The sequence below is a fragment of the Micromonospora sp. NPDC047644 genome, from assembly GCF_040704315.1.
GTDB lineage: Bacteria > Actinomycetota > Actinomycetes > Mycobacteriales > Micromonosporaceae > Micromonospora.
The window spans coordinates 113,673-169,439 of sequence record NZ_JBEYSY010000012.1; the positions used below are offsets into that span (position 1 = coordinate 113,673).

General features: G+C 72.2%; 57 protein-coding genes, 1 pseudogene and 1 riboswitch (2 of these 59 running past the window's edge). Of the genes and pseudogenes, 24 read left to right on the forward strand and 34 right to left on the reverse strand.

The features are described from left to right. The 6 genes and pseudogenes from AB0877_RS20840 to AB0877_RS20865 all read right to left on the reverse strand — a co-directional run. Positions 1-432, reverse strand: the 5' end (the start) of a protein-coding gene (locus tag AB0877_RS20840; protein WP_366610764.1) for an SDR family oxidoreductase. It extends 483 nt beyond the left edge of the window; 432 of the gene's 915 nt are visible here — the first part of the coding sequence; it begins with the start codon at positions 430-432; its stop codon lies beyond the left edge, outside the window. Positions 433-487: 55 nt separating this feature from the next. After that, a complete protein-coding gene (locus AB0877_RS20845) occupies positions 488-1,225 on the reverse strand; it encodes an alanyl-tRNA editing protein (RefSeq protein WP_366610765.1) in 738 nt (245 codons plus the stop codon). Between the two features lie 11 nt (positions 1,226-1,236). After that, positions 1,237-2,124, reverse strand: a complete 888-nt coding sequence (locus AB0877_RS20850; RefSeq protein WP_366610766.1) for an alpha/beta hydrolase — start codon at positions 2,122-2,124, stop codon at positions 1,237-1,239. Then, the gene (locus AB0877_RS20855; RefSeq protein WP_334507220.1) at positions 2,121-2,435 is read right to left on the reverse strand and encodes a DUF2516 family protein; all 315 of its coding nucleotides are present in this window, start codon (positions 2,433-2,435) and stop codon (positions 2,121-2,123) included. Before AB0877_RS20855 ends, AB0877_RS20850 begins: the two co-directional genes overlap by 4 nt. A gap of 71 nt (positions 2,436-2,506) precedes the next feature. Further along, the gene (locus tag AB0877_RS20860; RefSeq protein ID WP_366610767.1) at positions 2,507-3,145 is read right to left on the reverse strand and encodes a hypothetical protein; all 639 of its coding nucleotides are present in this window, start codon (positions 3,143-3,145) and stop codon (positions 2,507-2,509) included. 113 nt (positions 3,146-3,258) lie between these two features. Further along, positions 3,259-3,741: pseudogene (locus AB0877_RS20865) on the reverse strand (helix-turn-helix transcriptional regulator); the annotation flags it as partial. Positions 3,742-3,853: 112 nt separating this feature from the next. Here AB0877_RS20865 and AB0877_RS20870 point away from each other — a divergent pair. After that, positions 3,854-4,651, forward strand: coding sequence for an alpha/beta hydrolase (locus AB0877_RS20870; protein ID WP_366610768.1), 798 nt, complete (start codon positions 3,854-3,856; stop codon positions 4,649-4,651). A gap of 5 nt (positions 4,652-4,656) precedes the next feature. On the opposite strand, the gene AB0877_RS20875 is transcribed toward AB0877_RS20870, so the two are convergent. The 4 genes from AB0877_RS20875 to AB0877_RS20890 all read right to left on the reverse strand — a co-directional run bounded on the left by AB0877_RS20875 (position 4,657) and on the right by AB0877_RS20890 (position 8,099). Continuing rightward, positions 4,657-5,616 (reverse strand): asparaginase, encoded by a 960-nt coding sequence (locus AB0877_RS20875; protein WP_366610770.1) that lies wholly within the window; start codon positions 5,614-5,616, stop codon positions 4,657-4,659. 94 nt (positions 5,617-5,710) lie between these two features. Further along, positions 5,711-6,538 (reverse strand): 3-keto-5-aminohexanoate cleavage protein, encoded by an 828-nt coding sequence (locus tag AB0877_RS20880; protein ID WP_366610771.1) that lies wholly within the window; start codon positions 6,536-6,538, stop codon positions 5,711-5,713. Between the two features lie 23 nt (positions 6,539-6,561). After that, complete coding sequence (locus tag AB0877_RS20885) at positions 6,562-7,674, reverse strand: folate-binding protein (RefSeq protein ID WP_366610772.1); 1,113 nt, start codon at positions 7,672-7,674, stop codon at positions 6,562-6,564. Further along, positions 7,671-8,099: a Fur family transcriptional regulator gene (locus tag AB0877_RS20890; protein ID WP_091402843.1), complete on the reverse strand. Its 429-nt coding sequence runs from the start codon at positions 8,097-8,099 to the stop codon at positions 7,671-7,673. Before AB0877_RS20890 ends, AB0877_RS20885 begins: the two co-directional genes overlap by 4 nt. Before the next feature lie 69 nt (positions 8,100-8,168). On the opposite strand from AB0877_RS20890, the gene AB0877_RS20895 reads away from it, so the two are divergent. After that, complete coding sequence (locus AB0877_RS20895) at positions 8,169-9,050, forward strand: aminotransferase class IV (RefSeq protein WP_366610774.1); 882 nt, start codon at positions 8,169-8,171, stop codon at positions 9,048-9,050. 3 nt (positions 9,051-9,053) lie between these two features. Here the strand turns inward: AB0877_RS20895 and AB0877_RS20900 are convergent, their stop codons facing one another. Then, positions 9,054-9,644, reverse strand: coding sequence for an FABP family protein (locus AB0877_RS20900; RefSeq protein WP_366610979.1), 591 nt, complete (start codon positions 9,642-9,644; stop codon positions 9,054-9,056). Beyond that, positions 9,638-9,742 (reverse strand): small membrane protein MtfM, encoded by a 105-nt coding sequence (gene mtfM, locus AB0877_RS20905; RefSeq protein WP_282264268.1) that lies wholly within the window; start codon positions 9,740-9,742, stop codon positions 9,638-9,640. The genes AB0877_RS20900 and mtfM overlap by 7 nt, the downstream gene beginning before the upstream one ends. A 12-nt stretch (positions 9,743-9,754) precedes the next feature. Here mtfM and AB0877_RS20910 point away from each other — a divergent pair, with 12 nt between their 5' ends. From AB0877_RS20910 to AB0877_RS20920, 3 genes are all read left to right on the forward strand, one after another. Next, positions 9,755-10,129, forward strand: coding sequence for a DsrE family protein (locus AB0877_RS20910; protein WP_124820325.1), 375 nt, complete (start codon positions 9,755-9,757; stop codon positions 10,127-10,129). Between the two features lie 79 nt (positions 10,130-10,208). Beyond that, entirely contained in the window at positions 10,209-10,589 is a 381-nt protein-coding gene (locus AB0877_RS20915) for an SCP2 sterol-binding domain-containing protein (protein WP_366610775.1), read from the forward strand. Next, a complete protein-coding gene (locus tag AB0877_RS20920) occupies positions 10,586-12,640 on the forward strand; it encodes a glycogen debranching N-terminal domain-containing protein (RefSeq protein ID WP_366610776.1) in 2,055 nt (684 codons plus the stop codon). The genes AB0877_RS20915 and AB0877_RS20920 overlap by 4 nt, the downstream gene beginning before the upstream one ends. 10 nt (positions 12,641-12,650) lie before the next feature. Here AB0877_RS20920 and AB0877_RS20925 read toward each other — a convergent pair whose 3' ends face one another. From AB0877_RS20925 to AB0877_RS20955, 7 genes are all read right to left on the reverse strand, one after another. Then, the gene (locus AB0877_RS20925; protein ID WP_366610980.1) at positions 12,651-13,418 is read right to left on the reverse strand and encodes a hypothetical protein; all 768 of its coding nucleotides are present in this window, start codon (positions 13,416-13,418) and stop codon (positions 12,651-12,653) included. Positions 13,419-13,584: 166 nt separating this feature from the next. Further along, the gene (locus AB0877_RS20930) at positions 13,585-14,043 is read right to left on the reverse strand and encodes a winged helix-turn-helix domain-containing protein (protein ID WP_366610982.1); all 459 of its coding nucleotides are present in this window, start codon (positions 14,041-14,043) and stop codon (positions 13,585-13,587) included. 195 nt (positions 14,044-14,238) lie between these two features. Continuing rightward, positions 14,239-14,559 (reverse strand): DUF1416 domain-containing protein, encoded by a 321-nt coding sequence (locus AB0877_RS20935; RefSeq protein ID WP_366610777.1) that lies wholly within the window; start codon positions 14,557-14,559, stop codon positions 14,239-14,241. 2 nt (positions 14,560-14,561) lie between these two features. Further along, positions 14,562-15,410, reverse strand: a complete 849-nt coding sequence (locus AB0877_RS20940) for a sulfurtransferase (protein ID WP_366610779.1) — start codon at positions 15,408-15,410, stop codon at positions 14,562-14,564. Between the two features lie 206 nt (positions 15,411-15,616). Continuing rightward, the gene (locus AB0877_RS20945; protein WP_310503780.1) at positions 15,617-15,694 is read right to left on the reverse strand and encodes an Ms5788A family Cys-rich leader peptide; all 78 of its coding nucleotides are present in this window, start codon (positions 15,692-15,694) and stop codon (positions 15,617-15,619) included. 105 nt (positions 15,695-15,799) lie between these two features. Further along, on the reverse strand, positions 15,800-16,588 hold the full coding sequence (locus tag AB0877_RS20950; RefSeq protein ID WP_366610780.1) for a DUF2993 domain-containing protein: 789 nt from the start codon (positions 16,586-16,588) through the stop codon (positions 15,800-15,802). 104 nt (positions 16,589-16,692) lie between these two features. Continuing rightward, positions 16,693-17,751 (reverse strand): hypothetical protein, encoded by a 1,059-nt coding sequence (locus AB0877_RS20955; RefSeq protein ID WP_366610781.1) that lies wholly within the window; start codon positions 17,749-17,751, stop codon positions 16,693-16,695. Between the two features lie 242 nt (positions 17,752-17,993). Here AB0877_RS20955 and AB0877_RS20960 point away from each other — a divergent pair, with 242 nt between their 5' ends. The 7 genes from AB0877_RS20960 (at position 17,994) to pstB (ending at position 25,138) form a co-directional block, all read left to right on the forward strand. Beyond that, complete coding sequence (locus AB0877_RS20960) at positions 17,994-18,713, forward strand: response regulator transcription factor (RefSeq protein WP_181518701.1); 720 nt, start codon at positions 17,994-17,996, stop codon at positions 18,711-18,713. 232 nt (positions 18,714-18,945) lie between these two features. Next, positions 18,946-19,746 carry a polysaccharide deacetylase family protein gene (locus tag AB0877_RS20965; RefSeq protein ID WP_366610984.1) on the forward strand — a complete coding sequence of 267 codons (801 nt, stop codon included), beginning with the start codon at positions 18,946-18,948 and terminating at the stop codon, positions 19,744-19,746. A 58-nt stretch (positions 19,747-19,804) separates the two neighbouring features. Then, positions 19,805-20,731, forward strand: coding sequence for a mycothiol synthase (gene mshD, locus AB0877_RS20970; protein WP_366610782.1), 927 nt, complete (start codon positions 19,805-19,807; stop codon positions 20,729-20,731). A gap of 291 nt (positions 20,732-21,022) precedes the next feature. Beyond that, positions 21,023-22,129 (forward strand): phosphate ABC transporter substrate-binding protein PstS, encoded by a 1,107-nt coding sequence (pstS, locus tag AB0877_RS20975; RefSeq protein WP_366610783.1) that lies wholly within the window; start codon positions 21,023-21,025, stop codon positions 22,127-22,129. Positions 22,130-22,167: 38 nt separating this feature from the next. After that, positions 22,168-23,259, forward strand: a complete 1,092-nt coding sequence (gene pstC, locus AB0877_RS20980; RefSeq protein ID WP_355005819.1) for a phosphate ABC transporter permease subunit PstC — start codon at positions 22,168-22,170, stop codon at positions 23,257-23,259. Continuing rightward, the gene (pstA, locus tag AB0877_RS20985) at positions 23,256-24,344 is read left to right on the forward strand and encodes a phosphate ABC transporter permease PstA (RefSeq protein ID WP_366610784.1); all 1,089 of its coding nucleotides are present in this window, start codon (positions 23,256-23,258) and stop codon (positions 24,342-24,344) included. The genes pstC and pstA overlap by 4 nt, the downstream gene beginning before the upstream one ends. Before the next feature lie 17 nt (positions 24,345-24,361). Then, positions 24,362-25,138 (forward strand): phosphate ABC transporter ATP-binding protein PstB, encoded by a 777-nt coding sequence (pstB, locus tag AB0877_RS20990; RefSeq protein WP_112584183.1) that lies wholly within the window; start codon positions 24,362-24,364, stop codon positions 25,136-25,138. A 202-nt stretch (positions 25,139-25,340) separates the two neighbouring features. Here pstB and AB0877_RS20995 read toward each other — a convergent pair whose 3' ends face one another. Further along, complete coding sequence (locus AB0877_RS20995; RefSeq protein ID WP_366610785.1) at positions 25,341-26,174, reverse strand: NUDIX hydrolase; 834 nt, start codon at positions 26,172-26,174, stop codon at positions 25,341-25,343. A gap of 302 nt (positions 26,175-26,476) precedes the next feature. Between AB0877_RS20995 and AB0877_RS21000 the strand changes: the two genes are divergently transcribed. Continuing rightward, positions 26,477-27,445, forward strand: coding sequence for a Gfo/Idh/MocA family oxidoreductase (locus tag AB0877_RS21000; protein ID WP_366610787.1), 969 nt, complete (start codon positions 26,477-26,479; stop codon positions 27,443-27,445). Between the two features lie 63 nt (positions 27,446-27,508). On the opposite strand, the gene AB0877_RS21005 is transcribed toward AB0877_RS21000, so the two are convergent. From AB0877_RS21005 to AB0877_RS21015, 3 genes are all read right to left on the reverse strand, one after another. Beyond that, complete coding sequence (locus tag AB0877_RS21005; protein WP_366610788.1) at positions 27,509-28,516, reverse strand: inorganic phosphate transporter; 1,008 nt, start codon at positions 28,514-28,516, stop codon at positions 27,509-27,511. A 4-nt stretch (positions 28,517-28,520) separates the two neighbouring features. Beyond that, complete coding sequence (locus AB0877_RS21010; protein ID WP_053655020.1) at positions 28,521-29,147, reverse strand: DUF47 family protein; 627 nt, start codon at positions 29,145-29,147, stop codon at positions 28,521-28,523. 128 nt (positions 29,148-29,275) lie between these two features. Then, positions 29,276-30,217 carry a PPK2 family polyphosphate kinase gene (locus tag AB0877_RS21015; RefSeq protein ID WP_366610790.1) on the reverse strand — a complete coding sequence of 314 codons (942 nt, stop codon included), beginning with the start codon at positions 30,215-30,217 and terminating at the stop codon, positions 29,276-29,278. Between the two features lie 189 nt (positions 30,218-30,406). On the opposite strand from AB0877_RS21015, the gene sigJ reads away from it, so the two are divergent. Beyond that, positions 30,407-31,372, forward strand: a complete 966-nt coding sequence (gene sigJ, locus AB0877_RS21020; RefSeq protein ID WP_366610792.1) for an RNA polymerase sigma factor SigJ — start codon at positions 30,407-30,409, stop codon at positions 31,370-31,372. A 24-nt stretch (positions 31,373-31,396) separates the two neighbouring features. Here the strand turns inward: sigJ and AB0877_RS21025 are convergent, their stop codons facing one another. Beyond that, positions 31,397-31,903, reverse strand: coding sequence for a DUF402 domain-containing protein (locus AB0877_RS21025; protein WP_366610793.1), 507 nt, complete (start codon positions 31,901-31,903; stop codon positions 31,397-31,399). A 104-nt stretch (positions 31,904-32,007) separates the two neighbouring features. Between AB0877_RS21025 and AB0877_RS21030 the strand changes: the two genes are divergently transcribed. Further along, a complete protein-coding gene (locus tag AB0877_RS21030) occupies positions 32,008-34,242 on the forward strand; it encodes an ATP-dependent DNA helicase (RefSeq protein ID WP_366610794.1) in 2,235 nt (744 codons plus the stop codon). Between the two features lie 142 nt (positions 34,243-34,384). Here the strand turns inward: AB0877_RS21030 and AB0877_RS21035 are convergent, their stop codons facing one another. Then, positions 34,385-35,749: an AI-2E family transporter gene (locus AB0877_RS21035; RefSeq protein WP_366610795.1), complete on the reverse strand. Its 1,365-nt coding sequence runs from the start codon at positions 35,747-35,749 to the stop codon at positions 34,385-34,387. Positions 35,750-35,854: 105 nt separating this feature from the next. On the opposite strand from AB0877_RS21035, the gene AB0877_RS21040 reads away from it, so the two are divergent. Both AB0877_RS21040 and AB0877_RS21045 read left to right on the forward strand, forming a co-directional pair. After that, the gene (locus tag AB0877_RS21040; protein WP_366610797.1) at positions 35,855-36,193 is read left to right on the forward strand and encodes a co-chaperone GroES; all 339 of its coding nucleotides are present in this window, start codon (positions 35,855-35,857) and stop codon (positions 36,191-36,193) included. Between the two features lie 147 nt (positions 36,194-36,340). Beyond that, on the forward strand, positions 36,341-36,508 hold the full coding sequence (locus AB0877_RS21045) for a hypothetical protein (protein WP_167337262.1): 168 nt from the start codon (positions 36,341-36,343) through the stop codon (positions 36,506-36,508). Between the two features lie 273 nt (positions 36,509-36,781). On the opposite strand, the gene AB0877_RS21050 is transcribed toward AB0877_RS21045, so the two are convergent. Beyond that, positions 36,782-38,281 (reverse strand): PrsW family intramembrane metalloprotease, encoded by a 1,500-nt coding sequence (locus tag AB0877_RS21050; RefSeq protein WP_366610798.1) that lies wholly within the window; start codon positions 38,279-38,281, stop codon positions 36,782-36,784. A 23-nt stretch (positions 38,282-38,304) separates the two neighbouring features. Continuing rightward, positions 38,305-38,425: riboswitch (SAM riboswitch) on the forward strand. Positions 38,426-38,471: 46 nt separating this feature from the next. Here AB0877_RS21050 and AB0877_RS21055 point away from each other — a divergent pair. Beyond that, positions 38,472-39,731, forward strand: coding sequence for an aminotransferase class V-fold PLP-dependent enzyme (locus AB0877_RS21055; RefSeq protein ID WP_366610800.1), 1,260 nt, complete (start codon positions 38,472-38,474; stop codon positions 39,729-39,731). 25 nt (positions 39,732-39,756) lie between these two features. Here the strand turns inward: AB0877_RS21055 and AB0877_RS21060 are convergent, their stop codons facing one another. Then, positions 39,757-40,992: an FUSC family protein gene (locus tag AB0877_RS21060; RefSeq protein WP_366610801.1), complete on the reverse strand. Its 1,236-nt coding sequence runs from the start codon at positions 40,990-40,992 to the stop codon at positions 39,757-39,759. 106 nt (positions 40,993-41,098) lie between these two features. On the opposite strand from AB0877_RS21060, the gene AB0877_RS21065 reads away from it, so the two are divergent. Then, a complete protein-coding gene (locus AB0877_RS21065) occupies positions 41,099-41,755 on the forward strand; it encodes a metal-dependent phosphohydrolase (RefSeq protein WP_366610803.1) in 657 nt (218 codons plus the stop codon). Here AB0877_RS21065 and AB0877_RS21070 read toward each other — a convergent pair. Then, complete coding sequence (locus AB0877_RS21070; protein ID WP_366610805.1) at positions 41,727-42,011, reverse strand: DUF4031 domain-containing protein; 285 nt, start codon at positions 42,009-42,011, stop codon at positions 41,727-41,729. The genes AB0877_RS21065 and AB0877_RS21070 overlap by 29 nt on opposite strands. A 67-nt stretch (positions 42,012-42,078) precedes the next feature. Here AB0877_RS21070 and AB0877_RS21075 point away from each other — a divergent pair, with 67 nt between their 5' ends. Continuing rightward, positions 42,079-43,479, forward strand: coding sequence for an FAD-linked oxidase C-terminal domain-containing protein (locus tag AB0877_RS21075; protein ID WP_366610806.1), 1,401 nt, complete (start codon positions 42,079-42,081; stop codon positions 43,477-43,479). 10 nt (positions 43,480-43,489) lie between these two features. Here the strand turns inward: AB0877_RS21075 and AB0877_RS21080 are convergent, their stop codons facing one another. Beyond that, positions 43,490-44,026, reverse strand: coding sequence for a hypothetical protein (locus tag AB0877_RS21080; RefSeq protein WP_366610808.1), 537 nt, complete (start codon positions 44,024-44,026; stop codon positions 43,490-43,492). Between the two features lie 88 nt (positions 44,027-44,114). Then, positions 44,115-45,980 (reverse strand): glycerol-3-phosphate dehydrogenase/oxidase, encoded by a 1,866-nt coding sequence (locus tag AB0877_RS21085; RefSeq protein ID WP_366610809.1) that lies wholly within the window; start codon positions 45,978-45,980, stop codon positions 44,115-44,117. Between the two features lie 318 nt (positions 45,981-46,298). Between AB0877_RS21085 and AB0877_RS21090 the strand changes: the two genes are divergently transcribed. The 3 genes from AB0877_RS21090 to AB0877_RS21100 all read left to right on the forward strand — a co-directional run bounded on the left by AB0877_RS21090 (position 46,299) and on the right by AB0877_RS21100 (position 50,318). After that, positions 46,299-48,998, forward strand: coding sequence for a S8 family serine peptidase (locus AB0877_RS21090; RefSeq protein WP_366610810.1), 2,700 nt, complete (start codon positions 46,299-46,301; stop codon positions 48,996-48,998). 57 nt (positions 48,999-49,055) lie between these two features. Next, positions 49,056-49,991, forward strand: a complete 936-nt coding sequence (locus tag AB0877_RS21095) for a GNAT family N-acetyltransferase (RefSeq protein ID WP_366610811.1) — start codon at positions 49,056-49,058, stop codon at positions 49,989-49,991. 78 nt (positions 49,992-50,069) lie between these two features. After that, the gene (locus AB0877_RS21100; protein ID WP_366610812.1) at positions 50,070-50,318 is read left to right on the forward strand and encodes a hypothetical protein; all 249 of its coding nucleotides are present in this window, start codon (positions 50,070-50,072) and stop codon (positions 50,316-50,318) included. A gap of 56 nt (positions 50,319-50,374) precedes the next feature. On the opposite strand, the gene groL is transcribed toward AB0877_RS21100, so the two are convergent. The 3 genes from groL to AB0877_RS21115 form a co-directional block, all read right to left on the reverse strand. Continuing rightward, positions 50,375-51,997, reverse strand: a complete 1,623-nt coding sequence (gene groL, locus AB0877_RS21105; RefSeq protein WP_354882257.1) for a chaperonin GroEL — start codon at positions 51,995-51,997, stop codon at positions 50,375-50,377. 272 nt (positions 51,998-52,269) lie between these two features. Continuing rightward, positions 52,270-53,451, reverse strand: a complete 1,182-nt coding sequence (locus AB0877_RS21110; RefSeq protein ID WP_366610813.1) for a hypothetical protein — start codon at positions 53,449-53,451, stop codon at positions 52,270-52,272. 94 nt (positions 53,452-53,545) lie between these two features. Beyond that, positions 53,546-53,749, reverse strand: coding sequence for a cold-shock protein (locus AB0877_RS21115; RefSeq protein WP_091402914.1), 204 nt, complete (start codon positions 53,747-53,749; stop codon positions 53,546-53,548). Between the two features lie 325 nt (positions 53,750-54,074). Here AB0877_RS21115 and AB0877_RS21120 point away from each other — a divergent pair, with 325 nt between their 5' ends. Beyond that, positions 54,075-54,605 carry a GNAT family N-acetyltransferase gene (locus tag AB0877_RS21120; RefSeq protein ID WP_366610814.1) on the forward strand — a complete coding sequence of 177 codons (531 nt, stop codon included), beginning with the start codon at positions 54,075-54,077 and terminating at the stop codon, positions 54,603-54,605. 592 nt (positions 54,606-55,197) lie between these two features. Here AB0877_RS21120 and paaN read toward each other — a convergent pair. Next, positions 55,198-55,767 carry the 3' end of a phenylacetic acid degradation protein PaaN gene (paaN, locus tag AB0877_RS21125; RefSeq protein ID WP_366610816.1) on the reverse strand. 1,104 nt of this gene lie beyond the right edge of the window, so only the last 570 of its 1,674 coding nucleotides appear in the window; its start codon lies beyond the right edge, outside the window; it ends in the stop codon at positions 55,198-55,200.

The following is a 55,767-nucleotide window of genomic DNA, read 5'->3' on the forward strand; positions in this document are numbered from 1 at the left end:
CAGCGGCAGGGCGAAGTGGCTGGTGATGATGTGCGTGTCGATGGCCAGTCGCAGGGTACGGAAGCCGGCGTCGAGCGGTTGCTCCCAGACCGGCTTGTCCCAGGTGACCAGTGGGTCGCCGCCCCAGATGTCGTTCACCAGCACGTCGAGTCGGCGGTGCTCGGCGTCGATCCGGGCGATGAGGTCGCGGACCTGGTCGGGCACCAGGTGGTCGACCTGGACGGCGATGCCGGTGCCGCCGGCCGCGCTGACCAGCTCGGCGGTCTCCTCGATGGTCTCCGGTCGATCCATCTCGGAGCGGCCGGCCCGGGAGCTGCGGCCGGTGGCGTAGACGGTGGCCCCGGCAGCCCCGAGCTGCACGGCGATCTGCCGTCCGGCGCCACGGGTGGCACCGGCGACGAGCGCGATCTTTCCGGTTAGCGGTTGTGTCATGCCAGCGACGTTGTCAGGGATACCTGACAACCGACGTCCGAATTCGGTACTGGATCTAGTCGACCAGTCGGACTCGGACCCGGCGGTTGGCCCGGCCCTTGCTCTCCACCTTCACCACCTGGACCTTGCCGATCTGGGCGGTGGAGGCGACGTGGGTGCCGCCGTCGGCCTGCACGTCCAGCCCGACGATGTCGACGATCCGGACCTCCTGCTCATCCGGCGGAATGAGGTTGGACTGGGTACGGATGATGTCCGGCAGGGCCAGCGCCTCGGTGCGCGGCAGCACCCGGGTGGCGACCGAGCGGTCGGCGGCCACCTCGGCGTTGACCAGCTCCTCGATGCGACTCTTGAAGTCCGGGGGCACCTCGGGGAGGTTGAAGTCCATCCGGGCCTCGCCCGGTTCCATCGAGTTGCCGGTCACGAGCGCGCCGAAGTCGCGGAACACCACACCGCAGAGCACGTGCAGCCCCGAGTGGGTACGCATCAGCCGGGTGCGGCGCTCGTCCTCCACCGCGCCGACGACCTCGGTGCCGACCGGTGGCAGCGGGTCACCCTCGGCGGGAATGAGGTAGGGGTCGTCGCCCTTGCGGGTGCCGACGATCCGGGTCTGCACGCTTTGCCAGAGCAGCACACCGTGGTCGGGTGGTTGGCCACCGCCGCCCGGGTAGAACGCCGAACGGTCCAACACGATGCCCTGCTCGGCATCGGAGTGCAGGACCGTGCACGTCCACTCGCGCAGGGTCGGGTCGGCGAGGTCGAGCCGGTGCGTCCGGCCGTGCTGTGTGACGCCCATGACAGGGCAGGTTACTCGTTCAGGAAGCCGGAGATGCGGTCCCGCAGATCGGCGCGTTCCGACCAGAGCACGCCGGGCCGGTCGTACACGTGCAGGGTGGCCTGGGGCAGCGCCACGGCGAGCCGCTCGGCGACCTCGACCGGGTGCAGGTCGTCGCCGGCGCAACCGATCACCAGCGCGGGTGCGGTGACCGCCGTCAGGTCACCGATCTGGCGCAGCGGTGTCTGCTCGGTGAGCGTGGCCAGACCGTCGGCGAGACCGTCGCGGAGCAGTTGGTCGAGGCGTTGTCGCAGGTAGGCCCAGCCGGCCGGGGTGTTACGCACCGCCGGGGGCAACTCCAGCGTGACGATGTCGGCGACCGCCGAGGCGTCCCCGCTCTCCACCGCCTCCAGCAGGTCGGTGATGCGCTGCCAGGCGGCCGGCCCGCGTGGCTCGTCGAGAACCGCCGGCAGGAAGAAGACCAGCTTGTCGAAGCGCTCCGGACTCTCCACGAGGAGTCGGCAGAGGGCACCCGCGCCGAGACTCGCGCCGAACGCCCGGCTGGCGCCGCCGAGGTCGGCGATCGCCCGCAGATCGCGGGCCAGGTCCAGATAGTCCCAGGGCCCGTCCGGGGCTTCGGAACGGCCGTGCCCACGGAACTGGAAGAACACCTTGCGACCGTTCACCCCGCTGCCGAACGGTCGGGTGGTGGCGATGCCGTTGCCCAGCCCGTGCGCGAACACGGTGACCGGATCACCGGTGCCGGTGACCAGCCGTTCCAGCCGCACGCCGTGCGGGGTGGTGATCAGCTCGGTCTCCGGCTCCGGCAGCGCCGGTCGGCCGGTACGCGGCCCACCCGGCCCGGGACCCCAGGTGCGGGGCCCGCTGTCGGGCGGGGGCGGCCAGCGAAAACCTCTCACCAGAACCCTTTGCCGTCACCGAGTTCGCGAAGGCCGATTCGGACGTCGAGCAGGTAGATCAGACCGGCGGCGATGCCGACCAGTCCGAAGAGGCTGATCGGACCGAAGCCGAGCAGGGTGAGCACGAGGCAGACCGCCAGGATGGCGATCCAGCCACCCTTGGGCAGCGTCCCGATGGCGGGGAAGGCGTCGGAGCGCTGCGTGATCGCGTGCACCAGGGCGACGCCCTGAACGATCAGCGCGAAGACGAGGAGGATCAGCTGGATCACTTCACGGACGGCGAAGGCGAAGATCGGCGCGGCGTTGGCCATGCCGGCCAGTTTATGTCCACGACCCCGGCTACGTCCGACAAGGACGCCACCGGGGTCGCGGCCACGGTGAACTACTCGGCTGCCGGACGGGTCCGCTTGGTGGCCCGGGGAAGCTTCGCCGACGGGGTCTCGACCGGCTTGGCGGCCTTCGGCGCGCGGGCGGCCTTCTTGACGGCGGCCGGCTTGGCCTCGGCGATCTCCGCCACGTCGGCCGGGGTCGGCGCGTCGGTGGGGGTGGCGGCGGTCGGGGTGGCGGCAGCCGTGGGGGTGGCGGCCGGCGTCACGGCCTCGGTGGCCTCGATGTCGGCGTTGACCGTCTCGGCGGCCTCCAGCACGCCGGCGCCGACGACCCGCTCGCCGCGGGCGACCAGCGCGCCGTACGCCGCGAACGCGCGCTCCTGGGCGACCTGGGCGCTCGCGACCACCAGGGCGGCGTTGCGGGTCGCGGCGGCGCGCAGCTTGTCGATGTCGGCCGCCTCGCGCAACTTCGCCAGGTCGGCGGTCTCGTTGGCGGTGCGCAGCGTCTCGGTGGCCTTCTGCTTCAGCTCGAAGCCGGTCAGCACGGCCCGGCCGCCCAGGTCGGCGACGACCCGGGTGCTGAGGACGCCGACCACGGCCGGCAGCTTGCGCAACTGCTCGATGGCCAGCTCACCGGCACCGGCTGCGGCGTAGATCGGGGCGGGGATGCGGTTGGTCTTCGGCTCGCTCATGACGTCTCCTCTTCGGCCGCCTCGGCGGCCTTCTTCTTCTCGGGGATGCTGGTGCTGCCCGGGGCGGGGGCGGTGCCCGCCTCGGTGACGGCGACCGACTCGAGCACGGCCTCGCTCGGGGTGCCGCCGACGGTGGTGGGGCCGGTGGCGGCCACATTGGCCAGGTCCGCGGCCTGGCTGCCGGGCTGGTCCGCGGCCTGGCTGCCGGGCTGCGCGGCCTGCGCCGTCCCGGCTTCGGCCTGGGCCTCGGCCAGCCGGGTGTTCTCCCGGCGGAACGTCTCGTAGATCTGACTGAGCGACTGCTTCTGCGCCATCGTCAGGTCGGCGTCCACGGCGATGGCGGCGAGCACCCCGTGGCCTTCCTTGTCGTCGAGCAGGCCGGCGCGCAGGTACATCGCCGGCGTGGAGACCCGCAGCGCGCTCGCCAGTTGCTGGAGCACCTCGGCGCTGGGCTTGCGCAGGCCGCGCTCGATCTGGCTGAGGTACGGGTTGCTGACCCCCGCCTGCTCGGCGAGCTGCCGGAGCGAGATCTTGGCGTTGCGCCGCAGATCGCGGATGAACCCGCCGACGTCGGGAAGGTCCTTAGGTGTGGCCATGGCAGCGACGCTAACCGCCCTTGCTAGCTCTTGCAAGCAAAACGCTAACCATAGTTAGCAACGTCTCAGGATCCCGTTTGCGCGCCGCTCGGCCGATCCGTACGGTCCGACCGTGGACAAGATCACAGTCAATGGAGCAAGCATCGCGTACGACGAGGCCGGCACCGGTTCGCCCGTCGTCCTGCTGCACGCCGGCATCGCCGACCGGCGGATGTGGCGGGGGCAGGTGGCCGCGCTCGCCACCCGGCACCGGGTGATCGTCCCGGACCTGCGCGGCTACGGAGACAGCGAACTCCCGCCGGCCCCGTTCACGCACCACGACGACGTGGCCGGGCTGCTGGACGCGCTCGACCTGCCCCGGGCCGCCCTGGTCGGCTGCTCCTTCGGTGGGGCGGTCGCCATCGACACCGCGCTGGCCCACCCCGACCGGGTGAGCGCGCTCGCGCTGTTCGACACGGCGGTCTCCGGCAACGAGTGGTCGGACGAGGCCAACGACCTCTGGGACGACCTGGTCGGCGAGGTCGACCCGGACGACTTCGTCGCCGGCGCGGCCGGTGAGGTGCGGTTCTGGGTGGTCGGCCCGCGACGCCAGCCGGAGGACGTCGACCCGGAGCTGGTCGCGTTCGCGCAGGAGATGGACCAGCGTGCCCTCGCCGCGGAGCTGGCGCTCGGCGCGGTCGAGGTGGGAGAGCTGTCGCCACCGGCGATCGGTCGTCTCGGTGAGCTGACGATCCCCGTCCTGGTCACCGCCGGCGCCGCCGACGTGCCGGACATCAGTCGGCTCGCCGACCGGATCGCCGCCGAGGTCCCCGGCGCGCTACGACTGCCCGACGTGCCGGACGCCGCCCACCTGCTGCCGCTGGAGCGCCCGGAGCCGGTCAACGCCGCGCTGCTCGACTTCCTGAGCTAGGGCGCTCACCAGAGCGGGCGGACCGCCCCGACCGGTACCCCACCACCGAAGAGCGGCACCTCGGCGTACTCGGTCAGCACCGGAGCGTCCACGCCGAGGCGGCGCAGCGCGGAGACCAGTACCGGCATCCGCGCCCGGTCGGCGCCGTCGTCGATCTTCAACGCGACGGCGCCGACGCCCGGCAGCGCCACGGCGATCACGCCCTCGGCACCGACCTTGGCCAGCGAACCCGGGACGCCCCGCATCAGCCGGGTGTCGTCGGCCTGGGTGCCACCCACGATCTCCGGGTGCGCCCGCATCGCGTCGGCCACCGTGCGCGGCACCGAGCCGGGCTCGGCGTCGACCAACCGGAGGTACGCCCCGGCCAGACCGGTCAGCGACACCGCGAGGACCGGTGCGCCGCAACCGTCGACCCCCACCGCCGCCGCCTGCTCGCCGGTGAACTCCTCGATGGCAGCCCGCAGCCGCTGCTGAAGCGGGTGCTCCGGCCGCCAGTAGCCCTCCCGCGACCATCCGGCGGCCTCGCAGGTCAACAGCATCCCGCTGTGCTTGCCGGAGCAGTTCATCTGCACCCGGGTGGGGCCGCCACCGGCCCGGAGCACCGCCTCCCGGGCCGCGGCCCCCACCGGCAGGTCCGGCGGGCAGTGCAGCGCCGACGCGTCCAGCCCGGCGCGCTCCAGCAGCGCACCGACCCGGGCCAGGTGGAACTCCTCGCCGGCGTGGCTCGCCGAGACCAGCGCCACGTCGGCCGGGTCGGTCAGGGCCAGACCGGCCCGGAGCATCCCGATCGTCTGCATCGGCTTGCTGGCCGAGCGGGGAAAGATCGGCGAGGTCACGTCCCCGGCGGACGCCACCGCGGCACCGGCGGCGTCCAGCACCACCACCGAACCGCGGTGCGCACCCTCCACGAACCCGGACCGGACCACCTCGGCGAGCGGCGCGCCACCCTCGTACGTCTTCGTCACGCGGTGGACGGTACCGACGGTCCGGGGGTGCCCGGCGGCGGGGTGACCAGGAGGTCCACCGCCCGGGTGACAGGGGCGCGGGACAGACCTGCCCTTACAGCCCGAGCAGTTCGCGAGCCTCGGTGGTGGTCAATGGCGGGCGCTGGGCGAGCTGGGCGAAACCCACGGCGCGGGCGACCAACTGCATGTTGGACTCCACCGGGCGGCCCTTGGCGTACGTCACCGTGTCCTCCATGCCGACCCGCAGGTGACCGCCGGTCGACAGCGAGGCCAGCAGCACCGCGATGGTGCTCCGGCCGACGCCGGTGGCCGAGAAGGTGGTGCCCTCGGGCAGGTCCCGCAGCATCCGGTGGGCCGCGACAAGAGTTTCGGTGGTGCCCGGCATCCCGCCCGGCACGCCCATCACGAAGTCGACGTGCACGTGCCCGCCGGCCGGCAGCCCGTACTTGCCGAGCAACCGCTGCAACGCGGACAGGTGGCCGAGGTCGAAGATCTCGTACTCCGGCACGATCCCGCGTTCCTGCATCCGGGTGTGCAGGTCGACGATGAACTCCCAACGGTTGAGGAAGACGTCGTCGCCGAAGTTGACGGTGCCCATGGTGCAGGAGGCCATGTCCGGACCGGCGTCGAGCACGGCGAGCCGGGCGGCCTCCGGGTCGGTCACCGCGCCGCCGGAGGAGAGCTGCACGATCAGGTCGGTGCTCTCCCGCAGCGCCGCCACGGTGTCGGCCAGCCGCACCGGGTCGAGCGTCGGTCGGGCCTCGTCGTCGCGGATGTGGACGTGGATCACGGCGGCGCCGAGCGCCTCGCACTCCTTGGCGGTGAGCAGCAACTCGTCGAGGGTCACCGGCAGCGCCGGCACCTCCGCCTTGGCCGACTCAGCGCCGGTCGGGGCCACCGTGATCAACGTCCCTGTCGTCATGCCGGCGATCCTAGACGGCCCGCTCAGGAGGGGTCGATCGCCGCCGCGGTCTCGCCGATCAGCAACGCGGCGTCGTCCGGGACGTTGCGCTTCACCACCGCGAGGGCGATCTGGCCCAGCTCGTGGTGCAGCACGGCGGTGCCGACGAAGCCGACCGCCCGGCCGTCGAGCGTCACCGGCGTACCGGCCACCGGCGGCTGGTCGGTGGTCACCCCGTCCAGATGCAGCAGTACGAGGCGACGCGGCGGCCGGCCCAGGTTGTGCACCCGCGCCACCGTCTCCTGCCCCCGGTAGCAACCCTTGTCCAGGTGCACGGCCGGGGCGATCAGGTCGACCTCGGCCGGAATGGTCCGGTGATCGGTGTCCACCCCGACCCGGGGCTGCCGGGCGGCCACCCGGATCGCCTCGTACGCCCACAGCCCCGCGAGCGGCACCCCGGCCCCGCGCAACTCCGCCACCACCTGGTCCATCGCCGACCGGGGCACGAGCAGGTCCACCCCGAGCGGACCACGTCGGGCCCAGCCGCCGATCGGCAGCGGTCGTACGTCGTACCGCGCGCTCGACCGGGGTGGCACGGCACCGTGCGGGAACTTCGGACCCGGCACCGCGACCACGTCCGGTGCGGCGAGCCCGGTCACGCCGAGCGTGCCGAGCGCCTCCATGGCCGCCGGCCCGACCAGCGACAACAGCGCGCGCTCGGCCGTCGCGTCGCGTGGCTCGACCTTGCTGAAGAACCGCATCTTCTCCAGGTAGGTCAGCAGGCCCTCGGTCGCACCGGGCTCGGTGTCGAGCCAGGTGGTCTCGCCGTCCTCGGCGACCATGGCGTGCTGCTCGACGTGGCCGTGCGGGGACAGCACCAGCAACTCGGTGCCCTCGCCCGCGGAGAGCGCGGTCAGGTGCTGCGAGGTGACCGTGTGCAGCCAGCTGGCGCGCTCTTCCCCGGGCACCGCGATGACCCCCCGGTGCGACCTGTCGACCAGACCGACAGCGGTGTCGAGGGTGCGCTGCTCGCGCAGCGGGTCGCCGTAGTGCGCGGCCACCCCCCGCACACCGGCCGCGACGTGCGCCGGATCCGGCTGGTCACGGCTGGCCTCGTCGATGCTCTCGACGGCCACCGCGCCCGCGATGTCGATCATTTCTCGTCCCCGTTCTCGCAGCGTACGCAGACGCCGAAGAGTGACACGTGCCCGATGTCCACCCGGAACCCGCGCTGCGCGGCCAACTGGTCGGCGAGCGGGCGGAGCAGCTCCGGATCGATCTCGTCGATCGCGCCACACTCCCGGCAGACCAGGTGGACGTGTTGGTGCTCACCGGCGGCGTGATAGGTCGGTGAGCCGTGCGACAGGTGCGTGTGGGTGACCAGACCGAGCCGTTCCAGCAGCTCAAGCGTGCGGTAGATGGTGGTGATGTTGACGCCGGCGGCCACCTCCCGGACTGCGGTGTGCACCTGCTCCGGGGTGGCGTGGCCCAGATCGAGCACCGCCTGGAGGACGAGCTGCCGCTGGGCCGTCAGTCGCAGCCCACGGGCCCGCAGCATTTCCGCGAGGGAGGATTCGGACACGCTCCGATCATAGTTCGGCCACCAGGCTGTTCCCCGTACCGCGATCGATCACCACTACGCTCGACGGTCATGGTGATGCCGTCCGTCGGGAAGGGCGCGGCCGACCCGACCGCGCGGATCGCCGTCCTGGGGCGTGGCCCGGTGCCGCCCAGTGACCCGGTGCTCCGCGGTGACGACCTCGGGGTGCTGCACGGCGACGGCCTCTTCGAGACCATGCACCTGCGCGACGGCCAGCCGTGGCTGCGCGACGAACACCTGGCCCGCCTGGCCACGGCGGCCGCCGCCGTCGAGCTGCCCCTGCCACCCACCAGCGCGCTGATCGACCTGCTGGACCAGGTGCGGACAGGCTGGCCAGCAGCTGTGGAGGGGGCACTTCGGCTGGTCTGCACCCGGGGCCCGGAGGCCGGCGGTCCACCCACGATCTACGCGACGCTGGCCCCGGTGCCGGCGGCCTCCAGGGCCGCCCGGCGGGACGGAATCACCGTGGCCACCCTGCCGCTGGGGCTGCCCGCCGCCGCCCGCGGCGGGTTGGGCTGGCTGCCGGCCGGCATCAAATCGACGTCGTACGCGGTCAACAGCGCCGCCCGCCGCTGGGCCCGCCGGGCCGGCGTGGACGACGTGCTCTGGACCTCCTCCGACGGGTACGCCCTGGAGGGTCCGACCGCCAATGTGGTGTGGCTCACCGGCGACACACTCTGCACGGTGCCGGCCGCCAGCACCGGCATCCTCGCCGGCACCACAGCGGCCTGGCTGCTCGCCCACGCGAGCGAGCTGAGCCTGCGCGCCAGCGAACGGATGGTCACCCCCGCCGAACTGCACGCGGCGGACGGCGTCTGGTTCACCTCGTCGCTGCGCGGAGCCGCCGAGGTCCACACGCTGGACGGGGTGCGCCGGGACCGCTGCCCGCGCACCCCCGCCCTGCACTCACTGCTGGGCTTCCCCGTCGGGTAGCGGTCAGCCGCCGACCCGGACGAGTCGGGCGGACAGGTGCGGACTGAGCCCGTGCCCCATGGCGGCCATCTCCTGGGCGTAGAGCAGCGCACCCTCGACGATGCCGAAGAGCCGGTGCCCGCCGGTGACCTCCTTGGCGGTCGGAGTCCGGACCACCGCGTCGGTGGCGAATTCGATCTGCGTGCCGGTGCGCTTGCCCAGGTGCAGCTCCATCACCCCGGTCGGCGTGGTGATCAGCGCCTCCAGCTCGTCGGTCGCCCGCCCGTCCACCAGCACCGGTCGCCACCAGCCCGCCTCGCGGCCGGCCGGACGGACCGGCTTGCTCTGCTCGTCGAGGATCCACGCACGCGACTCGTAGTGCAGGAACGGTCGGCCGTCGTGGCTGATCCGGATCTCCTGCGCGTAGTCGAAGTCCTCGATGGTGGGAAAGCCACCCTTGCCCCGACCGCGCCACAGACCGATGTACGGCAGCAGGGCGTCCAGCGCGGGGTGCAGCTTCGGCCCGACCCGCAGGTCGTGACTCTCCTCGTACGGGTACTCCTCGACCGGCGGCGCGTTCAGCCACGGCGGCTGCAGCGGGTTCTCGCTCACCAGCGTCCTCTCGACATGCGTACGGCAAGGTAGACCAGGCCACCGGCGAGCCCGCCCAGGCCAGCGACCAGCAGGCTGACGAACCCGATCTCGGTAACCATCCCGGCCATCTTATGCTGGGCCACATGGCCCGCAATCTCGTCGTGAAGGCCACCGCGGGGGCGGACGCCCCGGAGCGGTGCGCGCAGGCATTCACCGTCGCCGCGACGGCGGTAGCGGCCGGGGTGGACGTCTCGCTGTGGCTGACCGGTGAGTCCACCTGGTTCGCGCTGCCCGGTCGCGCCCAGCAGTTCGACCTGCCGCACTCCGCGCCCCTGGCCGAGTTGTTGCACGTCATCCTGACCAGCGGCCGGGTGACCGCCTGCACGCAGTGCGCGGCCCGACGGGAGATCGGTCCGGACGACGTGCTCCCCGGCGTGCGGATCGCCGGTGCCGCGGTCTTCGTCGAGGAGGCGTTGGCCGAGGGCGCGCAGGCCCTCGTCTACTGACCGCACGGCGGCGGCCTGCCGATCCGAGCGGAGTGTCGATACCGACCCGACATCCCGGACAGCTGCCTACGATTCGGATGTGACCGAGGCGGCGGAGAGGTTCTTCGAGGCACTACCGTCGCGCTCGGCCGAGGTTCTGGGCGGCCTGGCCGATGGCACCCTCCAGATCGACCTCGGCGACGACCACCGCACCGAACACTGGCTGGTCCGGATGAGGCCAGGGTCGGTGCAGGTCACCCGGGGGCGGGGGCCGGCCGACGCGATCTGGTACAGCAGCGCCGCCCTCTTCGACCGGCTGATCAACGGCGAGGCCCAGGGGGTCGCGGCGGTGCTGCGCAACGAGAGCACGTTCAGCGGGAACGTGGTCCTCTTCCTCGCCTTCCGCCGGTTCTTCCCGAACCCGCCCGGCACCCGCGACCCCCGCGAAACGGCCCGCCGAGCAGCCGGGCGACTTCGGTGAAGGACCTCGTCAGCATCCTCGACGGCAACACCTTCCTGGTCAGCGACCGGCGTGGCGACATCGAACCGTCCTACGACTTCCCCACCGGGCTGTTCTCCTTCGACACCCGCTTCCTGTCCACGTGGGTGCTCACCCTGGACGGCGAACGGCTGCACGCCCTCTCCGTCGACGACGCCGAGTCGTACCGCACCCGGTTCTTCCTCGCCCCCGGCGAACCCACGCACTATCTGGACGCCAAGGCGTCGGTGATCCGCAGCCGGGCGATCGTGGGCAGCTTCGAGGAGGAGCTGACAGTGCTGAACCACCTCGGCGCGGAGGTCGAGTGCACCCTGCGGGTCGAGATCGGGGCCGATTTCGCCGACCTGTTCGAGATCAAGAACTCTCGGCAGAAACGGGGACGGACCACAGTCACTGTCGCCGAGAACGAATTGCGGCTGTCCTACCGGCGGGAGGCGTTCCACCGGGAGATGGTGGTCAGCACCACCGCGCCGGCGCAGGTCGACGACACCGGAATGACCTTCCGGATCCGGATAGCCCGCAACGACAGCTGGACCACCAAACTGCACGTGTCCAGCGTCGTCTTCGGTGCCCGGGGCGAGGACATCCGGGCCACCCTCCCGTACGGCGGCAGCCGCAGCGCGGACGCGATCCGGGCCGAACAGCAGGAGCTGATCGACCGGGCGCCGAAGCTCGGCTGCGACTGCGAGCCGCTGGCCGGGGCGTACCGGCGCAGCCTCAACGACCTGGCCGCGCTGCGCTACGAGTCGATCGCCCTGGGCGTACGGCTGATCGCCGCGGGCCTCCCCTGGTTCATGACCCTGTTCGGCCGGGACAGCATCATCACCTCGTTGCAGGTGCTGCCGTTCCTGCCGGAACTGGTCCCGCCGACCATCCTGATGCTGGCCGGACTACAGGGGCAACGGGTGGACGACTTCCGGGACGAGGAACCCGGCAAGATCCTGCACGAGCTGCGGTACGGGGAGACCGCCGGCTTCGAGGAGCAGCCACACTCGCCGTACTACGGGTCGGCCGACTCGACGCCCCTGTTCATCATCCTGGTCGACGAGTACGAGCGGTGGACCGGCGACGCGGCACTCGTCCGCAAGCTGGAACCGCAGATCCGCGCCGCGTTGCAGTGGATCGACACCTACGGTGACCTGCTCGGCACCGGTTACCTCTGGTACCAGACCCGCAACCCGGAGACCGGCCTGCAGAACCAGTGCTGGAAGGACTCCTGGGACGCCATCTCGTACGCCGACGGTCACCTGCCCGGCTTTCCCCGGGCCACCTGCGAGTTGCAGGGCTACGCCTACGACGCGAAGCTCCGGGCCGCCCGGCTGGCTCGGGAGCTCTGGAACGACCCGGAGTTCGCCGACGAGTTGGAGCGGCAGGCCGCCGACCTGAAACGGCGGTTCGACCGCGACTTCTGGATCGCCGACCGCGAGCACTACGCGCTCGCGCTGGACGCCGACGGCCGGCAGGTGGACGCGCTGACCTCGAACATCGGGCACCTGCTGTGGAGCGGCATCGTGGACGAGTCCCGCGCCGCCAAGGTGGTCGCGCACCTGCTCGGGCCCCGACTGTTCTCCGGTTGGGGGGTGCGGACGCTCGCCGCGGACGAGGGGCGGTACAACCCGATCGGCTACCACGTGGGCACCGTCTGGCCGTTCGACAACTCGATCATCGCCTGGGGGTTGTGGCGGTACGGCTTCCGGGAGGAGGCCGGGTTGCTCTGCGAGACGATGCTCGCCGCGTCCCGGTACTTCGAGGGTCGGCTGCCGGAGGCGTTCGCCGGCTACGCCCGCGACCTCACCGACTATCCGGTGGAGTACCCCACCGCGTGCAGCCCTCAGGCCTGGTCGACCGGCACCCCGCTGCTGCTGCTGCGGGTGATGCTGGGGTTGGAGCCGCAGGGCGAGCACCTGATCATCGACCCGGCCGTGCCACCGGGCATGGGTCGGGTGGAGCTGCTGGACATCCCCGGCCGGTGGGGCATGGTCGACGCGTTGGGCCGCAGCCGTGGCCCCGACGATCAGCCGGACGGCCGCTGACCCGCCCGGCTCAGCTCGGGCAGCCGACGGTGGCGGCGAGTCGGGTGGCGTCCGGGCTGATCTCGGCCAGCACCGTGACGGCACCGCTGCGGTACGCGTACACCGAGGGTTGGTCCAGCAGTGGGGCGTTGCCGGCCAGCGGGGCGAGAGCGCCGGTCGAGGCCGTCGGGCCGGGACCGTTCACGGACCAGGCGGTACGGGCGAGCCCGCCACCCGGGCAGGGCGCGGTGGCCAGCTCCGGCGCGGCGTCGCCCGGCCGGTCGAGGGCGTTCAGCGCGGCGCTCAGCGCGACGGCCTCCGGGCCGGCAGCGGTGGCCGGAGCCGACGGGTAACCGGCGCCGACCGGCCGGCAACCGGTGTCGACGACCAGTCGCACCCGGCCGTCGACGGTGGGCCGACCCTCGACGGCCACGAATTCTCCGGCGTCGGCGCGCAGCTCGGGGCCGTCCAGCCCGGGCCCGACCCCGGCCCGCCAACTCGCCGGCAGCCGCTCGGCGATGCCGGCCAGCACGGCCCGCTCGTCACCGGCGGCAGCCAGCACCCCGACCTCGCGTCGCAACCTCGCCCCGTCGGCGAACGGGGTGACCCGGCAGCCGGACGCGACCCGCGCCGGGCTCAGTTCCAGCAGCCCGGCCGCACCGGCCGCGCGAGCCAGCTCGCCGACCGCCCGGTCGACCACCGGGCCGGCCTGGTCGAGGGAACGCTGCTCGCGGACGGTCGGCGGGTCGTCGCGCACCGATATCCAGGTGAGCCCGGCCAGCAGCACCGCCCAGGCCACTGTCACGGCCAGCAGCCAACGCCGCCGCGACCCGGCCGGTGTCGGCGCGGCGGGACCGGCCGAAGAGGCCCAACCCGTCTGGACAGCACCGCTCACCCGGCCATGGTGTCACGCGCCCGCCGCCCGGCCGGCAGCGGAGGCGGTCGGCCCGACGAAGGCCGGCGGGTCAGTGGTCGTTTCGCCGGGGCGGCGGGTCGAGCCGGTAGCCGACGCCGCGCACGGTGTGCACCTGCGGGCCGCCCGGCAGGCCCCGCAGCCTGCGACGCAGCCGCCTGACGGTGGATTGCAGCGCTGCGGTGTCGGCGCCACCCAGCGCGGAGACGCAGAGCCGTTCGTAGCTCCACACCACCAGCGGTGGGCCGATGAGCAGGGTGAGCAGCTCCCGTTCGGTGGGGGTCAGCGGGAGCACCTCGCCGCGCCAGGTGACCCGATGTCCGGCCCGGTCGACGACCAGCTCGCCCCACTTCACCAGGCTCCGCGCCTCGGTGAGTGGGAGGACCGTGGGACTGACCGGGGCCGGACCCGCCGGCGACGACAGCAGCTCGCGTAGCTCGGCCAGATCGGAACAGCTGAGCACCGGGGCACGCCCGTCGAGTTGGCTCAGCACCCGCTCCCGCAGCGACACGTCGGTGCCCACGCAGAGGACGATGGGGACCGCTTCGTCGGACCCGCCGCTTTCATCCCTGAAACTCACCAGTAGATACTGACGCACGCCGATGGATTTCGGCACCCGTCCCGGCGTGCCGGCACACCGCCGACACACGACCGGGGCCGGCCACCCCCGGGAGGGTGACCGGCCCCGGTCGATCAGAGCAGTGGGTCAGGCGACGGTGACGGCAACCTCGTTGACGCCGCGGCCGGCAGTGACAGCGGTGTCGCCGTTGCCGTGCCGGGACAACGCCCGCAGCGTCCAGGAACCCGGTGCGGCGAAGAACCGGAACTGCCCGGCGGAGGAGGTGACCACCTCGGCGGTGAACTCACCGGTCGAATCGAGCAGCCGGACGTACGCGCCGGGCACCGGCTCGGCCTCGGCGGAACGGACGATGCCGGTGATCACGGTTTCCTTCTCCAGGTCCAGGCTGGCCGGCAGCGGCGCGGCCTGGTCCGGTGCGGCGCAACCCGCGGCGATGGGAAGACTCATGGTCACGCCTCCCCGGGTTCGTCGCCGAGCGCGACCGGCACACCGACCAGCGAGCCGTACTCGGTCCAGGAGCCGTCGTAGTTCTTGACGTTGCGGTGACCCAGCAGCTCCTGGAGCACGAACCAGGTGTGCGACGAGCGCTCACCGATCCGGCAGTACGCGATGGTCTCCCTGCCGTCGTCGAGCCCCGCGTCGCCGTAGATCCTGCGCAGCTCGTCGTCGGACCGGAAGGTGCCGTCCTCGTTTGCCGCCTTGGACCACGGCACGCTGATCGCGGTGGGAATGTGGCCGCCCCGCTGCGCCTGCTCCTGCGGCAGGTGGGCGGGGGCGAGCAGGCGACCGGCGAACTCGTCGGGGCTGCGCACGTCGACCAGGTTCTTGGTGCCGATCGCCGCGACGACCTCGTCGCGGAACGCCCGGATGGAGGTGTCCGGCTCCTGCGCGACGTACTGCGTCGCGGGGCGGGACACCGCGTCGGTGACGAGCGGACGGGCGTCCAGCTCCCACTTCTTGCGGCCGCCGTCGAGCAGCTTCACGTCCCGGTGGCCGTAGAGCTTGAAGTACCAGTAGGCGTACGCGGCGAACCAGTTGTTGTTGCCGCCGTACAGGACGACGACGTCGTCGTTGCTGATGCCCCGCTCGGAGAGCAGCGCCTCGAACTGCGACTTGTTGACGAAGTCCCGGCGGACCTGGTCCTGGAGGTCCGTCTTCCAGTCAATCTTGATGGCGCCGGCGATGTGGCCGGTCTCGTAGGCCGAGGTGTCCTCGTCGACCTCGACGAAGACGACGCCCGGGGCGTCGAGGTTCTTCTCGGCCCACTCGGCCGAAACGAGTGCGGTGTCGCGACTCATCGAATCACTCCCTGGTGAGGATGGATGGTGAGCCAACGCGCGGAGATCGATGGATGCAACTGTCGCACCACGCGCGGGACCCAGCGGAAGGACGGGATCACGGGTTCGTGCGACGGCGCCGCTGCCGGGCGTTCGGTGGGATGACCGGAGGGTGTGAGAACCCTGTGCCGGTGGCCGCCGTCAGGCGGCCGGAGACAGCCCCGCCGTCAGATGACGGGGCGACACAGGCAGGTGGCCACGCGGCACAGGTCGACCGCGCGCCGTTTGGTGAGGTGGGTCCCCATGGCCAGGGAGCCTACCAGCCAGTGACCGTGCTGCCACTGGGCCGACCACCATCCGGGAATCGACGGGATCGCCGGGGATTCCGGCGTCCCACCGCGCCTCCGGTGTCAGCCGGCGGAGTTGATCGGCACGTTCTTGGCGTCGGCGGTGACCGCCAGCCCTTCCGGCAGTGGACGGACCTCGCGGACCGCGAGCTGGAACGGCAACTCGGGCAGGGGCACGTCGATGGAGATGCTCTTGGCGTAGTTGCTCAGGAAGGCCCGAGCCAGCGGCAGGTTCGGCAGACCCGCGGCGTCCAGGTCGTTGAACCGCAGGGCGACAGCGCCGTTGTCGGCGACGGTGACGTCGGCAGTGCCGCTGATGGTGAGCTTCTGACCGAGGATGTCGGCCGGGGCCGTGACGGTGAGCTTGCCGTTCTGCTCGCCGAGGGTGAGACCCGGGCGCTTCAGCAGCGCGGCCAGACTCTCGTAGCTGATCGTGCCGGCACCGTTGACGGTGTCTGCCACGACGTCACCCTGGCCGGTGCGCAGGGTGTCCAGCGAGGCCCGGACGTTGCGGGCGGTCACGTCGAGCACCGGCAGCCGGACGGCGTCGCCCTCGACCGAGGCCTGCACGTCCCGCAGGTTGATGGTGATCCGCTGGTAACGGCCATCCAGCACCTGGGTGAGGAACGGAGTTCCGCCCACCTCCACCTCAGGTGCGGCGGACTGCGCGCCCTGCTTGGCGATCTCCTGGCTGACCCGGTCGCCGATCATCCGCTCGGCGACCCCGACCGCGACCCGGTCGGCGACCACCAGCAACCCCGCCAGCAGCAGGAGCAGCACGAACAGCCCGATGAGCAGCTTGCGGCCACGCCGTCGGGGTCGCGCCTGATCCACCGGATAGTCCTGCGCCACGCCGCCTCCTGTCTCCGCCCGTCGCGCCGCGACGGGTCGTCCATACCGACGCCGCAGGGCGGCGCACCCGTAGGTACCCGACCGGCCCGGCGCTCAACCGCGACTCAGAGGAAGAGCATGCACATGGCGTACGCGGCGGGCGCCGCCAGGGCGAAGCCGCCGAGCGGGCCCTGCATGTGCCGGGCCACCCACATCGTGGGCGGTTCGCCGGCCATCAACCGGCCCGCCTCCGCGTACCCCACGGCGAGGTCGGAGAGGACGGCGGTGACCGCCGCGACCAGGCCGATCACGGCGGCCCGGGTCGGCGTGAACGGAGCCACCAGGTAGCTGCCGAGGAGTGCGCTGGTCAGCGTGCCGACCATCGCGCCGGCCACCACGCCGGCGGCGCCCCGGGGCACCTGCGGGGCCAGCCGGGGCCAGGGCAGTACGGCGTCGGTGAGCCGGGCGACGGTGAGCGCGACACCGCTCGCGGTCAGGCAGACGGTGATCGCCTGGGTGCCGGCCGGGATCCGGCTGAGCACGATCAGGGTGCCGAAGGCCACCACCCCGACCACGATGAGCAGTGTGGAGCCGAGGGAGTCAGTGACCCGGACCCGGTCCACGCGACGTACCAGCTGGCCGAGCACCGCGGCGAGGAACCCGCCGGCGGCCAGGTAGCCCAGCGGCGCCAGGCCGGCGACGTCGGTCCGCACCGCCGCGATGTCGACCAACGCCGCGACGGCGGCGCTGATCCCGGCGACCACCAGCAGCGCGGGCGGACGCATCGCCATGGTCCAGGCGAGCACGAACAGCAGCTGGACGCCGAAGATGATGAAGGCAAACGGCAGCCGGTGACCGGGACCCGAGGTCTGCGCGCCGAGCACCAGGCCGACACCGAGCAGAGCGGCGAAGCCGGCGATGGTCAGCGCCAGTTGACGGTGCACCGCGACCGGGGGGATGACCTCTTCCTCCGGCTCGTCGATCTCGTCTTCGGATCGGCGGGCCGGCTCGCCGGAGCGGCGGGCACGGCGCGGCTTACCCCGTTCGCGGCGGTCGCCATCGGTGGTGGCCGGACCGGTACGCGGCGCGGGCGGTTGGCCGCGCGTCGCTGCGGCGGCCGGACCCGGTTGGGGCCCGGCGGGCCATGATTCGCGGCCGGCCTCGGGCGAGGTGGAGGGAAACACGACCCGATCGTGCCAGATCGACGGCCCGACACGGTGGTCACGGGTTTCGGCCACGTTAAAAAGCGGGCCACGATCAGGGGCAAGCTAGACAAACAGGAATCGGCCTGACGGTGCGGCCGGAGCGATCAGTTAGGCTCAACGCGTTACCCGCCCGTCAGCGACGCCGGGACCACGCAATTTCTCAGAGCACTCCCTCGCCGAGTGCGTCTGGTCGCGTGCGGCCTCGCGCCGCCGGGACGGAGGTGATCGTGGAGATCCTGTTGCTGGTGACCGCGCGCGCAGGTGAACCGTCGGCTGTGCTGCCGGCGCTCGACCTGCTGCCGCACTCGGTCCGGACCGCGCCGCGCGACGTCCGCACCCTGGTCGCAGGCCCCAGCCCGGACGCGGTGATGGTGGACGCCCGATCGGAGTTGAGCGAAGCCCGGGCGACCTGCCGGATGTTGCACGCCACCGGGCTCGGCGTGCCGCTTGTCGCGGTGGTGACCGAGGCCGGCCTGATCGCGCTCAACGCCGACTGGGGCGTCGACGACGTCATCCTCGCCTCGGCGGGCCCGGCCGAGGTCGAGGCACGGCTGCGGCTGGCGGTGGGCCGGCTCAGCAACGCGACCGCCGGCGCGGGTGGCTCGATCCGGGCCGGCGAGTTGACCATCGACCCGGACACCTACGCGGCCAAGCTCAAGGGCCGTCCGCTCGACCTCACCTACAAGGAGTTCGAGCTGCTCAAGTTCCTGGCCCAGCACCCGGGCCGGGTGTTCACCCGGGACCAGCTCCTGCGCGAGGTCTGGGGCTACGACTACTTCGGCGGCACCCGCACGGTGGACGTGCACGTCCGGCGACTGCGCGCCAAGCTCGGCTCGGAGTACGAGTCGATGATCGGCACGGTCCGCCAGGTCGGTTACAAGTTCGTCGTGCCCCCGTCGCGGTCGCTTCCCGAGGCGGAGCACGCGCCCCTGCCGGTCTGATCCGGAGCCAACTCCGGGTGATTTCCCATATGCCCTTTTTGCGCAGCTTGGCAGCTCTATTCTGACTGCCGGGTTTGTCGGAGAAAGGGGCGACGGTGCGCGCACTGAACACGGGGGCGACGGGCCGGCGTGACCGGCAGACCAGGCGGAAGTCGTGACGCGGGTCAGCGCCACCGCCCGGGCCGCGGGAATCGTGACGCTGGTGGTGGCCGGGCTGCTCGGCTCCGCGTACATGCTGGGCCGCAGCCTCGTCCCCGACCAGACGCCGCGCCAGTCCACCGGTGTCACCACGAGCGCCGACGGACCGCACTACGCCGACCAACCCAGCGTCGGCGAGCCGGGCGGAACCCCGCGCGCCAGCGCGAGCCCGGTCGAGACCGGCCCGGCCGAGACCGGCCAGGACGGGTCCGGACGGGTCGCCGGAGACGACAACCTGTTCGGCGCGCACGCCACCACCGGCACTCCGCGGCTCGCGCTGACCTTCGACGACGGGCCGGACCCGCGCTACACGCCGCAGGTCCTCGCCCTCCTGCGCGAATACGACGTGCGCGCCACGTTCTGCGTCGTCGGCGAGAACGCGCAGAACCACCCTGACCTGATCCAGTCGATCGTGGACGACGGGCACACCCTGTGCAACCACTCCTGGCACCACGACGTCGGCCTGGGCGCCCGGTCGGCCGACGCGATCCGCTCCGACCTCCTGCGCACCAACGCGGCGATCCGCGCGGCGGTGCCGGACGCGCCGATCGTCTGGTACCGCCAGCCGGGCGGAGCCTGGACGTACCCGGTGGTGTCGGTGGCGCGTCAGCTCGGCATGACCCCGCTGCACTGGTCGGTGGACCCGTCGGACTGGGAGCTGCCCGGCGCCACCAAGATCACCGCGACGGTGCTCAGCCAGGCCGCGCCGGGCTCGGTGGTGCTGCTGCACGACGCCGGTGGGGACCGGCAGGGCACGATGGAGGCGCTGCGCCGGATCCTGCCCGACCTGACCGCCCGGTTCGAGCTGGAGGCACTTCCCACCGACCCGACGTGAGCCGCAGCTTTACGGCGACGCTCCGGGCGTCACGACACGCAACGGATACGGTGGCGGAATGAGCAGCGCGGAGCCGACCAGCGACCAGGTGACCCGGAGCGACCAACTGGCGCCGGCGGAGATCGCCGACGTACTCACCCTCGCCGGCGCCGCAGGTGACACGGACGGAGCGGACCCACTCGACGAACACGTCCTGCTGCGGTTGCGCGACCCCGACGCCCCCGCCGTGCATCTGATCGCCCGCGCCGACGACGGCACCCTCACCGGGTACGCGCACCTGGACACCACCGACCCGGTCGGCGGGATCGGGGTGGAACTGGTCGTGCACCCCGCATACCGGCGGCGGGGCACCGGGCGCGCGCTCGCCCGGGGCGTACTCGCCTCGGCCACCGGGCCGCTGCGGGCGTGGGCGCACGGCGACCACCCCTCGGCCGCCGCGCTCGCCGTCGACCTCGGCTTCGCCCGCGCCCGGGTGCTCTGGCAGCTGCGCCGGCCGTTGGCGGCCCCGTTGGGTGAGCCGCGCCTGCCCGACGGGGTGGCGCTGCGCGCGTTCCGGCCCGGGGCCGACGACGCGGCCTGGTTGGCGCTCAACGCACGGGCCTTCGCCGAGCACCCCGAACAGGGCCGGTGGACGTCGGACGACCTGAGGGTCCGCCTCGCCGAGCCGTGGTTCGATCCGGCGGGCTTCCTGCTCGCCGAAGAGACCGCGACCGGCCGGCTGCTCGGTTTCCACTGGACCAAGGTGCACGAGCGGCCGGGGTCGGCCCGGATCGGCGAGGTGTACGTCCTGGGGGTGGAGCCGACCGCGCACGGTGGCGGGCTGGGCCGGGCCCTGACCACCGCCGGGTTGGCACACCTGCGGGACAAACGGGGCCTCGACCGGGTGATGCTCTTTGTGGACGACTCGAACACCGGGGCCGTCGCGCTCTACGAGCGGCTGGGCTTCGCACGCTGGTCCGCGCACATCAACTACCACCTGGGCTGACCGTCGACCGGCGCTCCGACAGCGTCACCGATGGGTAACGGGCGAGCATCGGCGGGATAACGCCGAACCGGAAATATACCCATACTTCCGACAGGTGTACCCGGGTTCACTTAACGGACAACTCACCCTCAGCAAGCGGTCACCTCGAGGGCCGTACGTGTTCACCTTGCGTTCACTTGCGACCGGCGAACCGGCTACCTGGCACTTCTAACTTTCGTGTCAGCCGGTCAGTGCCGGTCCTCGGGCCCCGGGATCGGGGCGCCAAGTCAGACGCGAAGGGAAACCCCTCAGGTGAAGCTCCAGCGGTACGGCACTATTGCCTGCCTCGCTCTTGCCGCGACGCTCGGCCTCAGTGCATGCGGCTCGGACAACAACGGGCCCGCCTCCGGCGCGAGCGCCTCGGGCTCGGCCGCCGCGGTCGACTGCGCTACCGGCACGCTGAACGCCCAGGGCTCGTCGGCGCAGAAGAACGCCATGGCCGAGTGGATCAAGGCGTACCAGCAGAAGTGCCAGGGCACCACGATCAACTACGAGGCTTCCGGCTCGGGCGCCGGCATCCAGGCGTTCATCGCCGGGACCGCCGACTTCGCCGGTTCCGACTCCGCGCTCAAGCCGGAGGAGCAGCCGCAGGCGGACGCCAAGTGCGTCGGCGGCAAGGCCATCCACCTGCCGATGGTGATCGGCCCGGTGGCCGTCGCCTACAACGTCAGCGGCGTGGACAACCTCCAGCTCAAGCCGGCCACCCTGGCGAAGATCTTCGCCGGCAAGGTCACCAAGTGGGACGACGCCACGATCAAGGCCGACAACCCGGAGGCCAAGCTCCCGGCGACCACGATCCAGACCGTCCACCGTTCGGACGAGTCGGGCACCACCGACAACTTCACCAAGTACCTCTCGAAGACCGCCGAAAGCGACTGGACCCTGGGCAACGCCAAGGCGTGGAAGGCCCCGGGCGGCACCGGCGCCAAGGGCTCGGACGGCGTGGCCAGCCGGGTCAAGGGCGCCGACGGCTCCATCGGCTACATGGAGTGGTCGTTCGCCGAGAACGCCGGTCTGAAGATGTCGAAGATCGGTAACGGCAACGGCGAGTTCGCCGCGCTGACCGCCGAGGCGGCCGGCAAGACCATCGCCGGTGCTGCCGTCGAAGGCCAGGGCGACGACCTCAAGCTGAAGATCGACTACAACACCAAGGAGGCCGGGGCGTACCCGATCGTCCTGGCCACGTACGAGATCGTCTGCAGCAAGGGCCTCGCGGCCGACAAGCTGAAGCTGGTCAAGGGCCTGCTGGGCCACGCCGCCAGCGCCGAGGGCCAGGCCTCTCTCACCGAGCTGGGCTACGCCCCGCTGCCGGAGACGGTCCGCACCAAGGTCGAGACCGCGGTCAAGAACCTCTCCTGACCCGATTCCACACCTCCGCAACCGAATCGAGCGAGCAGATGGGTGAAACCCCTCACCGCTCGGCCGACGCCGGCACCGGTGGGACGCGCGTGACCCAGAGTCACGAGTGGCCCGCCGGTGCCTCGGCGCGTGTGGCCGAGGCACCAGTCAGCACCCGTTCCCCGGGCGGCACCGGGCTGGGCGGCGGCGGCGCGCTGCCGCGCAGCCGTAAGTTCGGCGCCGAGCGGGCCTTCCGCGGCCTCACCCTGGCCGCCGGCACCGCCGTTCTGGTCATCATCGCCGCCATCGCGATCTTCCTGGTCGCCAAGGCGGTGCCGGCCCTACGCGCCAACACCGAGAACTTCTGGTCCTACGAGGGCTGGTCCCCCAACGACACCGAGCCGAAGTTCGGCATCGGTGCGCTCGCCTTCGGCACCGTGCTCAGCTCGGCGCTCGCACTGCTCATCGCGGTTCCGGTGGCGCTCGGCATCGCGCTCTACCTCTCGCACTACGCGCCACGCCGGTTGGGCACCGCGCTCGGCTTCCTGGTCGACCTGCTGGCCGCCGTACCCAGCGTGGTCTTCGGCCTCTGGGGTCGGGACGTCTTCAGCAGCCCCGTCCGGGACTTCTCGGTCTGGCTGAACCAGCACTTCGGCTGGATCCCGCTCTTCGGTGGCGACGGCCCCTTCGGAGCGTCCGTCATGCTCGGCGCCCTGGTGCTCGCGATCATGGTGCTGCCGATCATCACCTCGCTCTCCCGCGAGGTGTTCCTCCAGACGCCGACGGCGAACGAGGAGGCCGCCCTCGCCCTGGGCGCCACCCGCTGGGAGATGCTCCGCACCGCGGTGCTCCCCTACGGCCGTCCCGGCATCATCGCCGCGATGATGCTCGGCCTCGGTCGTGCGCTCGGCGAGACCATCGCCCTGGCGCTGACCCTCGGCATCACCTTCGGCATCTCGTTCAACCTGATCCAGAACGGCGGCAACACCATCGCCGCCAACATCGCCAACGCGTTCGGCGAGGCGAACGAGACCGGCCGAGGCGCGCTCATCGCCTCCGGTCTGGTGCTGTTCACCATCACGCTGATCGTCAACATCACGGCGCGGGCGATCATCTACCGCCGCCGGGAGTTCACGGAGTCGGCCGCATGACCACAACCGCCACCTCCCACCGCACCCGGCCGCCGGCCCAGCCCGACTCGCTGCGGGCAAAGCGACTGCCCTGGTACGCCGCACCGGCCATCGCCGTGGCGGCCCTGGCGCTCTCCGCCGTGGTCGTCTACGGCACCAGCATCGGCGGCCCGATCCTCGTGGTCGTCCTCGGCGCGATCCTCTACCTGGTCGGGCTCTTCGCCGCCGCCAACGCGGTCGAGGGGCGCCGATCGGCCCGCAACCGCACCTGGAGCGCGCTGATCCACTCCGCCTTCGTGCTGGCGGTGCTGCCGCTCGTGTCGGTGGTCTGGACGCTGGTCAGCAAGGGCGCCGACCGACTGGACGTCAACTTCTTCCAAACCTCGATGAACAACATCGGGGCCCGGGACGCCAACGGCGGCGCGTACCACGCCATCGTCGGCACGCTGGAGCAGGTCGGCATCGCCACCCTGATCACCGTCCCGCTCGGCGTTCTCTGCGCGATCTACATCGTCGAGTACGGGCGGGGCAAGTTCGCCTTCGCGATCCGGTTCTTCGTGGACGTGATGACCGGCATCCCGTCGATCGTCTCCGGCCTCTTCGTGCTGGCGTTCTGGGTGCTGATCGTGTCGCCGTGGTTCAACGACGGTCGGCCCAGCTTCTCCGGCTTCGCCGCCGCGCTCGCCCTGAGCGTGCTCATGCTGCCCACCATCGTCCGCTCCACCGAGGAGATGCTCCGCCTCGTACCGGCGCCACTGCGCGAGGGGGCGTACGCGCTCGGCGTACCCAAGTGGAAGACCATCCTGCGGGTGGTCCTGCCGACGGCGCTGCCCGGCATCGTCACCGGCGTCATGCTCGCCATCGCCCGCGCGGCCGGCGAGACCGCTCCGGTGCTGCTGGTCGCCGGCGGTGGCGCCGCGATCAACACCAACCCCTTCGAGAACAACCAGTCGTCGCTGTCCCTCTTCGTCTACCAGCAGGCCGGCGACGCGTCGAAGTACGCACCGGCACGGGCGTGGACCGCGGCACTCACCCTGGTCGCCCTCGTGCTCATCCTGACGATCGCGGCGAAGCTGCTGGCCCGTCGCAACAGGCTCAGCCGATGAACCCCGGAGGTACCACAATGGCCAAGCGCGTCTCCGCCTCGAACGTCACCGCGTACTACGGCGGCTTCAAGGCGATCGAGAACATCAACCTGACGGTCGAGCCGAAGACGGTCACCGCTCTCATCGGGCCGTCCGGTTGCGGCAAGTCGACGTTCCTGCGGTCGATCAACCGGATGCACGAGGTGCTGCCGGGTGCCCGGGTCGAGGGCAGCCTGACCATCGACGACCAGGACATCTACGACCGGGACGTGGACGTCACGGCGGTCCGGCGCACCATCGGCATGGTCTTCCAGCGGCCGAACCCTTTCCCCACCATGAGCATCTTCGAGAACGTGGTGGCCGGGCTGAAGCTCAACGGGGTCCGCAAGAAGTCGATCCTGGAGGACGCGGCCGAGAAGGCCCTGCGCGCCGCGAACCTGTGGGGCGAGGTCAAGGACCGGCTGGGCAAGCCCGGCGCGGGCCTCTCCGGCGGTCAGCAGCAGCGGCTCTGCATCGCCCGGACCATCGCGGTCGAGCCGCAGGTCGTCCTGATGGACGAGCCGTGCTCCGCCCTGGACCCGATCTCCACGCTGGCGATCGAGGACCTGATGTTCCAGCTCAAGGACAAGTTCACGATCATCATCGTGACGCACAACATGCAGCAGGCAGCGCGGGTCTCGGACCGGACCGCCTTCTTCTCGATCGAGAAGACCGGCGACCCGGGCCGGCTGATCGAGTACGACAACACCCAGAAGATCTTCAGCAACCCGAGCGTGAAGAAGACCGAGGACTACATCACCGGCCGCTTCGGCTGAATCGAACACGTCCGGTCACCGGCGCCCCGCCCTCCCGGCGTGGGCGCCGGTGCCATGTTCGTCCCCGGCTTCCCCTGCGGCGACCTGTCCGCCTGCCCCCACGCCAAGATCGCGCTGGAACATGGAAGTAGTGGCCTCCTCCGCGCGACCAGACCACTACTTCGAGGATCGAGCACGATCTTGGTTCGGTCGGCCTTCGGGGTCAGCCCAGGACGAAGCGCGGTTCACCGTCCGGGGGCAGGTCCAGGCGCGGGATGACCGGAGTGACGGCGTCCCGATCGGCCGCCACCCGCGCCACCCCGGCCAGGTCGCCGGCAGCCGCCACCTGGGCCAACGTGACCAGGGTCGGCGGCAGCATGGTCAGTTCGCCGGCCCGCGCGCGGGCCAGCGCGTCCGCCGGACGGATCCACAGGGTGTGGTCGGCCTCGCCGGAGACGTCGCGGGTCCGCTGGCCCGCCGGCAACAGGGCGACGAAGAAGTACGTGTCGAAGCGGCGCGGCTCGAACTCGGGAGTGATCCACCGGCTCCAGGGCAGCAGCAGGTCCGACCGAAGGGTCAGCTGACGGTCGGCGAGCAGCGCCGCGAAGCCCAGCCGGCGTCCCTCCAGATCCTGTCGGGCCGCCTCCCAGTCGTCGCCGCTGACGTCGCCCACCACGGTCTCCCGGTTCGAGCCCGCCAGCAGCACGCCGGCCTCCTCGAAGACCTCCCGTGCTGCCGCGCAGACCACCGCCTGAGCGGCCTGCGGGGCCACTCCGAGACGGTCCGCCCACTCGCCCGGCGTCGGGCCGGCCCAGTCCAGGTGCGCCTCCGAGTCGGAGCGGTCCACCCCGCCGCCGGGGAAGGCGTACATCCCGCCGAAGGTCATCGCCGCGACCCGGCGGATGACGTACACCTCGAAGTCGGCGTCGGTCGGACGCAGCAGCAACACGGTGGCCGCGACCCGTGGCGTCGCCGGGGTGCCGCCCTCGGCCTGGAACCGGCGGGCGTGCTCGACCAGGGCGGCCGGGGCGGGGAAGCCGTCACTGTCGATCGTCATGCCCGCGAGCCTAGTTCCCGCCTGCGGGAACGCCGGCCGCGCGCCGGGCCCATGAAGCGGTCGGCGCGGTCGGCGCGGTCGGCGCGGTCGGCGCGGTCGGCGCGGTCGGCGCGGTCGGCGCGGTCGGCGCGGTCGGCGCGGTCGGCGCGGTCGGCGATTCGAGCGTGATGACTCTGAGACATCAAGATGTCTCAGAGTCATCACGCTCATCAGGACATCAGGCCCGAGGCGCCGGGCCCGCGATGTGGTTGCGTCGCAGGCCGGGCAGCGGGCGGTTCACCTGGCTGGGCTAGCGTTCCGGCATGACTCGTTGGGGCATCCTGGCCACCGGCCACATCGCCAGCCGTTTCGCCGAAGACCTCCGGCTGGTGCCGGACGCCGAGTTGGTGGCGGTCGGTTCCCGTGCCGTGGAGAGCGCACAGCGCTTCGCCGACACGTACGGCGCGAAGCGCGCCCACGGCTCCTGGGTGGAGCTGGCCGCCGACCCGGAGGTGGACGCGATCTACGTGGCGACCCCGCACTCCGCGCACTACGAGGCGGCGATGACCTGCCTCACCGCCGGGCGGGCGGTGCTGTTGGAGAAGCCGTTCACCCTCGACCTGGCCACCAGCACCGAGTTGGTGCAGACCGCCCGCGCCGCCGGCGTCTTCCTGATGGAGGCCATGTGGATGCGGCTGAATCCGATGATCCTGCGGGTCGTCGAGCTGATCGCGGACGGGGCGATCGGCACGGTGACCGGCGTCCGGGCCGACTTCGGGGTGGCCGGGCCGTTCCCCCCGGAGCACCGGATGCGCAACGCGGCGCTGGGCGGCGGTGCCCTGCTCGACCTGGGGATCTACCCGATCAGCCTGGCCCACCTGCTGCTCGGGGTGCCGCAGCACATCAGGTCCTGGGCGCAGCTCGGCCCGGAGGGGACCGACGAGAACACCGGCATGCTGTTCGGCTACGACACCGGAGCCCTGGCGACACTGAGCTGCGGCATGGTCGGGTTGAGCGGACAGACCGCCTCGATCACCGGCACCACTGGGCGGATCGATCTGCCGGAGCCGTTCTTCCGGCCGGGTTCGGTGACCCTGCACCGGGCCGGCGCGGAGCCGGAGACGATCGTCGCCGACGGGGCCGGCAACGGCTACCAGTACGAGGCGATCGAGGTGCAGCGCTGCCTGGCTGCCGGCCTGACCGAGAGCCCTGCGGTGCCGCACGCCACGACCCTCGAGGTGATGACCCTGCTGGACACGGTCCGCGAGCAGATCGGCGTGCGCTACGTCTGAACAGCGGAACAACGCAAGGGCCCCGGCCACGGCTGAACCGTGACCGGGGGCCCTGTCGTCGACTCAGCCGAAGAGCGGCCGGACCAGCAGGTACGTGACGCAGGCGATCAGCGCGGCGGCCGGGAACGTGATGATCCAGGCGAGCACGATGTTGCCGGCCACGTTCCAGCGAACCGCGGAGAGTCGCTTGGTCGCGCCCACACCCATGATCGCCGAAGTGATCGTGTGGGTGGTGGAGATCGGGGCCTTCAGGACCAGGGCGTTGAAGTAGAGCACCGCGCTGGCGACGGTCTCGGCGGCGAAGCCCTCCGGCGGACCCAGGTCGATGATCTTGCGACCGAGGGTACGGATGATCCGCCAGCCGCCGGCGTAGGTGCCGAGGGCGAGCATCGTCGCCGAGGTCCAGAACACCCAGCCCGGGATGTGCGTCTTGCTCTCCTGGAAACCGCCGGTGTAGAGCGCCAGCACCACGATGCCCATGGTCTTGGCGGCGTCCTGCATGCCGTGGCCGACCGACATGGCGGCCGCCGAGGCGGTCTGCGCCCAACGGAAGCCCCGGTTGAGCTTGCCCGGTTGCCCCTTCCGGAACAGCCACAGGATGGCCAGCATCAGCAGGTAACCGAGGGTGAGGCCGACGATCGGCGACAGCACCATCGGCAGCAGCACCTTCTCGCCGATGTTGACCCACTGCACGATGCCGCCGGTGGAGAGCAGAGTGGCACCGACCAGGCCACCGAAGAGCGCGTGCGAGGACGACGAGGGCAGACCGAAGTACCAGGTGATCAGGTTCCAGGCGATCGCTCCGAGCACCCCGGCGAAGACCACGCCGAGGCTGCTCACCCCGGTGGGGAGGGTGACCAGACCGTCGCCGACGGTCTTGGCGACGCCAGCACCGAAGTGGGCGCCGATGAAGTTGCCGACCGCGGCGAGCGCCAGGGCGATCCGGGGTGTCAGCGCCCGGGTGGAGACGCTTGTGGCGATCGCGTTGGCGGCGTCGTGGAAGCCGTTGGTGTAGTCGAACGCCAGGGCCACCGCGATCACCGCCAGCACGGCGATGAGTTCAGGGGACACCGGCTCAGGACTCCTTGACGGCGATGGTCTCGACGGTGTTGGCCACGTGCTCGAAGGCGTCGCAGGCAGCCTCCAGCTCGTCGGCGACCTCCTTCATCTTCAGCACCGTCAACGCGTCGTACTCACCCGAGAAGAGGCGGACGAGCAGCTGCCGGTTGATCCGGTCGCCCTCGTTCTCCAGCCGGTTGCACTCGATCCAGTAGTCCTCGAGATCCTTCATCGACTTCAGCCGGGGCATCGCGTCGGCGGTCAGCTTGGCCTGCTGGTCGAGCACGTTGACCATCTCGTGCAGCTCGCGGGGCAGCGCCGGAAGCTCGGTCAACCCGTACAGGTAGAGCAGGTCGCCCACCGCTTCCAGGTGGTCCATCACGTCGTCCAGCAACGAGCCGAGCCGGTAGATGTCCTCCCGGTCGAACGGGGTGATGAAGGTCGAGTTGATCTTCTTGTAGAGGTCGTGGGTGATCTGGTCGCTGTCGTGCTCGACCTCGGTCAGCCGCTCACTGACGGACTGCACGTCCACGCCGGGCAGGGCCAGCTCGTTGAGCAGCGCGGTGCCCCGGACCAGGTTCTGCGCGGCCCTGGTGAAGAGCTCGTAGAAGGCGCCCTCGGTGGGGCGGAAGGAAAACTTCACAGCACAGACCTCGTCGCGTCGGTGGAAGGGTGGCGGTGCCCAACGGGTGCCCGCTCGGTGAATGCTAGGAAACGGCGGATCCGGGAATTCGCCGGCCCACCCCTGGCCAGGCGTCATTCACCGCTCGTTCACCTGCCGTTCATCTCGGCCGTCCCACCCGTACCCGCTCTCCCAGCCAGAAGCCGTTTCCGCTCCCGTGCAACGTCGAAATCGGCAGCCGGATACCCGAGGTCGAGCGTGTCGAACGTCTCACGCAGCAGGTGCGCGACCGCCCAGTCCCGGTACCACTTGCGGTCCGCCGGCACCACGAACCAGGGCGCGGCGTCCGTGGCGCACCGGCTCAGGGCCTCGGCGTACGCGGCCTGGTAGTCGTCCCAGCGCCCCCGCGAGTCGATGTCGGAGGGGTTGTACTTCCAGTGCTTACGCGGGTCGGTGAGCCGGTCCATCAGGCGCTTGCCCTGCTCGGCGTAGGAGATGTGCAGCATCACCTTGATCAGGGTGACGCCGCCCTCGGTCAGCTCCTGCTCGAACGAGTTGATCTCGTCATAGCGGGCACGCCAGGTCGTCTCCGGCACCAGCGAGCCGACCCGGGCGATCAACACGTCCTCGTAGTGCGAACGGTTGAACATCCCCACGTACCCCGGCGGTGGCAGCTCCCGACGGATCCGCCAGAGAAAGTCGTGCCGCAGCTCCTGGCGGGTCGGCGGCCCGAACGAGCGGATGTGCAGGCCCAGCGGGTTCATCGCGCCGGCCACCCGCTTGATCGTGCCGTCCTTGCCGCCGCAGTCCATGGCCTGGAGCACCAGCAGCACCCGACGCGCCGGCCGCTCCGACCCGGTCTTGGCCATGGCGAAGAGCATCTCCTGCTGTCGGCCCAGCTCCTCGCCGACCAGCTCGACCTGCTCCCGCGCCCAGGTCTTACGGTGCTCGCCGTGGCCCGCCGGCCCCGGTAGGCCGGGCATGGACCGCGGGTCGATCGCGCCGAGATCCACCGGCGCGGTGACCCGCAGCAGGTCCCGCACGGAACCGCCCTCGGGTGCCACGACCTGCCGTTGCTGGGGTGCGCTCATGCACGGATCATCGCCCACCCAGGGCCGTTCCGCCCGCCGAGGCTCACCTCCGAACCCTGGCCCGCGGATCGGCACCGACCGACCTGCGCCCACGGCCAGAGCCGGTTCGCGAGCCGTCTCGGGGCAGCCGGCGGGGCCACTCGGCGGGAGGATGTAGTCCGGGACGCCGACCGGAAGGGGTGGTGGGTCGTGCGGGAGCTGGCGACGGAGTTCGAGGCCGAGCGGGGCCGGTTGCTGGCGGTGGCCCACCGGATGCTGGGCAGCCGCAGCGAGGCGGAGGACGCCGTGCAGGAGACCTGGCTGCGCTACGCCGGGGCGCTGGCCGACCCGGCGGCCCGCGCCGAGATCCGGGACCTGTCCGCGTGGCTGACCACCACCTGCGCTCGGATCTGCCTCGACGTGCTCCGCTCGGCCCGGGTCCGCCGGGAGGCGTACCCGGGGCAGTGGCTGCCGGAGCCGGTGGTGAGCCCGTTGGGCGACCGGCCACCGGTCGACGGTTACGCGCCCGACCCGGCGGAGCGGGCGGTGCGTACCGACGAGGTCGGCACGGCGCTGCTGGTGGTGCTGGAGCGGCTCGCGCCGGAACAACGGGTGGCCCTCGTTCTGCACGACGTGTTCGCGCTGCCGTTCGCCCGGGTCGCGGGGGTGCTCGGCACCACCGAGGCGGCGGCCCGGCAGCTGGCCTCCCGGGCCCGGCGGGCGGTCACCTCTCCGGACGTACCCCGGCACACCGCCGACCCGGCCGAGCAGCGTCGGGTGCTCCAAGCGTTCGTCGCCGCCACCGAGTCCGGCGAGTTGGATCAGCTGCTTCAGGTGCTCGCGCCGGACGTGGTCTTCGTCGGCGACTCGGGTGGGCACTTCCCGGCCGCCCGCTGGCCGATCCTCGGCGCGGACCCCGTGGCCCGCCTCACGCTCGGCCTGTTCGGCCGGACCGGCCGGTACACCGACCGGGTGCTGGCGCGGCCCGTGCTCGTCGACGGCATCCTCGGCCTACAGCTGGAGACCACGCACACCGACGGGCGACCGATCCGCCTGGTCACCGCGTTCGCCGTCGACCAGGGCCGGATCACCGCCATCTACAACCAGCTCAACCCGGAGAAGCTGGCCGACCTGCCACCACTGGACGCCGACGACGCCTGGCCGCCACGCTGGTGAGCCGGCCAGACCGGCCGTGCGGCCTCAGACCACCAGGGCCAACCACTTGCGGTACGCGGTGGCGAACGGCTCGGTGCCGTCGCCGAGCGCCCTCAACAGCCGCTGCGCCGCGGCCTCCGCCTCGGCCACCACGTCGTCCGGGTAGCCGAACCGGGCCCGGTGCTCGGCGAACTCGTCCTCGTCGAGCAGCTCCACCAGGCCGGTGGCCCGACGCCGGACGACGTCCAGGTCCAGGTCGATCAGGTGGACCGTGTCGTCGGACTCCCAGCGGGCCGGGGTGGTGATGTCGCAGTAGACCTCGCTGGTGCGGGGCGGAGGGTTGAACATGGCCGTCCACCAGGCACGGTGTGGCACCAACAGCACGAAAGGGATCTTCTCCACCGAGGGCCGGCCGTGGTAGACCGACTCGGTGCCCTCGGGCACGCCGAGCCAGACGCCGAGATCGTCCTCGGTGAGCCGCCGGGCCGGGTAGTCGCGGTGGGCGCTGCCGTCGTACTTGCGGTAGATCACTCGGACCATGTCGCTCGGCATGATTCGCACCCTAACCGATACAGCCCAACGCGTCGTAGCGTGGCCGTAACCGGACGGGGTCGGCCCCGACGCCCCGCCCCGGTCGGCATCGCGCCACGCGGCGGATGGGCGCGGTCGGTGTCGGCGGCGCCGGGTACCGTCGCACGGTGACTCCGCCCCGCACCGCCACCGGTTCCGCCACCCCGTCGGCCCGTGCGAAGGGCCGGCGGCGGGGTGCCCGACCCAGTGGCACCGAGCTGCTGGCGGCGGCGGTCGGCGCGGTGCCCGGCGGCGCGGAGCGCCCCGGCCAACTGCAGATGACCACGGCGATCGAGGAGTGCGTGGCCGGCGGCGAGCATCTGCTCGTGCAGGCGGGCACCGGCACCGGCAAGTCGCTGGCGTACCTCGCGCCGGCGCTCACTGTGGACGGTCCGGTGGTGGTCTCCACGGCCACCCTGGCGTTGCAGTCCCAGCTCGTCGACCACGACCTGCCCCGGCTCGCCGACGCGGTCGAGCCGGTGCTCGGCCGTCGACCCACCTTCGCCGTGCTCAAGGGCCGCCACCACTACCTCTGCCTCGCCCGACTGGACAACTCCACCGAGGAGGAGCCGGAGGACACCCTCTTCGACGCCCCCGCGACGCGCCCCGGCGGCGGGACGCTCGGCAAGCCTGGCCCGGCCCAGCCGGTGAAGTGGCTCGGTGAGGCGGGCCGGCTGGGCAAGCAGATCGAGCGGCTGCGCGACTGGGCCGAGAAGACCGCCACCGGCGACCGGGACGAGCTGGACCCGGGCGTCGAGGACCAGGCCTGGCGGCTGGTGTCGATGCCGGCCCGCGAGTGCGTCGGCGCGGCCCGTTGCCCGTTCGGGCAGGAGTGCTTCGCCGAGGCGTCGCGGGCCCGCGCCCGGGAGGCCGACATCGTGGTGACCAACCACAGCCTGCTCGCCGTCGACATGCTCGCCGACCGGCACATCGTGCCGCCGCACAAGCTGCTCATCGTCGACGAGGCGCACGAGCTGGCCGACCGGGTCTCCTCCGCCGCCCAGGCGGAGCTGGTGCCCGAGCTGATCGACCGGACCACCCGGCGGGCCCGTACGCTGCTGCGCCCGGAGACCGCCGAGGCGCTCACCGCTGCTGGCGACGCCCTGGCGGTCGGGCTGGCCGAGGCCCCGGCCGGGCGGATCACCGCCGGGCTGCCGACGCCGCTGCGCGAGGCGTGCACGCTGCTCGACGCGGCGACCCGCTCAGCCCTGGACGCGATCGGCGACATCAAGGCCGACGACCCCGACCCGGTCCGCAAGCAGCAGGCCAAGGCCGCCCTGGACGAGCTCTCCACCACCGCCCAGCGGCTGCTGGAGGAAGGCGACCACGACGTGGCCTGGGTGGAGAAGAACGACAGCGGCAACCGCCGGGCGCTGGTGGTCGCGCCGCTGTCGGTGGCCGGCACCCTCGCCACCCACCTCTACGACGAACGCACCGTCGTGGCCACCTCGGCGACCCTGGCGCTGGGCGGCCGGTTCGACACGGTCGCCCGCGCCCTCGGGCTGGACGCGCCACCGCCCGCCCCGCCGACCCCCGCCGCGGCCGCACAGGCCGCCCGCACCGGCCCCGGCCGGCCGGCCGCCGAGGCGCCCGGCCGTCGCCTCACCGGCGACGTCACCCCGAACGCCGTCGTCCCGGCCACCGAGGGCCCCGGGTGGCGGTCACTCGACGTCGGTTCGCCGTTCGACTACGCCCGGCAGGGCATCCTGTACGTCGCCGCGCACCTCCCCCGCCCCAGCGTCTCCGGGTTGCCCGAGGCTGCCGGGGAGGAACTGCTCGGGCTGGTCGAGGCGCTCGGTGGTCGTACTCTCGGGCTTTTCTCCTCCCGGCGGGCCGCGCAGCAGGCGGCGGAGCTGTTGCGCGCGCGGACCGACCTGCCGGTGCTGCTCCAGGGTGAGGAGGCGCTGCCGCTGCTGGTGCGTCGCTTCCGCGAGGAGCGCGCCAGCTGCCTGTTCGGGGTGATGTCGCTCTGGCAGGGGGTGGACGTGCCGGGCGACGCCTGTCAGCTCGTCGTCATCGACCGGCTGCCCTTCCCCCGCCCGGACGAACCGCTGGCGGCGGCCCGCGCGGCGGCGGTGGACGCGGGCGGCGGCTCCGGCTTCGCGGCGGTCAGCGTGCCGATCGCGGCGGTGCGGCTGGCGCAGGGCGTCGGCCGGCTGATCCGGGCGACCGGCGACAAGGGCGTGGTCGCGGTGCTCGACTCCCGGCTGGAGACGGCGCGAGGCTACGGGCCGTTCCTGCGCCGCTCGCTGCCCCCGTTCTGGTACACGACCCGCCCCGAGGTGGCCCGAGGCGCCCTGGAACGCCTCGCCAAGTCCTGACGCCCACCCCCGCCGGTTCCGTCGCACCGCGCGGCAGGATCGCGCTGCAACATGGAAAGAGTGGCCTCCGCGCTGCGGGAGGCCACTCTTTCCATGTTCGTGCGTGATCAAGCGGGCCCGCGGCGAGCGCCGGCGCCCGACTTCAGGGGGCCTGGGAGGCGACGACCACGGCGTCGGGCGGGGTGTCCGGCACCCTGCGGGCGGCAAGCCGGCGGACCGCGGTGTTCAGCACCGCGATGAGCGGCACGGAGACCAGCGCGCCGGTGATGCCCGCGAGTACGACGCCGGCGGCGATACCGATGATCACCGCGAGCGGGTGCAGGGCGACCGCCCGACCCATGATCAGCGGTTGCAGGATGTGACCCTCCACCTGCTGCACGACGATCACCGCAGCGAGGATGATCAACGCGGTGACCGGGCCGCTGTCGACGAGGGCCACCAACACCGCCACGCCGCCGGAGAGCGCCGCGCCGACGATCGGGATGAACGCGCCGAGGAAGACCAGCGCGGCCAGCGGGAAGGCGAACGGGATGTCGAAGGCGACCAGGAAGATGCCGATGCCGACCGCGTCGATGAAGGCGACGAGCACCGTCGCGCGGACGTAGGCGACAAGCGTCTGCCAGGAGGCGCGACCGGCGTCGTCGACCTTCCACCGGGCGGCCACCGGCAGCAGCCGGACCAGGAAGCGCCAGATCCGGTTGCCGTCGCGCAGGAAGAAGAACGTCGCGAAGAGCACCAGCAGCGTGCCGGTCAGCACCTCGGCCAGCGTCGCGGCGGTGCTCAGCGCGCCGCTGGTGAACCTCGAGGTGTTGTTGTTGATCCAGGCCTGCGCCTCGTCGATGTACCGGTCGAGCTGGGTGTCGGAGAGATGCAGCGGGCCCGTCTTCAGCCAGTTCTGGATCTGCCGGACGCCCTCCGAGGACTTCTCGCTCAGCTCCGGTACGCCACGGATGAACTCGTTGACCACCAGCGTCAGCGTGCCGATCACCGCGGCCAGGCCGCCGACCAGCACCACCGCCGTCGCCAGCGACCGGGGGAACCGGACCCGCAGCAACCAGCCCACCGCAGGGGCGAGCAGCGCGGAGAGCAGCAGCGCGATGGCCAGCGGAATGATCACGATCTTGACCGTGCCGACGATCCGCAGCAGCGCCCAGGCCACCACGCCGATCACGATCAGTCGCCAACACCACGCGGCGGCGATCCGCAACCCGTGCGGAACGTCGGCGTCGTCCCGACTGGAGGTGGAGCTGTGCAGGTCGACCGGAGGCTCCGCGCCGTAGACGGTGGCGCTCGACGGCGCGGTCGGCCCCGGCACGGCCGGCGACGCCACCCGGGCCGCCCCCGACACGTCGTTCAACGCGTCACTCGAGGTGCCCTCGTCGGCCCGCGCCGACTCCTGTCGTGACTGGTAGGCGCGGCGAAGCCGCCCGCGTACCCGCTCGAAGCGGCTCAAGCGCACCTCCTGGCAGAGAACCCGGCCCGCCGACAGCGACAGGTCGGACAGCATACGTCCGTTCCCAGCACCGTAGGGGGGATCCGCCACACAATGCCCCGACCACCTCCGGCGTAACCACCGGTCGGCCACCGATGGCCACACGGTAGCGTCTGCGACGTGACCGCCGACAACGATCTCGACGCCGGCCTGCCGATCCGCCTGCTGCACGACCGCGTGCTGGTACGGATGGAGGGCAGCGACGGCGAACGCCGCTCCACCGCCGGCATCGTCATTCCGGCGACCGCCGCTGTCGGCAAGCGCCTCGCCTGGGCCACCGCGGTCGGGGTGGGGCCGAACGTGCGCGCCATCGTCTCCGGCGACCGGGTGCTCTTCGACCCGGACGAGCGCTCCGAGGTCGAGCTGCACGGTCGCGGTTACGTGCTGCTACGGGAGCGGGACGTGCACGCCGTGGCCGCCGAGCGGATCGAGAACGACTCGACCGGCCTCTACCTCTGACGTCCCTCGGCCGGCCTCCACCTCTGACGCACTTTCCTCGGTCTCTACCTCTGACGCCCCTTCCTCGGTCACCAGGCCCCGTCGCGCACCGTTTGCCCAGCCGCACGACGGGAAGCCATCCGGCGACCGTGGCCCTGGGGAGGGACGATGCCGGTATTCGTGAAGAAGCTCTTGACCTGGGGCAGTGTCGCGTTCCTGATCTACTTCATGGCCTTCCGGCCGGACGGTGCCGCGCAGATGTTCCGGGCGATCGGCGCCGCGCTGATCGCGATGTTCCAGGGCCTCGGTGACTTCCTCACCTCCCTGATGACCTGAACCAAAGCCAGACCACGCGCACGCGTCACGCGGGTAACGCCACGCGCCACCCGCCCGGAACCCGTCCGCCGCCCCCACGCGTCACGCCACGCGCGAGTCGCTCACACCCCACGTCCGCGATCTTGCACTTACTGTCCCGACGTATGGGGCATTCCACGCTTTTCGACAACCGAAACTGCAAGATCGACGCGGGGTGGGGTGGGGGCGCGAGGGCGGGGGCAGGCTCGCCGTGGTTCGGGGCGGGCTGGGCGTGGGTGGGCGGGCGGCGGCGGGTTAGGGGTGGGTTGGGGGCCAGGGGGAGGGTGGGCGCAGGGCGGGCCAGCCGGGCGGGGCGGGCGGGGGGTAGCCCGCCGGAGCCGGGGCGGGCGACAGCACCACCGGGATCGGTACGACCGGCTCGTCCGGCGCGTCCACCGCGCGCTCGGTGCCGTCCGGGAAGCGCAGCTGGTAGCGGGTGCCGTCCCAGACCCCCGCCGGAGCCTGCGGGTCCCGACCCACGAAGAACGACCGGTATTCGGTGATCGCGTCCAGCAGTTCCCGCTCCTCGCGGGCGGTCCGCTCCTGGTCGGCGGGTTTGCGGTCCAGGCCGCGCAGGGCCCCGTCGCGCAGCAGGGCCAGCCGGGTGGCGGCGGACTGGTAACCCCGCATCGCCCGTACCCCGGCGTCGCCGGCCACCCGTCGCGCCCAACTCCGGGCCGCGTGCCGCCGGCCGAGACTGCTCAGGGCGGCCACCTCGGGCGGGCTGAGCCAGCCGGCGCGTACGTAGTCGGGCAGGACCCGCTCGGTGAGCCGCCCCTCCCAGGCGCGCAGCCACAGCGCCAGCCCCACGGTGCCGAAGAAGACCGGCACCATGAGACCCAGGAAGCCGTACAGCATGATGATGGCCTCGCCGGTGGCCTGGGTCAGCGTGGGCAGCAGGTTCCACGTGCCGTGCAGCATCATCGCCAGCAGCAGACCGGCGATCGGCGCGAGCACCCGGATGCGCCGGTCCGCCGTCCGGGAGGCGATACCCAACCCCACACCGGTCATCGAGGTGAAGAGGGGGTGGGCGAACCCGAACAGCAGGATCCGCAGGATGAAGATCGCGATGACCTGCTGGATGCCGGTGGCCGGGCCGTACCGGTCGGCACCGGACGCATAGCCCAACCCACCCAGGTAGAGGATGTTCTCCACCATCGCGAAGCCGACCGCGGCGAGCCCGCAGTAGACCAGGCCGTCGGTGATCCCCGACCACTCGCGGCGGCGGAACACCAGCAGCAGGATCGGGCCCAACGCCTTGGTCAGCTCTTCGATGAACGGCGCCACCAGCACCCCGGTGAGCGCCGACGGCAGGCCCCAGTCGTCGAAGCGGTTGGCCGCGAAGTCGTTCACGGTGAGCGAGGCGGCGGTGGAGACGAACGCCCCCCAGGCGAAACAGAAGATCAGATACTTCAACGGCTCCGGTTCGTAGCGGTCCAGCCAGAGGAAGCACCCGACCAGCACCGGCACCGGCAGAATGGCGGCGACCACCCCGATCAGCAGGGCCTGCACACCGAGCGACTGGCCGAGCGTGAAGACCATGAAGACCGCGCACGCCGCGATCAACAGCACCACCCCGGCCAGCACCAGGAACCGCCGCCAGCCCAGTCGGCGCAGCGGCATCCGCGGCGTCTTGCCCGTGGGCGGGCCGGCGGGCGCGGGCGGTGCGGCGGGCGCAGGCGGCAGCGGTGAACCGGGCGGGGTGTCGGCCATGCGGTCAGCGTAGCCATCCACCGCCGGCTGGTTCGGCCGCATCGGTAGCCGCTATGCTGCCGGCAGGTCACGAGCGCCAGCGTCAAGCCCCGGCTTGCTGGCCGGCAACCCTCGTCGAGTTCGCGGTGGGGTGCCCCGGGTGATGACCGGGCCCAGCCCGATCGGTGTGCTGGGCAAGCGCGGACCCCGTCCCGATGTCGCACCCGGGGTCCCTGACCCCGGAGGTTCCGGCGTGTCCGTCACTCTCGTCCCCTCGCTGCCCAGCCTGCCCACCGTGCCGTCCGCGTCGCTCGACGTCCTCGGCGTGCCCGGCGAGATCAACCTGGACTACGCGGCCAGTGCGCCGTGTGCGCGGGCCGCCGCCGACGCGGTGGCCGAGCTGCTGCCCTGGTACGCCAGCGTGCATCGCGGAGCGGGAGCGTTGTCGCGGCGCTGCACCCTCGCGTACGAGCAGGCCCGGCAGACCATCGGCGACTTCTTCGGCGCTCGCGCCGACGATCATGTGATTTTCACCCGCAACACCACCGACGCGCTCAACCTGCTGGCACGGGCCGTGCCGGCCGGCACCACCGTGGTCACGTTCGCTGGCGAACACCACGCCAACCTGCTGCCCTGGCCGCGCGGGTCGGTGCGGCTGCCGGTGCCCAGCGACCCCGACGGGGCGGTTCGTGATCTCGCCGCCGCCCTCACCGAGCTGCGTCGGGGCAGCAGCCCGGCGTTGCCGGTGCTGGTCGCGGTGACCGGTGCGAGCAACGTGACGGGTGAGCGGTGGCCGGTCGCCGAGCTGGCGCGGGTGGCGCACCGGCACGGTGCTCGGATAGCGCTCGACGCCGCGCAGCTCGCCCCGCACGCCCCGGTCGATCTGCTGGCGCTGGACGTCGACTATCTGGCCGTGTCCGGCCACAAGCTGTACGCGCCGTTCGGCGCGGGCGTGCTGATCGGTCGCGCCGACTGGCTGGACGCCGCCCCGCCCTACCTGGCCGGCGGTGGCGCCACCAGCCACGTCGGGCCGGCCACCCACGACGTGACCTGGGCGACCGGCCCGGCCCGACACGAGGGCGGCACCCCGAACCTGCTCGGAGCGGTCGCGCTGGCGGCGGTGTGCAGGGCGCTCGACGAGGCGGACCGGAGCGCGCTGGCCGCCCACGAGCAGGCCCTGCTGGCCCGGCTGCGGAGCGGCCTCGCCGCCCTGCCGCACGTCGTCGAGCTGCGCACCTTCGGCCCGGACGCGCCCCGGGTCGGCATCGTCTCGTTCGTGGTCGCCGGCTGGGACTCCACCGAGGTGGCCACCCGGCTGGCCGCCGAGCACCACATCGGCGTACGGGACGGGTTGTTCTGTGCCCACCCGCTGGCCCGGCGTCTGCTCGGCGAGGCGGCGGGGCGGACCGGCCGGCGGGACCTGCCGCCCACCGCGCTACGGGCCAGCATCGGGCTGGGCAGCACGGCCGCCGAGGTGGATCGGCTGCTCGCGGCCCTGGCCGAGCTGGCCTGAGGTCCGTACGGGCGGTCGTTTCCGCTCAGCCGATCGGCGGGGCGGTGGGTGGCTTCGGCGTCTCGCCGGGCTCGGCGGGCTCACCGACCGGGCGCTCCTGCTCACCGAAGGCGGTGCGGATCCACCGGTTCGCCTCCTCCTGCTCGATGCCGGAGGCGACCAGCAGGTCGCTCGCTGTCGTCCGGATCTGGGCGATCACCACGCTGCCGGAGAACCCCACTCCGTCGCCGTACGCCCGGCCGGCCTCGCTGACCGCCCGCAGCGACCGCTCCCGCGCCTTCTCGGGCTCCTCACCGGCGGCGAACTCGTGTTTGAGCAGCCGGACCGACTCGGCGAGGTGGCCGATCGCGTCCGGCATCGGATCGGGAACCGGTTCCTCGTCCTCGACCAGCGTGACGGACCGGCGGATCAGGGTGCCGCTGTTGCGCATCGCCCGGTCGATCGGGTCGGCCGCTTCGGCGTAGTGGGTCAGTTCGTCGCGGCGGTGCCAGCGGGCCGGGGAGAGGGTGGCGGTCTCCTTCGCCCCCTCGATCGCCTCGCCCAGCGTGGCCAGCTCCTCCTTGTTGTTGCGCAGCCTCTCCAGTGCGGCCTGGACGGTGGCGCGGTCCCGGTTGCGCAGCCCGTCGGCGGTGGCGTCGAGCTGGGCGGCGAGCAGGTCCAGGGCGGGGCGGGCCGCCCGGTTGATCACCCGGAGCGGGTTCAGCGGCAGCAGCACCGCCGTGACCAGCAGCGCGATTCCGCCCCCGAGGAACGCGTCGACGAAGCGGGGGATCTCCAGGTTCTGGGTCGACGGACTCAACGTCACGATCAGCACCGCCGTGGCCGCCGCCTGGATGACGATGGCCACGCTCGCTCCGGCGAAGATGGTGAGCAGGATCGCCACGGTGACCACCAGGCCGAGCTGCCACGCCCCGGTGCCGAGCAGGTAGATCAGGAGGTCGCCGACGAACACCCCGACCCCCACCCCGACGATCAGCTCGATGGTCCGGCGGAACCGCTGACCGACCGACGCGGCCAGGGTGCCGACCGCGGAGATCGGCGCGAAGACCGGCTGCGGGTTGCCGAGCACCTTGTGCGAAATCAGGTACGCGAGCCCGGCGGCCAGCCCGGCCTGCACCGCGAGTCCGCCGGCCATCCGTACCCGGTGCAGCCGGTCGTGCAGGGTGGCCCGGCCGCGGTGGCGCAGTTGTTCGGTGGCCTCGGCGATCCGCGCGCCGTCGATGTCCACCAAACCGTCGCGCAGCGCGGTACGTCGCACCATCGGCTGTCGCTTGTCCCGGGCCACGGCCATGGGCGCGACTACCCGTGGTGGGCCCGCTGAACCCTCCCTACCCGCGCGTCACGGGTGAATGCGGCACACTCGGGCGGTGGTCGATCTGTTGGACCGGTGGCGGGCGGCGGCCCGGGGTGCCGGCGCGAGGCCCGGTCCGGACACCACCAGCGCCGGCGAGCAGTTGATCGCCCGCTGGCGGGAGCCGCACCGGCACTACCACACGGTGAGCCACCTGACGGCGGTGCTCGATGTGGTGGACCAGCACGCCGACCTGGCCGATCGGGCCGACGCGGTCCGGCTGGCGGCGTGGTTCCACGACGCGGTCTACGACCCCCGGGCCGACGGGGACACCAACGAACGGGACAGCGCCGCGCTGGCCGAGAGCGTGCTCACCGGGCTCGGGGTGCCGGGGCCCACGGTGGCCGAGGTGCGCCGGCTGGTGCTGCTCACCGCCGGGCACGCGGTGACGCCGGGCGACCGGGACGGCGTGCTGCTCTGCGACGCCGACCTGGCCGTGCTGGCCGCGCCGCCGGCCAGCTACGAGCGTTACGCGGCGGCGATCCGCCGGGAGTACGCCCACGTGCCGGAGCCTGCCTTCCGGGCTGGGCGGGCCGCCGTGCTGACCGGCCTGCTGTCGCTGCCCGCGCTGTTCCGGTCGCCACCGCTGGCGAGCCGGTGGGAGGAGCCCGCCCGCGACAATGTGCGCCGCGAGCTGGCCGCCCTCACCGGGGCACCGGAGAACGCGGCTTGACCAGGTGCTTCGGCCGACGCAGGTCGGCGGCGCGGAGCAACCGGACCAGCTCCCGGCTCGGCACCACCTCAGCACCGAGCCACACCGCCGCCGCGAACCGGTCCGCCGGGATGTCGTAGTGGTCCCGGTCGAAGCCGCGCCGGGGAGCGCCGAGCGCCTCGGCGAAGGCGTGCAGCTCGGCGTACGAGACGTCACTGATCAGGTGCGACCAGAGCCGGCCGCGCCACGGCCAGGCCGGCCGGTCCAGGTAGAGCACGGTGCCACGTTAACCCGCTCAGTCGATCATGTTGATGATCGCCCGGTACCGCCCTAACCTCGGCTGCATGGCCCCCACCGCGCTCCTCGACGACCTGCGCGCCGCGCTCGGTGACGACGCCGTGCTCACCGATCCGGACCTGCTGCGCCTGCACCAGCGGGACGAGGCCGATCTGTGTGCCGCCGGCGTCCCGCTGGTGGTGACCCGCCCGCGCGACACCGGACAGGTGGTCGCCGTGATCCAGGCGGCGGCGCGGCACGGCGTACCGGTGGTGCCGCAGGGCGCACGGACCGGGCTGGCCGGCGCGGCGAACGCGGTGGACGGCGCGGTGGTGCTCAGCACCGTCGCGATGAACGCGATCCGGGAGATCGACCCGGTGAGCCGGATCGCCGTGGTCCAACCGGGCGTGGTCAACGCGGCGCTGGCCGCGGCGGTGGCGGAACAGGGCCTCTGGTACCCGCCGGACCCCGGCTCCTGGGAGTCGTCCACGATCGGCGGCAACGTGGCCACCAACGCCGGCGGCATGTGCTGCGTGAAGTACGGAGTGACCACCGAGTACGTGCTCGGCCTGGAGGTGGTGCTCGCCTCCGGTGAGGTGCTGCGCACCGGCCGGCGTACGGCCAAGGGGGTGGCCGGATATGACCTGACCCGACTGTTCGTCGGGTCGGAGGGCACCCTTGGCGTGATCACCGAGGTGACCGTGGCGCTGCGGCCCGCCCCGGCCGACTCACTGACCCTGGTGGCGGTCTTCGGATCCACCGCCACGGCCGGCGCGGCGGTGGCCGAGATCGCGGCTCGCGGTCTCACCCCCAGCCTGCTGGAGTTGCTGGACCAGACCCACCTGCGGGCGATCGAGGCGTACCGACCGATGGGGTTGCGGACCGACGCGCAGGCCCTGTTGCTGGCCGCCGCCGACACCGGCTCCCGCGCGGCGGACGACCTGGCCGTGCTGGCGGAGGTGTGCCAGGCCGTCGGCGCCGACGAGGTCTACGCGGCCACCGACGCGGTGGAGGCGGCGGCGCTGCTCCAGGCTCGCCGGCTGGCCCACCCGGCGATGGAGAAGTTCGCGGCGGACGCCTACCCGGGCGGCAACGGCGGTCTGGTGATCGACGACGTGGCGGTGCCGCGCGGCGCGCTCGCCGCGCTCCTGGACGGGGTTGCCCGGATCGCGGCCGAGTGTGAGGTGCCGATCGGCGTGGTGGGGCACGCCGGGGACGGCAACATGCATCCGAACATCGTCGTCGACCGGGCCGACCCGGCGAGCGTGGAGCGGGGTCGGCGGGCCTTCGACGAGATCATGCGGCTCGGCCTGGGCCTGGGCGGCACGTGCACCGGTGAGCACGGGGTGGGGCTGCTCAAGCGGGACTGGCTGGCCCGGGAGATCGGGCCGGTCGGTGTCCGGGTGCACCAGGCGATCAAGTCGGCGCTCGACCCGGCCGGCCTGCTCAACCCGGGCAAGGTGCTCTGACCGGCTGCGGTCAGCCCTTGACCTCGGCCGGTGTCGCCTGGGTGAGCAGCAGCAGGATCTCCCCGGCGACCGGCGTGAGCTCCTCGCCCGGGCAGTCCTGGGAGGTGATCAGCCCGGTCGAGGTGATGAGGCTGGACGTCAGCGCGTCGATGCAGGTTGTCCGGTACCGCCGGGCCTGATCGGTCTCGTCGGCCAGCTTCGGGTTGGCCAGCAGCACCTGGAGCCGTTCGGTCAGCTCCGGCGCGAGGGTGCCCCGGGAGGTCACGCCGTCGCCGGCGCAGTCGACGCACTGCCACGCGCCGTTCCGCTCGACGCTCAGGGTGCGCATCGGCCCGTCCTCGCCGAGCCGCTGGAGCAGGCTCACCTGACCGGCGGCCACAGTGGTGGGGATCTCCGGCTGCGAGCCGCCACCTGCCGTGCCGGGGGTCGGTTGCGCCACCGGGGTGCTCGGCTTGTCTCCCTCGAACAGGGAGCACCCGGTCAGGGCGCCGACGAGCGCGACGGCGAGCAAGGGTACGAGCAGACGAGGGCGCGCGCGGGCTAGCACGCGCGGAAACCTACCCCACCGTAGGTAGCGTTCGAAACCACCATCCGGGCCGGTATCGATGGTTACCCATCGGTAACGTCGCAATTCGTCATCGAGCGGACGAGCGCAGCTCCGCCTGGTTGTCGTCACCCCGGTCAGCCGCGTAACCCCTGACGTCCGGAGCGCCGAGGCGGGCCGCGTCCGCCGCCGCGTCGTCCGGCATCAACTGGGACTGCCGCTCCGCCTCCACCCGAACCCGGTAGTGCTCGACCTCGCGCGCCCGGGTGGCCGCGTCCCAACCGAGCACCGCCCCCATCAGCTCTGCGGTGTGCTCCGCCGACTCCAGCCCCCGGTGGCTGGTCTCGAACGAGATGCGGGTCCGCCGGGTCAGCACGTCCTCCAGGTGCAGCGCGCCCTCGGCCCGCGCCGCGTAGGCGACCTCCGCCGCCAGATACTCCGGAGCACCAGCCAACGGGGACGCCAGCAGAGGATCGGCGTCGACCAGCGCCAGCAGGTCCAGGGTGAGGGTGCCGTACCGCTCCAGCAGGTGCTCCACCACGCCCACCGGCACCCCGTGCCGGCGGGCCAGGTCGGCCCGGTCGCGCCACATCGCCGGGTAACCGTCCGCGCCGAGCAGCGGCAGGTCGGCGGTACGCGACGAGCGAGCGCCACCGAGCCGGCGAACGGCCCGGTCGACCACGTCGGACGCCATCACCCGGTACGTCGTGTACTTGCCGCCGGCGACCAGCAGCAGCCCGAGCATCGGCTCGAAGACAGCGTGCTCCCGGGAGAGCTTCGAGGTCGAGTCGGCCTCGCCGGCCAGCAGTGGCCGCAGCCCGGCGTACACCCCCTCGATGTCGGCGGTGGTCAGCGGCCGTTCCAGCACCGTGTTGACCTGCTGGAGGAGGTAGTCGATGTCGCGGGCCGAGGCGGCCGGGTGGGACCGGTCCAGCCGCCAGTCGGTGTCCGTGGTGCCGATGATCCAGTGCCCGCCCCACGGGATGACGAAGAGCACCGAACTCGCCGTACGCAGGATGAGCCCCGTCTCACCGGTGATCGCCGAGCGGGGCACCACCAGGTGCACCCCCTTGGAGGCGCGCACCCGGATGCCGGGCCGCAGGCCGACGTCGTTGAGCATCCGGGACATGTCGTCGCTCCACACACCGGTGGCGGCGATGACGGTGCGGGCCTGCACCTCGAACTCCGCGTCCGGCGAGCCCGGCGGAGCCTCCAGGTCCCGGACGCGGACGCCGGTCACCTCGCGCGCCTGCCGGATCAACCCGACGGCGCGGGCACTGCTCACCACCGTGGCGCCGAGGCTGGCCGCTGTCCGGGCCAGGGTGACAACCAGCCGGGCGTCGTCGACCTGCCCGTCGTAGTAGCGGATCGCCCCGGCCAGCGCGTCGGCCCGCAGGCTCGGGAAGATCCGCCGGGCACCCTCCCGGGTCAGGTGACGGTGCAGGGGCATTCCCCGACCCCCGCCGAAGAGCCCGGCGAAGGCGTCGTACGCGGCCACCCCGGCGCCGTAGTACGAACGCCGGAAGACCCGGGCCGGCAGGTCCCGCAGGCCCCGCCCGGCCGGCAGCGGCACCATGATCGGCACCGGGCGTACCAGGTGCGGCGCGAGCCGGGTGGCCAGCAGGCCGCGCTCGGTGAGCGCCTCGTGGACCAGGTGGAACTCCAACTGCTCCAGGTACCGCAGGCCACCGTGGATGAGTTTGCTGGACCGGCTGGAAGTCCCGGCGGCGAGGTCACGCGCCTCGACCAGCGCCACCTTCAAGCCACGGGACGCGGCGTCCAGGGCGGCACCGGCTCCGGTCACCCCGCCCCCGATGACCAGCACGTCGAAGCGCTCGGCACGCAGTCGACGCAGGTCGGACGCACGGCGGACCGGTGAGAGCTGACCGGCGACGGATCGGGAGACATTCGGGTCGCGCACCTGTCCACCGTAACCGTCGAGGCGCCCTGTCGACATTCGCCGCCCGCCCCGCACCGCGCCCACCTGCTGCGGAGCCCGCACGACACGTCCCGCCACCCGACCTCGCCACCCGACCCCGCCGACCGCGCCACTCGACCCCGGCCGATCCCGGCCGACCGCGCCACCCGACCCCACCCGACCGCGCCACACGACCCCCGGCCGACCGCGCCACACGACCCCCGGCCGACCGTTCGCAGATCTTGGACAGTTTCCGTCATCGCGTGACGGAAACTGTCCAAGATCTGCACGGTTCCTCGGCGTCTCGGAACCCGACGGTCGGGTCGAATCCCTTCCTCGTAGTCGTAAGGTTCTCGGATGCAAGGTCAACCTGCGTACCAGGGCCCCAGCGACCGCAGTTCCCCGTGGCCGGTGGTCGCGGCCGTGCTCGCCGGCTGCTGGACTGTTGCGGTCACCGTGGGCACCCAGACCGGTGGCTGGCTCACCGACCAGGTGCTGCTGGGCTTCGGACGGGACCGGCTCGGCTGGCTCTGGCCGGTGCTCGGCCTGGCCACCGTCGTGCTGGCCGGCACGCCCGCCCTGCTGCTGGCCGTCCTGCCCCGATCGGGCGCGGTCCGGGCCACCGGGCGGGCCTGGTTGATCGGGGCACTCGTACTCGGTGTGCTCACCCTGCTGCGGGCAGTGCCGCCGGTGCACCATGAGGCGTACCTCGCCGCGCTGGCCGGCGCCACGTCGCTCAGCGCGCTCGCCGTGCGGTGGTCGACCCGCCGGTGGGCGTACCCCGGGCTGGTCGGCCCGGCCGGCGGCCCGGCACCCACCGGAGGCGGCGACACCACGCGGCCCGAGGCCGCCGGACGGCCCGAGACCGTCGTGGGCAGAGGCACCACCCGGCCCGAGGCCACCGGAGGCGGCGACGCCACGCCGATCGCGGCCGCCAGAGACGGCGACGCCACCCGGCCCGAGGCCAGCGGAAACGCGGAGTCGGCCGGACGGCGGGTGCGCCGTGCCGGCCCGGTGCCGCTGCTCGCGGTGGCCGCCGGGTTGGCGCTGCTGCTGCCGTGGGCCTGGCTGGGCGCGCTCGGCGGCCTTCTGGAGACCGCTCTCGCGCTGCTGGCGGCCGCCGCGCTCGGGGTGCTCGCCGCGACGCTGCTGGACGCCCCCTTCTGGGCCCGGTTCGCGGTTGGGCGACCACCCCGGCCAGCTCGGCTGGTGTTGGTCGGCGGACTGGTCGCCGGGGTGGCGCTGCTGCTGCTCGCGGCGGGGACCGGGCAGTCCGGCGCGCAGTTGCCCGCGCTGCTGACCCTGCCGCCGGTGGGTTTCGCGCTGGCCGCGCTCTGGGCCGCCACCTGGCGGCCCACCGCCGACCCGGCCCAGGCCGCACTCTGGGCCGGGCCCACCGCCGACCCGGCCGAAGCCGCACTCTGGGCCGGGCCAACCGCCGACCCGGCCCAGGCCGCGCGCGCCGGCCGAGCGGCGACCGGTTGGCTCGTGGGTCTGGCCACGCTCGGCCCGTTGGCCTTCACCGACCCGGAAGAGATCAGCCTGCTGCTGGTCGGCACCCGGGACATCCCGTTCTGGGTGGCGGTCGCCGCCGGCGTCGGGCTCGCCGTCGCGGTCCTGGTCGCCATCGGGTACGCCGTGCTGCTCGCCCGGCCGACGGCACGTACCCCGAGCAGGCGGGTCGCCGCGGTGGCGGCCGTGGTGCTGCTGGTGGCGTTCGGGGCGGTCGACCTCGGCCCCGGTCAGCCGGGCCTGTACGGCGAGCGGCTGTTCGTGGTGCTGCGTACGCAGGCCGATTTGAGCGGTCTCCCGGCCGCCGCGCCGGGCCGGGCCGGACGGGACGCCCGCGCGGCGGAGGTCTACCGGCGGCTGGTGACGACCGCCGAGCAGAGCCAGGGCGACCTGCTCCGGGGGTTGAACCGGCTGCGGCTCGACCCGGTGTCGTACTACCTGGTCAACGCGGTCGAGGTGGACGGCGGGCCGGCGGTCCGGGCGTGGCTCGCCCGTCGACCGGAGGTGGCGCGGGTGCTGGTCAGCCAGCGCCTGCGACCGTTGCCGGCCCCGGCCGGGCAGAGCCGGGGCACCCTGGCCAAGCCCGCCGGCCCGGAGTGGAACATCCGTCAGATCGGCGCCGACCGGGTGTGGTCCCAACTTCAGGTCACCGGCGCGGGCATCGTGGTCGGCAGCTCCGACTCCGGGGTGGACGGCGGCCATCCGGCGCTACGCGCCAACTTCCGTGGTGGGGACGACTCCTGGTACGACCCGTGGGACGACACTCGGAGCCCGACCGACCAGGGCGGGCACGGCACCCACACGGTGGGCAGCGCGGTCGGGCGGGACGGCATCGGGGTGGCCCCGGACGCGCAGTGGGTGGCCTGCGTCAACCTGGACCGCAACCTCGGCAGCCCCGCGCACTACCTTGACTGTCTCCAGTTCATGTTGGCGCCCTTCCCGGCCGGCGGCGACCCGTTCACCGACGGCCGTCCCGAGCGCGCCCCGCAGGTGCTGACCAACTCGTGGGGCTGCCCGCCCATCGAGGGTTGCGACCAGCGCGTGCTGCGGCCGGCCACCGCCGCCCTCGACGCCGCCGGGATCTTCGTGGTCGCCGCGGCCGGCAACACCGGCCCGTGGTGCGCCTCGATCGACGATCCGCCCGCCCCCTACCCGGACGTGCTGACCGTGGGCGCGGTGGACGCCCAGCGGCGGGTCGCCGAGTTCTCGTCGCGCGGGCCGGGGCCGGACGGCTCGGGTAAACCGGACGTGCTGGCACCGGGGGTGGGTGTGGTGTCGGCCATGCCGGGCGGCACGTACGCCGAGCTGGACGGCACGTCGATGGCGACCCCGCAGGTGGCCGGGGTGGTCGCGCTGATGTGGTCGGCGAACCCGGCGCTGGTCGGCGACGTGACACGGACCCGGCAGATCCTGCGGGACACCGCCACGGAGGTGACGCCCACCTATCGCTCCGACAGCCCCTCCGACGCCTGTGGCGCTCCGGCGAACATCACCGGCGCCGGCCAGGTCGACGCCTACGCCGCCGTTCGCGCCGCCCAGCGGTGATGGTCGCCCCACGGGCGGGGGTGCGGCTCGACATCCGGTGATCTAGGGTCGGCGACCATGGACGCCGAGATCATCGTCACCGAGCTGACCGCCGACCTGGTCACCAGCGTCGTACAGCTCTGCCAGCAGGCACTCGACCTGCCCGAGGACTCCGCCGAGGCGGCTTCCATCGTGGACGTGCTCTGGACCCGGGCCGCCGCCGACCGGCCCGTGGTCGGGCTGGGCGCGTACCGAGATGCGGACCTGGTGGGGGTGCTGATCTGTTCGGTGTCGTCGATCGAGCCGGGGATCGGGCACGTCGACCTGGTCGCGGTCCTCCCGGATCAGCGGCGTCGGGGCGTCGGCCGGGCGCTGCTGTCGCGGGCCGAGCGGGTGCTCGCCGACCGCGGCACGACCGAGGTGCTGTTGGCCGGGAACCCGCCGTACTACGCGTGGCCGGGGATCGACGTCCGCTACACGGCGGCGGTCTGCGCCGCCCTCGCGCTCGGCTACCAGCAGGACCGGACCGCCTGGAACATGACCGCGGATCTGTCGTACGACGGGTCGCCGGCACTGCGGTCCACCGAGGCGACGGAGCGGCGGCTGGCCGGCCAGGGCGTCACGGTACGCCGGGCGGAGCCTTCGGACCTTCCGGCGCTGACCGCGTTCGCGCGGTCCACCTTCGGCGGAACGTGGGACGGCGAGCTGGCTGGGTCGGTGGGACGCGCCGACGCCGGTTGCCACCTGGCGGAGCGGGACGGCGAGGTGCTCGGCTTCGCCGCGTACGGGTCGTCCCGGCCGAGTTGGTTCGGGCCGATGGGCACCGCACCGGCCGCGGAGGGGTCGGGCATCGGTGGTGTGCTGTTGCGGCGCTGCCTGCGCGACCAGCGGGCGGCGGGGCTGGACCGGGCACAGATCGGGTGGGTAGGACCGGTGCCGTTCTACTCGGGAAGCGCGGGTGCGCGGATCGAGCGGGTCTTCTTCCTGTACCGGCGAACCCTGCCCCGGGGATAACCAGGGCAAACAGGACATAGATCCATTCGCCCGCATCGGCCAACGACGCCCCCTACCGTTTCGGTAGAGGAGGCAGCCATGACCACGGATGACAACCAGACCGAGGACGGCCCGCCGATCACCTGGAAGCCGGTGGAAGAACTCCCCGGCCAACTGCCGTTCGACCGGCTCGACTACGGCGACGCCGAGCAACTGGCCGAGATGACCACCGACGGTGAGCCGTCGGTGCTCGAGGAGCCGCAGGAGATGGTGGACGCACCGATCCAACTGCTTCCGCCGTACAGCCGGGCACAGAAGCGGCGCAACCAGCGCCCACTTCCGACCTGACGACGAACGGGGCGGACCGCGTCAGCGGCCCGCCCCGTCCGGTGTCGGAACTGGACTCAGAAGTCCATGTCCCCGCCACCCGGGCCAGCCGGGGCAGCCGGGGTCTTCTCCGGCTTGTCCGCGACAACAGCCTCGGTGGTGAGGAAGAGCGCCGCGATGGAAGCGGCGTTCTGCAGCGCCGAACGCGTCACCTTGGCCGGGTCGATGATGCCCGCGGCCAGCAGGTCGACGTACTCGCCGTTGGCGGCGTTCAGACCGTGACCGGCCTCGATGTTGCGGACCTTCTCCACCACGACGCCGCCCTCAAGGCCGGCGTTGACGGCGATCTGCCGCAGCGGGGCGTCCAGCGCGACCTTGACGATGTTCGCACCGGTCGCCTCGTCGCCGACCAGGTCGAGCTTGTCGAAAGCGGTCTTGCCGGCCTGCACCAGCGCGACGCCACCACCCGGGACGATGCCCTCCTCGACGGCCGCCTTCGCGTTGCGAACGGCGTCCTCGATGCGGTGCTTGCGCTCCTTGAGCTCGACCTCGGTGGCCGCGCCGACCTTGATGACCGCGACGCCGCCGGCCAGCTTGGCCAGCCGCTCCTGCAGCTTCTCGCGGTCGTAGTCGGAGTCGCTCTTGTCGATCTCGGCCCGGATCTGGTTGACCCGGCCCTGGATCTGCTCGGCGTCACCGGCACCGTCGACGATGGTGGTCTCGTCCTTGGTCACCACGACCTTGCGGGCGCGGCCCAGCATGTCGACGCTGGCGGCGTCGAGCTTGAGGCCGACCTCCTCGCTGATGACCTGGCCACCGGCGAGGATGGCGATGTCGGTCAGCATGGCCTTGCGGCGGTCACCGAAGCCCGGCGCCTTGACGGCGACCGACTTGAAGGTGCCACGGACCTTGTTGACCACCAGGGTGGCGAGGGCCTCGCCCTCCAGGTCCTCGGCGATGATCAGCAGCGGCTTGCCCGACTGCATGACCTTCTCGAGGATCGGGAGCAGATCCTTCACCGACGAGATCTTGCTGTTGGCGATCAGGATGTACGGGTCGTCGAAGACGGCCTCCATACGCTCCGGGTCGGTCATGAAGTAGGCCGAGATGTAGCCCTTGTCGAAGCGCATACCCTCGGTGAGCTCCAGCTCCAGCCCGAAGGTGTTGCTCTCCTCGACGGTGATGACGCCTTCCTTGCCGACCTTGTCCATCGCCTCGGCGATGATCTCGCCGACGGTGCTGTCGCCAGCGGAGATGGAGGCGGTGGAGGCGATCTGCTCCTTGGTCTCGACGTCCTTGGCGAGCTTGGACAGCTCCTCCGAGACGCTCGCGACAGCGGCCTCGATGCCCCGCTTCAGGGCCATCGGGTTGGCGCCGGCGGCCACGTTGCGCAGGCCCTCGCGAACCAGGGCCTGGGCCAGGACGGTCGCCGTCGTCGTGCCGTCACCGGCAACGTCGTCGGTCTTCTTGGCGACCTCCTTGACCAGCTCAGCGCCGATCTTCTCGTACGGGTCCTCGAGCTCGATCTCCTTGGCGATGCTCACACCATCGTTGGTGATGGTGGGGGCACCCCACTTCTTCTCGAGCACGACGTTGCGGCCCTTGGGGCCGAGGGTCACCTTTACGGCGTCGGCGAGCTGGTTCATGCCCCGCTCGAGGCCGCGGCGCGCCTCTTCGTCGAACGCGATCATCTTGGCCATACGGCGTTGTCCTCCTGGACACTCACGGGCCACCCGAGATGTGTGCCCCGGATGGGCCGCCTGGTGTACGCACCTTGGGACGTCGCCACCTGGCGACGACGACGTCCTTCGGCCGGGCCGGATAGCCCGCGACGACCGGCCATGTGCCGCCCCGGCGTCTCCACGCCGGTGCAACCTGGCCCCACCGTCCCGACCATTGGCACTCACGGTATGCGAGTGCCAATGACTTGTTTAGCACTCTCCCCTGCCGAGTGCAAGCACGATGCCGCCGCTCAGCCGAGTTCCGCGGCCAGTCCAGCGCTGTTCACCGGCGCCTCATGGGCACGCTGCTCGGCGTACGTCACCAGCAGACCGATCATCTGCGCGAGGTGGGCCGGCAGGGCCAGCACGGCGGTGATCCCGATCACCACCACCGCCCCGGCGGCGGTACCCGCCGACGAGAACGGATCCGTACCGAACGCGCCGGTGCCGATCCCCTCCAGGCCGCCGGGGATCAGCGTGCCGACGATCACCGCAACGGCCACCAGGGCCACCCGTCCGAGCAGCAGGCCGAGTCGGTCGTGGAACATCCGGAACGAGCGACCGATCGGGTTGTGGCGTTCGAAGAGATAGACCGGGCCGGCCATGCTCAGCACGAAGGCCAGGTAGACACCCGGCAGGACGCAGAAGCAGACGCCGACGCCGATCAGCAGGCTGACCAACAGGGTCCACGCCCACAGCCCGAGTGCCCGACGCAGGCCGTAGCGCAACGCCGACTCCAGGCTGGCCGGCTGACCGGCCGCCTGCTGGGTGATCACCCAGGTGCCGGCGGCCCACCCGACGGCCTGCACCAACCCGACGACGATGCTGCCGCCGAGCAGCAGAACCAGGAGGCTCAGCAGTTCGACGACGAAATTGTCCGGCAGCGCGGGGGTCGACGTCGATCCGGCCTGGGCGGCCCACTTCGCCGACGGGTCCAGCCCGAGGGAGAGCACCGAGAGCACCGCCGCCGGCAGCACCTGGGTGAGCAGCATGATCGGCACCAACTGCCGCCAGCCCCGGCGCAGCGCTTGACCGCACCGGTTGAACCAGCCGCCGATGCCCGCGCCGGGTGGCGTGACCAGGGCGTCGTTCGGGTCAGCCCCGTAACCCGGCGGGTACCAGCCGACCGGCGGCCCCGGGTACCACGGCTGCCCTCCGTAGGGACCCGACCCGGGCGGGTAGCCCCCGGTGGGCGGGAACGCCCAGCCCTGCGGTGGCGGGGCCGCACCCCAGGCACCTTGCGCGGGATCCCAGCCCGGCGGCGGACCGGCGGGGCCGGTGGACGGGCCGGCCGGGGGTGTGCCCGGCCCCCAGCCAGGCGGCGGCCCGGGGGGCCCGGGGCTGCCGGTGGGCCCGGGGCTGCCGGCGGGCGAGGACTCCTCCGGCTCCCCCGACCCGGAGGACGGAATGTGCGGGGGTGGCTGGTCGGTCATGAACGCTCCTCAGCATCGGCTGGAACGGTTCACGATCTTCCCGGCTGCGCGCCCCTGCCGCAGCCCCGACTCGCGGGCCGATCGGCCAGGAAGCTCAGCCGATGACGCGTACGTGCTCGGCCTGTGGGCCCTTCTGGCCCTGGGTGATCTCGAACTCGACCCGCTGACCGTCGTCCAGCGCCTTGTAACCGTCCATCTCGATCGCGGAGAAGTGGACGAAAACGTCCTGCCCGCCGTCGACGGCGATGAAGCCGTAGCCTTTTTCGGCGTTGAACCACTTCACGGAGCCCTGTGCCACTGTGCACTTCCCTCACTCTGCCCGGCGTTGCCTGACTCGGCGCACGGCACGGCCGGGCGCCCCGGACCACCGACTCAGCGATCGATGACCGCCATTGAAGCAGGTGGCCGAAATCGCACGCTACACGAGGACTGACGGCCGCGCACGGCCACAAATCAGACACACTCCGAGGGGTACCGACCGCGCCGATCGGCCGAATTACCGGGCCACCGGATCCGCCCGCGTCATTGCGAAATGGAGGGACGGTCGCCGGACGGCCCGGAGATGACGACGATCGGGCCCGGCTCGCGAGAAGCCGTCCCTGCCCTGTGGTAGGTATGCGGACATGACCACCGACAAGGGCCCGCCGGCAGTGCGGCTCGCCGAGATCCGCCGGGTCCGGCCCGAGGATGCCGCGCGGATGCGGGCGCTGCGCCTGGAGATGCTGGCCGACGCGCCGTTGGCCTTCCTGGAGACCTTGGCGGACGCCGCGGCCCGACCGCACAACGAGTTCGCCGCCCGGGTCGCGTACACCTCGGCCGGCGCCGGTAACGCGCAGTTCGTCGCCGACCCGGGCGGCCGGCTGGTCGGGCACGCCGGTGGTACGACCCACCCGAACGAACCGGGACTGACCGTGATCTACGCCGTGTACGTCACGCCGGCCTGGCGCGGCAGTGGCCTGCTCGGCGAGCTGATCGACGGGGTGGCCGCCTGGTCGCGGGCCTGCGGCCGGCCGGAACTGCTGCTGGAGGTGGTGGTCGGCAACGACCGCGCCTACCGCGCCTACCAGCGCCTGGGCTTCAAGGACACCGGGGTACGGGTCCCCCACCCCACCATCCCAGCCCTGACCGAGCTACAGATGCGCCGCCCCGCCTGACCCACGAACGACCCCAATGATTCACCCGCCCCCGGAACGATGACCGCCCGGCCGCCGGCACCACCAAGGCGGTCCGCGCCGCCCCGCCCCGTCGATCATGGAGTTGTGGTGGGTGACAAGTTCCGCATATAACCACAAACCACGCACCACAACCGCATGATCGACAAAGCCCAGCTGCCCCTCTCCGCGATCTTGCACTTTCTGCCCCGACATAAGTCGGCATTTCGCCCATTTCGACGACCGAAACCGCAAGATCGGCGCAGCCGCCGGGTTTCTGGAGGAACACTGCTGGGAGTTCGGCGTGGCCCAGCAACGCAACGCAGAGGTTCCGGGCCGGATACGCCGACGACTTCCGCACCCACGGCGCTACCCCGAAGACCAGCCGCAAGTGACGGCGCTACCCCAAAAGCGACAACCGCGCCCACGGCGGGTTTCCGGGGCAGCCCGACCCGCGCAGGGATCAAGCCTGACCGCCCGAAGCGGGTCGGGCTGCCCCGGAAACCCCCAACCGCGACCACAACGGGCCGCCCCGGAAATGTCCGACAGTGACCACAACGGGCCGCCCCGGAAACCTCCGACAAGAACCGAAAACTCAGACGTGCCGCCGCGACTGCACGATCCGGAACCGGTTGGCGACGTACGCCCCGTCGGTCAGCGCCGAGTTGGCCGCCGCGTTGGCTCCGCTGCCGTGGAAGTCGGAGAACGCCGCCGACTGGTTCACGAAGACACCGCCGGTGAGGTTGCAGGACAGGTGCACCCCGACCTCGACCGCCACCGCCTCGGTTGCGTCCAGCACCGCGTCGTCGGTCGAGTAGACAGCGGCGGTGAGCGCGCCCTTCTCGCCGACCGTCCGGCGCAGCAGCTCCAGGCTGTGCGCGGTCGAGTCGGTCGCGATGGCGAACGAGATCGGCCCGAACCACTCCCGGCCGTACGTCTCCGCGTCGTCCGCGGTCAGCTTCACGATCGTCGGCGTACGCACCACCGCGTCGGCGTACGACGGGTGGGCCACGGCCCGCGACTCCAGCACCGGCTCGCCGACCTTGGTCACCTCGGCCAGCCGTTCCAGCACCCCGTCGTTGACGATGGCGCCGGTCAGCTCCACACCCCGGGCCGGGTCGGCGGTGAGCTTGCCGACGGCGGCGGCGATCCCGCCGGCCACCTC

Coding starts and splice junctions, on each gene's coding strand:
- AB0877_RS20845 (WP_366610765.1), bottom strand. CDS start 1,225: ATGGGCGTCACACAGCACGGCCGGACGCACCGGCTCGACCTCGCCGAC.
- AB0877_RS20855 (WP_334507220.1), bottom strand. CDS start 2,435: ATGGCCAACGCCGCGCCGATCTTCGCCTTCGCCGTCCGTGAAGTGATC.
- AB0877_RS20860 (WP_366610767.1), bottom strand. CDS start 3,145: ATGAGCGAGCCGAAGACCAACCGCATCCCCGCCCCGATCTACGCCGCA.
- AB0877_RS20880 (WP_366610771.1), bottom strand. CDS start 6,538: ATGACGACAGGGACGTTGATCACGGTGGCCCCGACCGGCGCTGAGTCG.
- AB0877_RS20885 (WP_366610772.1), bottom strand. CDS start 7,674: ATGATCGACATCGCGGGCGCGGTGGCCGTCGAGAGCATCGACGAGGCC.
- AB0877_RS20895 (WP_366610774.1), top strand. CDS start 8,169: ATGGTGATGCCGTCCGTCGGGAAGGGCGCGGCCGACCCGACCGCGCGG.
- mtfM (WP_282264268.1), bottom strand. CDS start 9,742: ATGGTTACCGAGATCGGGTTCGTCAGCCTGCTGGTCGCTGGCCTGGGC.
- AB0877_RS20910 (WP_124820325.1), top strand. CDS start 9,755: ATGCTGGGCCACATGGCCCGCAATCTCGTCGTGAAGGCCACCGCGGGG.
- AB0877_RS20935 (WP_366610777.1), bottom strand. CDS start 14,559: ATGAGTCTTCCCATCGCCGCGGGTTGCGCCGCACCGGACCAGGCCGCG.
- AB0877_RS20940 (WP_366610779.1), bottom strand. CDS start 15,410: ATGAGTCGCGACACCGCACTCGTTTCGGCCGAGTGGGCCGAGAAGAAC.
- AB0877_RS20945 (WP_310503780.1), bottom strand. CDS start 15,694: ATGGGGACCCACCTCACCAAACGGCGCGCGGTCGACCTGTGCCGCGTG.
- AB0877_RS20965 (WP_366610984.1), top strand. CDS start 18,946: ATGCTGGGCCGCAGCCTCGTCCCCGACCAGACGCCGCGCCAGTCCACC.
- mshD (WP_366610782.1), top strand. CDS start 19,805: ATGAGCAGCGCGGAGCCGACCAGCGACCAGGTGACCCGGAGCGACCAA.
- pstC (WP_355005819.1), top strand. CDS start 22,168: ATGGGTGAAACCCCTCACCGCTCGGCCGACGCCGGCACCGGTGGGACG.
- pstA (WP_366610784.1), top strand. CDS start 23,256: ATGACCACAACCGCCACCTCCCACCGCACCCGGCCGCCGGCCCAGCCC.
- pstB (WP_112584183.1), top strand. CDS start 24,362: ATGGCCAAGCGCGTCTCCGCCTCGAACGTCACCGCGTACTACGGCGGC.
- AB0877_RS20995 (WP_366610785.1), bottom strand. CDS start 26,174: ATGACGATCGACAGTGACGGCTTCCCCGCCCCGGCCGCCCTGGTCGAG.
- AB0877_RS21000 (WP_366610787.1), top strand. CDS start 26,477: ATGACTCGTTGGGGCATCCTGGCCACCGGCCACATCGCCAGCCGTTTC.
- AB0877_RS21015 (WP_366610790.1), bottom strand. CDS start 30,217: ATGAGCGCACCCCAGCAACGGCAGGTCGTGGCACCCGAGGGCGGTTCC.
- AB0877_RS21025 (WP_366610793.1), bottom strand. CDS start 31,903: ATGCCGAGCGACATGGTCCGAGTGATCTACCGCAAGTACGACGGCAGC.
- AB0877_RS21030 (WP_366610794.1), top strand. CDS start 32,008: ATGGGCGCGGTCGGTGTCGGCGGCGCCGGGTACCGTCGCACGGTGACT.
- AB0877_RS21035 (WP_366610795.1), bottom strand. CDS start 35,749: ATGCTGTCCGACCTGTCGCTGTCGGCGGGCCGGGTTCTCTGCCAGGAG.
- AB0877_RS21045 (WP_167337262.1), top strand. CDS start 36,341: ATGCCGGTATTCGTGAAGAAGCTCTTGACCTGGGGCAGTGTCGCGTTC.
- AB0877_RS21050 (WP_366610798.1), bottom strand. CDS start 38,281: ATGCGGCCGAACCAGCCGGCGGTGGATGGCTACGCTGACCGCATGGCC.
- AB0877_RS21060 (WP_366610801.1), bottom strand. CDS start 40,992: ATGGTGCGACGTACCGCGCTGCGCGACGGTTTGGTGGACATCGACGGC.
- AB0877_RS21075 (WP_366610806.1), top strand. CDS start 42,079: ATGGCCCCCACCGCGCTCCTCGACGACCTGCGCGCCGCGCTCGGTGAC.
- AB0877_RS21085 (WP_366610809.1), bottom strand. CDS start 45,980: ATGTCGACAGGGCGCCTCGACGGTTACGGTGGACAGGTGCGCGACCCG.
- AB0877_RS21090 (WP_366610810.1), top strand. CDS start 46,299: ATGCAAGGTCAACCTGCGTACCAGGGCCCCAGCGACCGCAGTTCCCCG.
- AB0877_RS21095 (WP_366610811.1), top strand. CDS start 49,056: ATGGACGCCGAGATCATCGTCACCGAGCTGACCGCCGACCTGGTCACC.
- AB0877_RS21100 (WP_366610812.1), top strand. CDS start 50,070: ATGACCACGGATGACAACCAGACCGAGGACGGCCCGCCGATCACCTGG.
- groL (WP_354882257.1), bottom strand. CDS start 51,997: ATGGCCAAGATGATCGCGTTCGACGAAGAGGCGCGCCGCGGCCTCGAG.
- AB0877_RS21110 (WP_366610813.1), bottom strand. CDS start 53,451: ATGACCGACCAGCCACCCCCGCACATTCCGTCCTCCGGGTCGGGGGAG.
- AB0877_RS21120 (WP_366610814.1), top strand. CDS start 54,075: ATGACCACCGACAAGGGCCCGCCGGCAGTGCGGCTCGCCGAGATCCGC.